At 67.2% G+C, this 57116-nt stretch carries 49 protein-coding genes (1 of these 49 running past the window's edge); 20 read left to right on the forward strand and 29 right to left on the reverse strand.

Annotated features, from left to right (window positions below; all coding sequences use genetic code 11):
- From RIB45_RS01465 to RIB45_RS01480, 4 genes are all read right to left on the reverse strand, one after another.
- Window positions 1-516 (reverse strand): hypothetical protein (locus tag RIB45_RS01465; RefSeq protein ID WP_350048021.1); only part of this gene is annotated, 516 nt, incomplete at its 3' end.
- A 480-nt stretch (window positions 517-996) separates the two neighbouring features.
- Window positions 997-1779, reverse strand: a complete 783-nt coding sequence (locus tag RIB45_RS01470) for a GGDEF domain-containing protein (RefSeq protein WP_350048023.1) — start codon at window positions 1777-1779, stop codon at window positions 997-999.
- Between the two features lie 186 nt (window positions 1780-1965).
- A complete protein-coding gene (locus tag RIB45_RS01475; protein ID WP_350048025.1) occupies window positions 1966-2403 on the reverse strand; it encodes a hypothetical protein in 438 nt (145 codons plus the stop codon).
- Complete coding sequence (locus RIB45_RS01480) at window positions 2400-4010, reverse strand: hypothetical protein (RefSeq protein ID WP_350048027.1); 1611 nt, start codon at window positions 4008-4010, stop codon at window positions 2400-2402. Before RIB45_RS01480 ends, RIB45_RS01475 begins: the two co-directional genes overlap by 4 nt.
- Window positions 4011-4304: 294 nt before the next feature.
- On the opposite strand from RIB45_RS01480, the gene RIB45_RS01485 reads away from it, so the two are divergent.
- The 3 genes from RIB45_RS01485 to RIB45_RS01495 are packed head-to-tail and all read left to right on the forward strand — an operon-like array spanning window position 4305 to window position 7345.
- Window positions 4305-5072: a hypothetical protein gene (locus RIB45_RS01485; protein ID WP_350048029.1), complete on the forward strand. Its 768-nt coding sequence runs from the start codon at window positions 4305-4307 to the stop codon at window positions 5070-5072.
- A complete protein-coding gene (locus tag RIB45_RS01490; protein ID WP_350048031.1) occupies window positions 5050-5853 on the forward strand; it encodes a hypothetical protein in 804 nt (267 codons plus the stop codon). Before RIB45_RS01485 ends, RIB45_RS01490 begins: the two co-directional genes overlap by 23 nt.
- Window positions 5831-7345 carry a hypothetical protein gene (locus RIB45_RS01495; RefSeq protein WP_350048033.1) on the forward strand — a complete coding sequence of 505 codons (1515 nt, stop codon included), beginning with the start codon at window positions 5831-5833 and terminating at the stop codon, window positions 7343-7345. Before RIB45_RS01490 ends, RIB45_RS01495 begins: the two co-directional genes overlap by 23 nt.
- A gap of 63 nt (window positions 7346-7408) precedes the next feature.
- On the opposite strand, the gene RIB45_RS01500 is transcribed toward RIB45_RS01495, so the two are convergent.
- The 13 genes from RIB45_RS01500 to RIB45_RS01560 all read right to left on the reverse strand — a co-directional run bounded on the left by RIB45_RS01500 (window position 7409) and on the right by RIB45_RS01560 (window position 23900).
- Window positions 7409-8188 (reverse strand): MinD/ParA family protein, encoded by a 780-nt coding sequence (locus RIB45_RS01500; RefSeq protein WP_350048035.1) that lies wholly within the window; start codon window positions 8186-8188, stop codon window positions 7409-7411.
- A complete protein-coding gene (locus tag RIB45_RS01505) occupies window positions 8185-9375 on the reverse strand; it encodes a flagellar biosynthesis protein FlhF (RefSeq protein ID WP_350048037.1) in 1191 nt (396 codons plus the stop codon). Before RIB45_RS01505 ends, RIB45_RS01500 begins: the two co-directional genes overlap by 4 nt.
- A 66-nt stretch (window positions 9376-9441) precedes the next feature.
- Window positions 9442-11589, reverse strand: a complete 2148-nt coding sequence (flhA, locus tag RIB45_RS01510; RefSeq protein ID WP_350048039.1) for a flagellar biosynthesis protein FlhA — start codon at window positions 11587-11589, stop codon at window positions 9442-9444.
- A 98-nt stretch (window positions 11590-11687) separates the two neighbouring features.
- Window positions 11688-13085: a sigma-54-dependent transcriptional regulator FlbD gene (gene flbD / locus RIB45_RS01515; RefSeq protein WP_350048041.1), complete on the reverse strand. Its 1398-nt coding sequence runs from the start codon at window positions 13083-13085 to the stop codon at window positions 11688-11690.
- A 19-nt stretch (window positions 13086-13104) separates the two neighbouring features.
- The gene (locus RIB45_RS01520; protein WP_350048043.1) at window positions 13105-13938 is read right to left on the reverse strand and encodes a motility protein A; all 834 of its coding nucleotides are present in this window, start codon (window positions 13936-13938) and stop codon (window positions 13105-13107) included.
- Between the two features lie 64 nt (window positions 13939-14002).
- Window positions 14003-14347, reverse strand: coding sequence for a flagellar motor switch protein FliN (fliN, locus tag RIB45_RS01525; RefSeq protein ID WP_350048357.1), 345 nt, complete (start codon window positions 14345-14347; stop codon window positions 14003-14005).
- A gap of 96 nt (window positions 14348-14443) precedes the next feature.
- Window positions 14444-15508, reverse strand: a complete 1065-nt coding sequence (locus tag RIB45_RS01530) for a FliH/SctL family protein (RefSeq protein WP_350048045.1) — start codon at window positions 15506-15508, stop codon at window positions 14444-14446.
- Window positions 15509-15560: 52 nt separating this feature from the next.
- Window positions 15561-16577: a flagellar motor switch protein FliG gene (gene fliG / locus RIB45_RS01535; protein ID WP_350048047.1), complete on the reverse strand. Its 1017-nt coding sequence runs from the start codon at window positions 16575-16577 to the stop codon at window positions 15561-15563.
- Window positions 16578-16762: 185 nt separating this feature from the next.
- On the reverse strand, window positions 16763-18415 hold the full coding sequence (fliF, locus tag RIB45_RS01540; protein ID WP_350048049.1) for a flagellar basal-body MS-ring/collar protein FliF: 1653 nt from the start codon (window positions 18413-18415) through the stop codon (window positions 16763-16765).
- A 779-nt stretch (window positions 18416-19194) separates the two neighbouring features.
- Window positions 19195-20691 carry a flagellar hook protein FlgE gene (locus RIB45_RS01545; RefSeq protein ID WP_350048051.1) on the reverse strand — a complete coding sequence of 499 codons (1497 nt, stop codon included), beginning with the start codon at window positions 20689-20691 and terminating at the stop codon, window positions 19195-19197.
- A gap of 63 nt (window positions 20692-20754) precedes the next feature.
- The gene (locus RIB45_RS01550) at window positions 20755-21432 is read right to left on the reverse strand and encodes a flagellar hook assembly protein FlgD (protein WP_350048053.1); all 678 of its coding nucleotides are present in this window, start codon (window positions 21430-21432) and stop codon (window positions 20755-20757) included.
- A 12-nt stretch (window positions 21433-21444) separates the two neighbouring features.
- Entirely contained in the window at window positions 21445-23040 is a 1596-nt protein-coding gene (locus tag RIB45_RS01555; protein WP_350048055.1) for a flagellar hook-length control protein FliK, read from the reverse strand.
- Window positions 23041-23474: 434 nt separating this feature from the next.
- Window positions 23475-23900, reverse strand: a complete 426-nt coding sequence (locus tag RIB45_RS01560; protein ID WP_350048057.1) for a hypothetical protein — start codon at window positions 23898-23900, stop codon at window positions 23475-23477.
- A gap of 276 nt (window positions 23901-24176) precedes the next feature.
- Between RIB45_RS01560 and RIB45_RS01565 the strand changes: the two genes are divergently transcribed.
- On the forward strand, window positions 24177-24611 hold the full coding sequence (locus RIB45_RS01565) for a flagellar biosynthesis repressor FlbT (protein WP_350048059.1): 435 nt from the start codon (window positions 24177-24179) through the stop codon (window positions 24609-24611).
- On the opposite strand, the gene RIB45_RS01570 is transcribed toward RIB45_RS01565, so the two are convergent.
- The 4 genes from RIB45_RS01570 to RIB45_RS01585 all read right to left on the reverse strand — a co-directional run bounded on the left by RIB45_RS01570 (window position 24533) and on the right by RIB45_RS01585 (window position 27766).
- On the reverse strand, window positions 24533-25234 hold the full coding sequence (locus RIB45_RS01570) for a formyltransferase family protein (protein WP_350048060.1): 702 nt from the start codon (window positions 25232-25234) through the stop codon (window positions 24533-24535). The genes RIB45_RS01565 and RIB45_RS01570 overlap by 79 nt on opposite strands.
- Entirely contained in the window at window positions 25231-25746 is a 516-nt protein-coding gene (locus RIB45_RS01575) for a flagellar biosynthesis regulator FlaF (protein WP_350048061.1), read from the reverse strand. The genes RIB45_RS01570 and RIB45_RS01575 overlap by 4 nt, the downstream gene beginning before the upstream one ends.
- A 165-nt stretch (window positions 25747-25911) precedes the next feature.
- Window positions 25912-26685 (reverse strand): class I SAM-dependent methyltransferase, encoded by a 774-nt coding sequence (locus RIB45_RS01580; RefSeq protein WP_350048063.1) that lies wholly within the window; start codon window positions 26683-26685, stop codon window positions 25912-25914.
- 46 nt (window positions 26686-26731) lie between these two features.
- Entirely contained in the window at window positions 26732-27766 is a 1035-nt protein-coding gene (locus RIB45_RS01585; protein ID WP_350048065.1) for a flagellin, read from the reverse strand.
- A 221-nt stretch (window positions 27767-27987) separates the two neighbouring features.
- Here RIB45_RS01585 and RIB45_RS01590 point away from each other — a divergent pair, with 221 nt between their 5' ends.
- The 9 genes from RIB45_RS01590 to RIB45_RS01630 all read left to right on the forward strand — a co-directional run bounded on the left by RIB45_RS01590 (window position 27988) and on the right by RIB45_RS01630 (window position 39367).
- Window positions 27988-28902, forward strand: a complete 915-nt coding sequence (locus RIB45_RS01590) for a flagellin N-terminal helical domain-containing protein (protein WP_350048067.1) — start codon at window positions 27988-27990, stop codon at window positions 28900-28902.
- A 192-nt stretch (window positions 28903-29094) separates the two neighbouring features.
- A complete protein-coding gene (locus tag RIB45_RS01595; protein ID WP_350048069.1) occupies window positions 29095-31011 on the forward strand; it encodes an O-linked N-acetylglucosamine transferase family protein in 1917 nt (638 codons plus the stop codon).
- Window positions 31008-32996, forward strand: a complete 1989-nt coding sequence (locus RIB45_RS01600) for a motility associated factor glycosyltransferase family protein (RefSeq protein WP_350048071.1) — start codon at window positions 31008-31010, stop codon at window positions 32994-32996. Before RIB45_RS01595 ends, RIB45_RS01600 begins: the two co-directional genes overlap by 4 nt.
- A 17-nt stretch (window positions 32997-33013) precedes the next feature.
- A complete protein-coding gene (locus RIB45_RS01605; RefSeq protein WP_350048073.1) occupies window positions 33014-34030 on the forward strand; it encodes an N-acetylneuraminate synthase family protein in 1017 nt (338 codons plus the stop codon).
- Between the two features lie 33 nt (window positions 34031-34063).
- Window positions 34064-35902, forward strand: coding sequence for an asparagine synthase (glutamine-hydrolyzing) (gene asnB / locus RIB45_RS01610; protein ID WP_350048075.1), 1839 nt, complete (start codon window positions 34064-34066; stop codon window positions 35900-35902).
- Between the two features lie 14 nt (window positions 35903-35916).
- Window positions 35917-37032, forward strand: coding sequence for an N-acetyl sugar amidotransferase (locus tag RIB45_RS01615; RefSeq protein ID WP_350048077.1), 1116 nt, complete (start codon window positions 35917-35919; stop codon window positions 37030-37032).
- On the forward strand, window positions 37026-37769 hold the full coding sequence (locus RIB45_RS01620; protein ID WP_350048079.1) for a formyltransferase family protein: 744 nt from the start codon (window positions 37026-37028) through the stop codon (window positions 37767-37769). Before RIB45_RS01615 ends, RIB45_RS01620 begins: the two co-directional genes overlap by 7 nt.
- Before the next feature lie 18 nt (window positions 37770-37787).
- Window positions 37788-38669 (forward strand): class I SAM-dependent methyltransferase, encoded by an 882-nt coding sequence (locus RIB45_RS01625; protein ID WP_350048081.1) that lies wholly within the window; start codon window positions 37788-37790, stop codon window positions 38667-38669.
- Window positions 38669-39367 carry a GNAT family N-acetyltransferase gene (locus RIB45_RS01630; RefSeq protein ID WP_350048083.1) on the forward strand — a complete coding sequence of 233 codons (699 nt, stop codon included), beginning with the start codon at window positions 38669-38671 and terminating at the stop codon, window positions 39365-39367. Before RIB45_RS01625 ends, RIB45_RS01630 begins: the two co-directional genes overlap by 1 nt.
- A gap of 19 nt (window positions 39368-39386) precedes the next feature.
- Here the strand turns inward: RIB45_RS01630 and RIB45_RS01635 are convergent, their stop codons facing one another.
- Window positions 39387-39836 (reverse strand): BLUF domain-containing protein, encoded by a 450-nt coding sequence (locus RIB45_RS01635; RefSeq protein WP_350048085.1) that lies wholly within the window; start codon window positions 39834-39836, stop codon window positions 39387-39389.
- A 293-nt stretch (window positions 39837-40129) separates the two neighbouring features.
- Here RIB45_RS01635 and RIB45_RS01640 point away from each other — a divergent pair, with 293 nt between their 5' ends.
- Window positions 40130-41851 (forward strand): AIPR family protein, encoded by a 1722-nt coding sequence (locus RIB45_RS01640; protein ID WP_350048087.1) that lies wholly within the window; start codon window positions 40130-40132, stop codon window positions 41849-41851.
- Between the two features lie 9 nt (window positions 41852-41860).
- Here RIB45_RS01640 and pyc read toward each other — a convergent pair whose 3' ends face one another.
- Window positions 41861-45319, reverse strand: coding sequence for a pyruvate carboxylase (gene pyc / locus RIB45_RS01645; RefSeq protein ID WP_350048089.1), 3459 nt, complete (start codon window positions 45317-45319; stop codon window positions 41861-41863).
- Window positions 45320-45611: 292 nt separating this feature from the next.
- Here pyc and RIB45_RS01650 point away from each other — a divergent pair, with 292 nt between their 5' ends.
- Window positions 45612-47228 (forward strand): GMC family oxidoreductase, encoded by a 1617-nt coding sequence (locus RIB45_RS01650; RefSeq protein ID WP_502882545.1) that lies wholly within the window; start codon window positions 45612-45614, stop codon window positions 47226-47228.
- A 146-nt stretch (window positions 47229-47374) separates the two neighbouring features.
- Here RIB45_RS01650 and paaX read toward each other — a convergent pair whose 3' ends face one another.
- Genes paaX through paaG form a run of 5 tightly spaced genes read right to left on the reverse strand, consistent with a single transcriptional unit; the run spans window position 47375 to window position 52108 of the window.
- The gene (gene paaX / locus RIB45_RS01655; RefSeq protein WP_350048093.1) at window positions 47375-48283 is read right to left on the reverse strand and encodes a phenylacetic acid degradation operon negative regulatory protein PaaX; all 909 of its coding nucleotides are present in this window, start codon (window positions 48281-48283) and stop codon (window positions 47375-47377) included.
- Window positions 48284-48287: 4 nt separating this feature from the next.
- Window positions 48288-49595, reverse strand: coding sequence for a phenylacetate--CoA ligase PaaK (gene paaK, locus RIB45_RS01660; RefSeq protein WP_350048095.1), 1308 nt, complete (start codon window positions 49593-49595; stop codon window positions 48288-48290).
- Window positions 49596-49616: 21 nt separating this feature from the next.
- Complete coding sequence (gene pcaF, locus RIB45_RS01665; protein ID WP_350048097.1) at window positions 49617-50825, reverse strand: 3-oxoadipyl-CoA thiolase; 1209 nt, start codon at window positions 50823-50825, stop codon at window positions 49617-49619.
- 23 nt (window positions 50826-50848) lie between these two features.
- Window positions 50849-51304 (reverse strand): hydroxyphenylacetyl-CoA thioesterase PaaI, encoded by a 456-nt coding sequence (gene paaI / locus RIB45_RS01670; protein ID WP_350048099.1) that lies wholly within the window; start codon window positions 51302-51304, stop codon window positions 50849-50851.
- A 3-nt stretch (window positions 51305-51307) separates the two neighbouring features.
- The gene (gene paaG / locus RIB45_RS01675; protein WP_350048101.1) at window positions 51308-52108 is read right to left on the reverse strand and encodes a 2-(1,2-epoxy-1,2-dihydrophenyl)acetyl-CoA isomerase PaaG; all 801 of its coding nucleotides are present in this window, start codon (window positions 52106-52108) and stop codon (window positions 51308-51310) included.
- Window positions 52109-52259: 151 nt separating this feature from the next.
- On the opposite strand from paaG, the gene paaN reads away from it, so the two are divergent.
- Together paaN and RIB45_RS01685 are read left to right on the forward strand one after the other, a co-directional pair.
- Entirely contained in the window at window positions 52260-53942 is a 1683-nt protein-coding gene (paaN, locus tag RIB45_RS01680; RefSeq protein ID WP_350048103.1) for a phenylacetic acid degradation protein PaaN, read from the forward strand.
- Window positions 53943-53944: 2 nt separating this feature from the next.
- Window positions 53945-54565 carry a phenylacetic acid degradation protein PaaY gene (locus RIB45_RS01685; protein WP_350048105.1) on the forward strand — a complete coding sequence of 207 codons (621 nt, stop codon included), beginning with the start codon at window positions 53945-53947 and terminating at the stop codon, window positions 54563-54565.
- A 229-nt stretch (window positions 54566-54794) separates the two neighbouring features.
- Here RIB45_RS01685 and purC read toward each other — a convergent pair whose 3' ends face one another.
- Window positions 54795-55574, reverse strand: coding sequence for a phosphoribosylaminoimidazolesuccinocarboxamide synthase (purC, locus tag RIB45_RS01690; protein WP_350048107.1), 780 nt, complete (start codon window positions 55572-55574; stop codon window positions 54795-54797).
- Between the two features lie 111 nt (window positions 55575-55685).
- On the opposite strand from purC, the gene RIB45_RS01695 reads away from it, so the two are divergent.
- From RIB45_RS01695 to RIB45_RS01705, 3 genes are all read left to right on the forward strand, one after another.
- Window positions 55686-56225 carry a PAS domain-containing protein gene (locus tag RIB45_RS01695; protein ID WP_350048109.1) on the forward strand — a complete coding sequence of 180 codons (540 nt, stop codon included), beginning with the start codon at window positions 55686-55688 and terminating at the stop codon, window positions 56223-56225.
- A 116-nt stretch (window positions 56226-56341) separates the two neighbouring features.
- The gene (locus RIB45_RS01700) at window positions 56342-56662 is read left to right on the forward strand and encodes a DUF1476 domain-containing protein (RefSeq protein WP_350048111.1); all 321 of its coding nucleotides are present in this window, start codon (window positions 56342-56344) and stop codon (window positions 56660-56662) included.
- Between the two features lie 32 nt (window positions 56663-56694).
- Window positions 56695-57116: the 5' portion of a methyltransferase family protein gene (locus RIB45_RS01705; protein ID WP_350048113.1), read on the forward strand. The gene runs 52 nt beyond the window's last position; only the first 422 of its 474 coding nucleotides appear in the window; its start codon is at window positions 56695-56697; the stop codon falls past the right edge of the window.

The raw sequence follows: 57116 nt of genomic DNA on the forward strand, positions 1-57116 counted from the left end.
CTCCGGCCGGCGGCCTTGCGCGGCCAAGCGCCAGACGCGCCGGCGGCGGTTGTCGAGCGCGGCGTCGGTCGGCCCGCCGGGCCGCGCGAGCCCGTCGACTTTCAGGCCGGCGGCGGCCTGGAAGCGGCGCAGCGCGCGGGCCGCGCTCTGGGCAAGCACGGGCGCGGCGCCAAGCGCGCCGTCGTCCGGTCCGCCGACCGTCCGGCCGAACGCCAGATCGGCGCCGGGCGCCGTCGACTCCTGCAGCGCGCGGCGCACGCGGACGAGGTCTTCGCGGTCGTTCTCCGGCGGCCGGACGCCGGTCTTGCGCGCCGGCGCCGCCCGGCGCGGCGCGCGCCGCCCCTCCCCCTCTGCGGACGGGGCGCCGTCCTCTCTCTCCTCATCGTCGGTGGCGTCGTCGTCGTCGGCGGCGGCGGCGGCGCCGACCGCGCCGCTCAACCCCAGCGGGGAGCGGCGCCGCCGCTCGATCACCGCCAGCGGATCGCCGCCGAAGACGGTGTATTCGGCGAATGACATCGAAACTCCTTCTCAAGGCTCAGTCAGGACGCCCGGCCGCGCGAGCGACGGAAACTAAAGTGCGACTTATGCGGGAGAGTCGAGATGTTTTATATAAAGATAATAAAATAGGTGAAAAATCCGATATCAGCGCTTTCCGCCCGGCCTTTGACTGCAACTTGTGCGACCGCTGACGCGAGCGGGGTCGTCGGCCGGCGTTCCATTCGCGGTCGTGGGAGCCGCCTGATAGCCCCGGTCAGAACCTATGGCTGTTGGGTTAAGGGGAGAAGCGCCCCTCGGCCGCGGCCTCGTCCTTCGAGACGGCCGCCTCCGGCGGCCTCCTCAGGATGAAGCCTTGAGCGCATAATTAGGCGCCTCGCGCCCCCGGCGGGCGCTCGGCGTCGCGGCCTCAGGCAGGGAGCCCCGCCTGCGCAGGGGGGCTGGGTTTCGGGGGGCGAAGAGCGGGCGGCGCCGACCGCCGGCGACGGAGGGGCGGCGCGCTCAGCCGCGGGCGGGCGCGTCCAGCAGGATGGCGTCGCGCCGGGCGGCCGCGGCCGGCTCGGCGTTGGCGGCCTCGCGGCTGGCGGCGGCGGTGAGGCGCTTCTTCTGGTACATATCGAGGTCGGCGCGGTGCACCACCTCGTCGGCCAGATCCTCGCCGCCATAGCTGACCGCCCCGACCGAGGCGCTGAGCGCGATCGTCGCGCCGCGCCACGTCAGCGTGAGAGCGTTCAGCAGAGCCTCCAGCCGGGCGGCCTTGAGGCGGCCGGCCGTCTCGTCCGTCCCGCCGAGTACGACCGCGAATTCGTCGCCGCCGAGCCGCGCGACGGCGTCCGTGGCGCGCGTATGGCGCGAGAGCAGCGAGGCGACGGCCGCCAGCGCCAGATCGCCGGCGGCGTGGCCGTGGGCGTCGTTGATCTGCTTGAAGTTGTCGAGGTCGACGACGAGCAGCAGACCCGTCTCGCCGGTGCGCTGCAGGCGGGCGAGCGCACGCTCCAGCGCCTGTTCGAAGCCGCGGCGGTTCAGGACGCCGGTCTGCGCGTCCGTCACAGTGAGCCGGCGCAGCCGCTCGGCCTCGCGCCGTTCCTGCAGCAGTTCGCCGCGCGCCTCGGCCGCCGCGCTCAACGCCTCGCGCAGCAGCCGGCGGTAGCTCTCGCCCGGCGGCTCGCTCGCGCCGCGTTCGGCCCCTAGGCGGGCCAGCAGCTCGTCGGCCAGCGTCTCGGCCGCATCTGGGCCCCGGCCCTCGGGACCCTGGTCGGCGCGGTGGGGAATCGGTCGGCTCATCGTCTGCGCACTCCCTGCACGGATCGGGGCGGCCTTGGGCGGCGCCCGCGCTCATTGTCATGGGAGATGAATCAAACGCCGTGCCAGTACGGCGAATCGGCCCGATTCGGGCGTTTCGGCCGCGCCGGTCGCACGGGGGAGGGAAGAGCTTGCCGGTCGCCGCCGGCCGCGGGAGGCAAATCCGGCCTAGAAGCCGCCGGCGCGCACCAGCAGCGATTTGTTGTCCCACTTCGGCTGGCGATCCTCCACCAGCACCTGATGGCCGGCCGAGATCGTCACGATGATCTGCACCCAGCGCGGCACCAACTCGTCGTTCAGATCCGCCAGGATGCGAAGCGCCAGACGCTCCGGCAGGCTTTGCGTCTCGGCGCCAAAATCGGATAGCCGCCCGAGATAGGCGGAAAAACCGTCGGCCTGTACGATCCGCTTGTCGGGCACGAACATCAGCGTGACCAGAGCCGCCCCGCCGGCGGCTTCGCCCTCAAGGCGCACCAGATAGTCGATCCGGGGTTGCGGGTTCTCGAGCGTTTCGATCGGACGGCGCGCGGCTTCGGCCTTGGCGGCTTCGGCCGCCGCCGCGGAGAGATCGGGGGCGGAGAGATCGGCGGGGGCCTTGTCGCTCATACCGTCACCCCGCCGGAGTCGCCGGCGGCGTCCTCCGCCAGATGCAGGTCGAAGGCCTTCACCTGCTGGAAGGCGATGGACCCGCCGTAGCCGAGCGCGCTGATCTGATCGGCGAAAAGCCCGCGCATCGCCTCGCGGTCGGCGGCCTCCAGCGGCTTCTGCGTGCGGACCATCAGATCCAAGGTCTTCTCGCGCACCAGACCGTCGAACTGGAACGGGCCGAGGCGGGAGAAATGCGCCTCCACCACGAACCGCGTCGCCTTGGCTTGGGGGGCGTCGCCAGCCTCCTCGCCCTCGGCCTCCTTGCGGTCGCGCAGGTAGAGACGGATGCGCTCCAACTCCCCGTCGTTCAGCAGCGGCAGCGAATAGGCCCGCCACTCGCCCCCGCCGGAATCGCGCGCGCGGCTCGCCGCCGCGCCGCGCAGGTCGCCCTCCAGCCGCTCGCCCAGGCCGCGTTGCAGGCGCTCGATCGACTGGGCGCGGGTCTCGCCCACCAGGCGCTCAAAGCCGCCGCCGCGCAGCGCGGAGAGGAAGAACAGCATCGCCGTTCCCATCTGCACGCCGCTTTGCGCGCCGGGCTGAGGGATCATCGCCTGCAGGCTTTGCAGGGCCTGTTGGCCGGCCGCAGCCTGCGGGGAGGCGCCCTCCCCGCCGCCCGCGCTCAACCGGCCCAACAGCGCCAGCGCTTCGTCCAACCCCGCGAAACGCCCGGGGGCGTTGGCCCCGAGGAAGGGCGCGCTCACGCCGGGACCGGGCGGGCGCGGCGGCCCGGCGAGCTCGAGGCTGAGCTGCGTGCCCGCCGGCGGCGCGCCCGCGCCGGTGTTCAGGGCGATCGTCCCGGCGCTGGTCGCGACCAGGGTTTGGCCGGCTGTGCTCTGGCCGGTGACGACGCCGCTCAACAGCGGGCTGGTCGCCGACAGGCTGGCGGGCGGCGGCGGGGTCTGGCCCTGCGGGGTGAGCGCGATCAGCTTCAGCGACAGGCCCGCGCCCTGCGGCAACGGCTGCCCGCCGGCGAGCGCGGCCTGCAGCGCAGCCGGCGTCGGCGCCGGCGCGCCGGGCTGCAGCGCCTGCGCGCCGGCCGCCGTCACCGCGCCTTGCAGCGTCGCGCCGACGCTGAGCGTCGTCAGCACCGAGGCGCCGGACGCGCCGGGCGCCGGCGCGGATGCGCCGGTTTGCGCTTGCGCCGCCGGCGCCGCGTGTCGTCCGGCTGGTTGAGCCGCCTGCTGGCCGGCTGGCGGCGGGCCGGGCGGGGCGGCGAGGGTCGCGCTCAAGGTCTGGCCGCCGAGCGGGGCTTGCGCCGCCGGCTGACCCGAAGGCGCCTGCGGCGTGATCGCAAGCTGCGCGGGCGGGCCGAGGCTCGTCATTTGAAGCGTGACCGGCGTGCCGGGCGGCAGGGCGGAGCCGGTCTGGAGGGTCAGCATGCCGTGCGGCGTCGCGATCTGCAGGCGGCCTTCGCCGCCGGTCGCGGTGACGCGGCCCTGCATCGCGCCGCCGGCCGCGAATTGCCGGATCAGATGCGGGGTCAGGCTGAGCGCCCGCCCGCCGGTCTGCTTCGCCGCCGCGGCGTCGCCGCCGCCGGCCCCGCCTGGAGGGATCTGTGCAGTCATCGGCTCGCCTCCCGGCCGGTTCTCCGGCCGTCCATCGCCGTCGGGTAAAGGCGCCGATGCGCTTCTGCGCCGCGCCCGCCGACGCGCCTTCGATGCAATCAGTGTACCGCAGACACTGTACCGCAGACGCGCGCGTGAGGGGAGGGTGCGTTTTGTTCTATTATTGAATAGAATAAAAGGACTTTTCGCTTTACAGTCGGGACTATCTTAGCGGTAGAGTTACGAAAGCGTGTTTTAAATGGTTAGTGTAATTTTAACGAGTTGAAACGCGATGAATGACCGAGGAGCGAAAGGATGACGCGGCGGCGCCGGTTGGCGATGCTCGGATTGGGGGCGGGCGGCCTGCTTGCGCTGCTCGCCTGGGTCTTTTCGCCGCTGTTGAAGGAGGAGGGCTATTGGGGCCCGTTCGTCCTGCAGCCGCCGCGGCTCTTTACCGGGGACATGACCCCGGTGGCGCACACCATCCGCGGGCGCACCTTCCAGATCCCGAAGGCCTATCTGCCCTTCACGGACGAGCATCGGCCCTCGTCGGCGGACCGTCACGCGCGGGTGCAGATCTGGGCGGAACTGCCGGGCCTGACGCCCTACGACGCCGACCCGTACGAGGGAAACGGCCGCGTCCTGACGGTCGACGAAGCGCGCCGCTATGTGGCGATCACGCTCTCCTCCATCGTCTACAATCGGCCGGTGTCCGTCTATTACGAACGCGCGCTGGAGCATGGCGACGCCTGCGTCCCCGATGAGACGACCGGCATGCAAAAATGTCCGAACAGCTCGTTCGGGTTCCCGATTTGGATCGAAGACCTGAACGGCTGGAAGATCGGCGTCTATTGCGGCGACACGAACTTCAGCACGCGTTCTCTGTGCAAAGTGCGTGCGCCCCTGATCCAGAACGTTTCTCTAAATGTAACGTTCAACCACACCCGTCTGCCTGAGGCTTTGCGGCTTTTCCTCCACGTCGCCGACCTGATTTGCGACTGGTATGCGCCCGATCCCGAGGCCCGCCCCCTAACCTTCAACCACTGCACGGAGAGGGGCCATGCCCTCGACCCGTTGGGATAGGGGCGCGGGCCGTCGGGCGCTTCGGGCGCTCGTCGCGATCGCCCTCGCTCTGCCGTCGTGCGCGGCGGGCGGGGTGCTGCTGTTCTGGGCGGCGCTGTCGGCGACGCCGGCCGGCTGGCGGGGCGAGCCCGGCGGCTTCCTGCCCCACTACCCTCAGGCCTTCACCGGGGAGACGACCCCGGTCGAGCACACGATCCGGGGGCGCACCTTCGCGATCCCCAAGGCCTATCTGCCCTATGTGCGCGACCATCGACCGACCTCCAAAGAGGTCGACGCCCTGACCGTGATCTACGCCAAATGGCCGGATCTAGCCCCCTACCGGGAAGATCCGCTGGACGAGGAGGGGCTGTTGAGCGACGCGGCCTACGACCAAAAGGTCAAGATCGCTCTGACCTCCATAACCTTTGACCGGCCTGTGAGTTCTCATTTTGAATTTGAGCCTACCGGCCCCTGCACCGTCGATGCACCGACCGGATTTACTGTCTGTCCATGGTTAGAGTCCCGGCTTTGGAAAGTAACCGACGGCAGCGCGCGCATCGGTATGCTTTGCACACTCCCGAGTAAGCTCTCCGGCCGGAGCTACTGCAGTGCGAGCGTTCCTCTTGTTCAGAACGTCTCGCTAAATGTTCACTTCTCAGCCGTTCATCGAGACGAAATGCGAAGCCTGCTTTCCCGAACGGTGGACTTGGTCTGCCGCTGGTTCAGACCCGATCCCGACAACCAGCCTCTAACCTTCAACTACTGCAAGGAGCCAATCTATGCCGCCGACACCCCGGAATGACCCCGCCCGGCCCGATTACGCCGATGTTCTGGCGCGCGGTCGCCAACTGATCGATCGCGGCGATGTCGCCGGCTACTGGGCCTTGATAGCCGAGCATGATCCCTACGCGAAGTTGGCGCACGGCGTGGCGACCAACAGCACGCCCGAAGGGCGTGCGGCCAATGAGCGTTTGGCGAACTACTATCGTCGGCAGCACGGCCGAAACATCACGGACGCCGAGATAGAGGACATACGCCGCAAGATAGCAAACGCGGACGCCGAGGCGCGAAGGAAAAGCATGGAAGCCGAGAACAACATCGGCCTCAAGCCCGATACGATCGCTGGGTATCACAAGACGGTTTTTGAGCAGAGCGAGCTTCCGTCCGACACCTTCACCCTCGAGAATCTCGGCCGCGCGTTCGGCGATGATGCGGCCGGGTGGCATCTGGGCACGGAGGAGCCGTCGAGCGCGGATCGCGGCGACGGCTCCATCGACGCGATCGGCGATGCGATCGGCGACGTGATCGGCGCCGGGTTGGACGCCGTCTTTTCGGACGGCGAGCCCGATCCGATCCGCGGCGGGCCGGGCGGTTCGCCCGACTATCGGGGGCCGTCGGCGCCGTCGCGCGGCAAACCGTCCGACGCCGAAGGGACGCCCGGACGCGCGCCCGACGACGGCTCGCGCGCGGGCGCCGCGCCACGCGGGGCTGACGCCGCGGGAAGCCCCCGGCATGACGCCGCTGTTGCCGCGACCGGGGCGGACGCCGGCCCGTCGGCCGTCCCGCGCGCCGCGGAGGCCGACGCCGAGCCCTGGCGCGACGCCTGGGCGCGGGCGTTGGACTTGCCGGCGGAGGGTCCGCCGCGGGCGGAGACGATCCTGCTCAAGCAGCCCGCTGACTGGACCGAGGGCGAGATGCGCGCCGTGCTGCGCAGCGACGCCTACTGGACCGGCGAAGAGGGCGAGCGGACCCGGCGGCGCGACGCGGTCGCGCGCTGGCACGGGCTCCACTACGGCGATGCGCCCGTCCGCCGCGACGGGACCGGCCGGATGGTCGAGCCCGCCTTCAAGATCGACCCGCCCGCCGCCGTCACGCCGCCCCGCACGGTCGAGGGCGAGCCGCTGGCCGACGCGCTCAGCGGGACGCTGGCGGCGGTCGGGCGGCAGGCGAAATCGGCCGGGCCGATGGAGGCGGTGCGCCGGCTGCAGGCCGGGCTGAACCGGATGACGGGGCGCGCCGCGGCTCAGCCGAAGCCGGATCGACGGCGCCTGCGCGATCCGTGCGAGGATGAGCCGACGCCGCGCGTTGAGCGGCTGAGGGTCGACGGCGACCTCGGCCCCAAAACGGCCGAGGCCGCCCGGCGCGCCGTCGCCCGCTTCGGGCGCAAGCCGGTCGAGGCCGAGCTGCGCCGGCCGGCGGAGGAGCAAGAGCCGAATCCGTTGTTCGCCCTGAATGAAGACGCGCAGGCGGGCGGCCGGAGGCCGATTTCCGGCGGGTTTCGGGCGCGAGGATGAGCTGGGCGCGGCCGGTTGCGTCGGCCCCTGTCTTGGAGGACGAGGTCGGTGCGTGAAACGACGTTATAACTGCGCTGCGATCCGCTCCACGTCCGAGCCGGCGTCGGAGCCGGGGGAGCGGGAGAGGAGCGGCATCTGGGCGCGGATCGCCTCGCGCACGCGGTTGTCGCGGCGCACGACGCCGGCCAGCTGCGGCTCGCGCTTCAGGAAGTTGGCGCAGGCCTTGGAGAGGGTCTCGTAGGTCTTGCGGCCTTTCTCCGGCGTCTCGGCGGCGTTGACGACGATGCGGATGTCGACCTCCGGATGTTGGCTCCACAGCAGCTTCATGAAGGCGTAGGCGTCGGTCAGCGACGTCGGCTCCTCGTTCACCACCAGCAGCACGCGCCCGGTGCGCGTCGCCATCTGGCGCACGATCCGGTCGACGCCGGCGCCCAGATCGACCACCACCCGGTCGTAATCGGCCGCCAGCGCGATCAGGTCGCGCTGCAGCCGCTCCACCCGCGGGGCCGGCAGGCTCGCGAGCGATCCCGACCCCGAGCGCCCGGCGATGATGTCGAAGCCGGCCTCCGCGTGCCGAGTGATGCAGGATCTCAAAACGCCTTTGCCGTCGAGCGCGGTGGAGAGATCGCGCTTCGGCATCAGGCCCAGCTGAATGTCGACATTGGCGAGCCCGAGATCGCCGTCGAACAGCAGCGTTTTCTTGCCGGCGCGAGCCAGCGCGTGGCTCAGCGTCACCGCGAACCAGGTCTTCCCCACGCCGCCCTTGCCCGAGGCGACGGCGACGATCCGCTGGCTCGGATCGTTGGCTGAGCGGCCGGGTTTCTTGGAGGCGTCGTCAGTCATCGCTCGTCATCCTCATCGTCGGCAGGGCCGAAGCGCGGTCCGCGCCGGGATTCGTCGCGCGCGGCGCGCAGCGCGGCCTGCAGCCCGTCGGGCAAATCCTCGGGAAAATCGTCCGGCGGGCGGGGCGACCTCTCCAGGCCGTGCGTGCGGTCGGAGAGGCGCTCGTCCTCGTTCTCGGGGGCGCGTTGGCCCGCGTCCTCGTCGGTCGTCGCCGCCGACTCCGCGGCGGGGGCGTCCGGCAGCAGCAGGCGGGCGAGCGTCAGCGGGTTCAACGGCTTGAGCCCGTCCGCGATGCGCGGGCTCCGGCTCACGTCGGCGAAGGCGAGACGACCCGCGTCCGCCGCCGCCAGCAGCGCCCCCAGCCGATGGGCGATGTCGAGGCCCGTCGCGATCAGCCGCGTCGGCTCGACCGGCCGGAAGGCTTTGGCGAGGTCGGCCGCTTCTTCCGCGTCGCGCCCGGCGCCGAGCAGCAGGACGGGCGCCAGATCCGCGGCGGCGGCGAGCTCGATCAGATAGGCGAGCTCTTCCAGATCGAACGGGTTGGCGCCGGGCGTGTCGATCACGATCAACTCGCCCCGCCCGCAGGCCTGAAGAATCCGCTTCAGGCCGTCCGCATCCTCCGCCGCTTCGAAGCGCGCGCCCAGGCGCTCGGCGTAGGCCTTCAGCTGATCCACCGCGCCGACGCGCATCGGGTCGGCGCCGATCAGCACGACCGGCGCGGCCTCGCCCCGCTCCTCATAGGCGAGCGCGAGGCGGGCGGCGATCTTGGCGCAGGTGACCGTCTTGCCGACCCCCGGCGGGCCGATCAGCATCAACGGCCGGCCGCCGGGCGCGTCCGGGACCGGGCGGAAGGCGAACAGACGGTCAAGTCCGGCGGCGAGCGCCAGCGTCACGTCCAGCTCCTCGCTGTCGGCGGCCGCCTGGACGATCTCGTCGGTCAGCGCGCGCGGCGTCCCGTGACGCTCGAGCACGGTCGTGATGCGCTCCAGCGCGTCGTCCTGGTCGCCGCCGTCCCAGCCGCCGGCCTCGTCTTCGCGCTCCTCGATCGCGGCGGTGACGCGGGCGCCGCGCTCCATCTCGTCGTCGGCCTCTTCGGTGGCGACGATAATGGCGTCGTCGCCCAGCGTCTCGCGCACCAGTTTGAGCGCGGCGCTCAGGCTGTCGGCGTGGAAGCTTTTCAGGCGCATCGGCTCAACCCGTCCCGGCCGCGGCCGAGCGGCGCGGCGTGCAGAAGCGCAAACGCAGATCGCTCATCAGATGCTCGCCACCGTCTTGATGCGGGCCTTCGGGTGGATCTCGTTCTGCGACAGAACCACCGTGATCGGCCGGAAGCGCTCGATCACGCTGCGAACATAAGGGCGGATCTGGGGACTGACCAGCAACGCGGGCGTCTCGCCGGCCATGGCCTGCTGCTCGAAGGTTTGGCGCACCTTGTTGATGAAGTCCTGCAGCTTGGAGGGGGCCATCGCCAACTGCTTGTCGTCGCCCTGGCCGACGATGCTCTCGACGAAGGCCTGCTCCCACTGCGGCGAGAGCGTGACCAGCGGCACGACCCCGGAATCGTTGGTGTTGGCGTCCGAGATCTGCCGGGCGAGGCGCGCGCGCACATGCTCGGTGATCTGGGTCATGTTGCGGGTGTAGCCGACGGCCTCGGCGATTCCCTCCAGGATGGTCGGCAGGTCGCGGATTGAGACCCGTTCGGACAGCAGATTCTGCAGCACCCGCTGAACGGAGCCGAGCGAGAAGGCGCTGGGGATCAGGTCGGCGACCAACTTCTGCTGCGACTGCGGCATCTCTTCCAGGAGCTTTTGGGTCTCGGCGTAGGAGAGGAGCTCCGCCATGTTGTCCTTCACGATCTCCGTCAGGTGGGTCGTGATGACGGTGGAGCTGTCGACCACGGTGTAGCCGCGGAACATCGCCTCTTCGCGCTGGTTTTCCTGCACCCAGACGGCGGGCAGGCCGAAGGTCGGCTCCGTCGTCGCCTCGCCGGGCAGACTGATCTTCTGGCCGCGCGGGTCCATGCACATCAGCATGTTGGGCCGCAGGTCGCCGCGCCCGGATTCGATTTCCTTCAAGCGGATGACATAGGTGTTGGCGGGTAGTTGCAGGTTGTCCTGGATGCGCACCGCCGGCATCACGAAGCCCATGTCGCCGGCGATCTGGCGGCGCAGCGCCTTGATCTGGTCGGTCAGGCGGTGCTCCGTGTTTGCGTTGATCAAGGGCAGGAGACCGTAGCCGAGTTCGAGCCGGATCAGGTCCATCTGCAAGGCGGAGGAGATCGGCTCTTCCGCCGGCGCGGCCGCCTGCTCCTGATCGGCCTCAATGGCGCGGGCCTCGGCCTCCGCCTTGTCCTCCGCCGCCTGGCGGCTGACATAGAAAGCGAGCGCGGCCGCCGTCGCCGCCATGATCAGGAACGGCCAGGCCGGCAGGCCCGGGATCGCGGCCATGATCAGCAGCAGGAAGGCCGCGATGCCCATCGCGGACGGATAGCCCGACAGCTGACCGAAGACCGCCTTGTCCGTATGGCCGGTCACGCCCGCCTTGGTCACCAGCATGCCCGCGCCGACGGAGACGATCAGCGCCGGGATTTGGCTGACCAGCCCGTCCCCGATGGTCAGCAGCGTGTAATTTTCGGCCGCGTCGCCGAAGCTCATGTCGCGTTGGGCGACGCCGATGATCATGCCGCCGATCACATTGATGAAGGTGATCAACAGGCCGGCGATCGCATCGCCGCGCACGAATTTCGAGGCGCCGTCCATCGCGCCGAAGAAGGAGCTCTCGGTCTCCAGCTCCTTGCGCCGGGTGCGGGCCTGATCTTCGTCGATCAGGCCGGAGGAGAGATCGGCGTCGATCGCCATCTGCTTGCCCGGCATCGCGTCCAGCGTGAAGCGCGCCGCGACTTCCGCGATGCGGCCGGCGCCCTTGGTGATGACGATGAAGTTGATGATCACCAGGATGCCGAACACGATGACGCCGATAACGTAGTTGCCGCCGGCGACGAAGGCGCCGAAGGCCTCGATCACCCGTCCGGCGGCGTCGGTGCCGGTATGGCCCTCGGACAGGATCAGGCGGGTGGAGGCCACGTTGAGCGCCAACCGCAACATGGTCGCGATCAACAAGATCGTCGGGAAGCTGGTCAGCTCCAACGGGCTTGCGATGAAGATGACCGTGAGCAGGATGACGACCGAGAAGGTGATCGAGACCGCGAGCGACATGTCCAGGAGCCATGTCGGCATCGGAATCAGCAGCAGGGCCAGGATCGCGACGATCCCCATCGGCAGCCAGATTTCGGAACTGGTCAGCGCCGAGCGGAAACGGCCGTACGCCGCGCCCGCTCCGCCGCCGCCGCCGACCTGGCGGACGGCCCCGCCCTGTCCCTCGTCAGACTCGCTGTTCGCCATGGCGCGTCACAATCCGATGTCGATCGGGTCGTAAAAAGGCGGCCGGCGCCGACCCCGTCCGCCGTCGAAAGACCGCTTGAAACCCAAGGGGTCTCGCCTCACGCGCTACGATGCTCCGATTCGCCGGGCATCGGCACGCTGAAGCCTTCTTCGGAATACTGTTTTAGCTTGTTGCGCAGCGTGCGAATGGAGATGCCGAGGATGTTCGCCGCATGGGTCCGGTTGCCGAGGCAATGGTCGAGCGTGTCGATGATCAGCGCGCGCTCGACCTCGGCCACCGTCTTGCCGACCAGCGCGCCGTCGGCCGGCGCGGCCGCTTCAGGGCGCCCGGCGGCGGCCGGCTGGTCCGGCGGCGTCGACGCCGGCAAGACCGCCGGCTGATCGTTCAACGCCTCGCCTTCCGTCAGAAGGATCGCCTCCGATCCGATCTCGTCCGGCCCCGCCAGCAGCACGGCGCGATGCAGCGTGTTCTCTAGCTCACGCACGTTGCCCGGCCAGTCGTAGGCCTTGAGGCGCGCCATCGCCTCCGGCGCGATCGGGCGCTGGGGGGCGCCGTTGCTCTCGGCGTATTTTTTGGCGAAATGCTCCGCCAGGGCGGGGATGTCCTCGCGTCGCTCGCGCAGCGAGGGCAGGCGCAGGTTGACCACGTTGAGACGGAAATAGAGATCTTCCCGAAAGTCCCCGTCCTTCACCGATTGCTGCAGGTTTCGGTTGGAGGTGGCCAGGATGCGGACGTCGACCTTCACCGGCTTAGAGCCGCCGACGCGGTCGATCTCCCGCTCCTGCAGCGCGCGCAGGAGCTTGGCCTGCAGCCGGGGGTCCATTTCCGAGACCTCGTCCAGCAGCAGGGTGCCGCCGTGCGCTTCCTCGAACTTTCCGATGCGCCGGGCGACCGCGCCTGAGAAGGCGCCTTTCTCGTGCCCGAACAGCTCGGACTCCAGAAGATTCTCCGGGATCGCCGCGCAATTGAGGGCGACGAAGGCGTTGGCCGCGCGCTTGCTCTTGGCGTGAAGATAGCGCGCCATGACCTCCTTGCCGGTGCCGCTTTCGCCCGTGATCAGCACGGAGGCGTCGGACGGCGCGATCTGGTCGGCGAGCTTCAGGACCTGCTTGGTCGCGGGGTCGCGGCTGATGACGGTGCTGCTCTCCTCCGCCACCGCCTCCAGCACCGCGGCGATCATGTCGGGATCGGGGGGAAGCGGCAGGTACTCCTTCGCGCCAGCTTCGATCGCGTGGACCGCGACCTCGGCCTCGGTCCCCTCGATGCCGCAGGCGACGACAGGAACGCTGATGCGCTCCGACTTCAGCGCCTTGACCAGACGCTCGATGTTGAGGCGCACGTCGATCAGGCATAGATCCGCGCCCTTGCCGGCGCGCAACAGTTCAAGCCCGTCGTCGATCGCGTCGACCGTCTGCACCTTGGCGCCGCGCTTCAGCGCGATCTGGCTCGCCTCGGTCAGGTGCCCTTCGAGGGTTCCGATAATCAGCAGTCGCATCGTTCTGTTCCGACCCCGTTTATCCGAAATAATCCACGCGCTCAGACGGCGGCAGAATTGTGTTCAGCAGCATCTCCAACCGGCGCGGGTTCTCCTGCCGGGCGATCGAGGCGGTGGCCATCACATGCATGTGGTTGATCAGCATGTCCTCGGCCGCGTTGCGCTCCATCTTCGAGGCCAGAGGCGTGAAGACCACGTTCGCCAGCAAAGCCCCGTAGAAGGTGGTGAGAAGCGCCACCGCCATAGACGGGCCGATGGTGCTGGGATCGTCCAGATTGCCGAGCATCTGGATCAGGCCGACCAGCGTGCCGATCAGGCCCATCGCCGGCGATATTTCAGCCGCCTTTCGCAGGATGGACACGCTGCGCGACGTGCGCTGGGCGATCGCTTGCACCTCGCGGCGCATGATGCGTTCGACGTCTTCAGCGGGGGTGCCGTCGATCACCATCAGCAGCCCCTGGTGCAGCATCGGGCTGTCCTCCAGCGCGGCCAGATAGTTCTGCAGCGCGAGCGCCCCCTTGTGCCGGGCGATCTGCGCCAGTTGCAGCATCTGAACGGCCGCTTCGCCGGGGTGGTCGTGCGGGCGCATGATGGTGCGCGCCACCGATTTCGCGGCTCCGGCCATATCCTTCAGCGAGAAACAGGCCGTCGTCACCCCGAACGTGCCGCCGATGACGATCAGCACCGACGGCGCGTCCATAAAGGCGGTGGGCGAGCCGCCGAGCACGATCGCGGTCATGATGAGGCCCGAGGCGGCGATGATGCCGCCGATCGTGGCCACATCGAGCGCGGTGCGCGTCGAGGGTTGGGTCAGGGGCCGCTGGGGGCCGCCTTCTTCGGCTTCGCTCGCCATCTGCCGGTCGCCGCTCTCTTTGTTCGCGGGGCCGCGTCGTTCGCGGCCTCGCCGGTGGTCTGGGTCAGGTCGGCGACTTATCCGACTTGATGATTTCGGTCATGGTCACGCCCAGCTTGTCGTCGACGACGACGACCTCCCCGCGCGCCACCAGCCGGTTGTTGACGTAGATGTCGATCGCTTCGCCGACCTTGCGGTCGAGTTCCACGACCGCGCCGCGGCCCAGTTTCAACAGGTTGCTCACCTGCATGCTCGACTTGCCCAGCACGGCCGACACCTGCACCGGGATCTCGTACACCGCTTCGAGATCGCGTGCGCCGCTCGGCCCCTGATTGGGGTCCGCGCCGCCCCAGCCGCCGTCATCCTCCGCCGGGGCCGGCGCCTGCGAGTCGAACTCTTTCAGGTTCAAGTTGTCCTTGTCGGCCCCGCCTTGCTGGTCGCCGCCGTCCTGGCCGGTCTCGTCCGCGCCGTTCTCGTCGTCATCCGCCATGTCGCGCCCTCCTGGTCAGCGCTGATCGTCGGGCGGGCGGCCCGACGCATCGTCTTGTGTGGTCGTGTCGGTCTGCGCCGCGTCGTCGCCTGCGCTTTCGCCTGCGCTCTCGGCCTCCGAGGAACGTGTCGGGTCCAGGGTCGAGCCGTCGAGACGCTCCGCCGGCCCTTCTGCCGAAGCATCGTCCCGAACGTCCGCCTGATTCGCGGGGCGGGCGTCCTCCTGATCGTCGGGCGACCCTTCTGGCGGCGCGCCGGTCCCTGCGTCCGTTTCGCCGTCCGCAGACGCGCCCGGCGAGACATCCTGCGGCGCTTGGGTAGGGGTCTCTTCGTCGGCGGCGTCCGCAGGCGACTCCTCGGCCTGCAGATCGCCGATCGCTCGCTCCACGGCTTCGTCGATTTCGGCCCAGATGTCGCGGTAGCGTCGCTCGGCGCCGCCGGCGCCCCAATCGAGGGCCGCGTCGCCGCTCTGCATCGACGGATCGGCGATCACCGACAGCTTGCCCTCGAACCCGGCGAGGCGGACGGTCTGCTCAAGCCGCTCCGCCAGCGGCTCCGCCGCCTCGGGCGCAACGCGAACGCTCAACCGCCCGACGTCCTGCAGGTTCGCAAGCGAGTCCGCGACCAGGCCCACGACCTCCTCGTCCCCGTAGCGTTTGGCGTAGGCCGGCATGAGCTTTTCGAAGATGTCTCGGGCGATCTTCGCCATCAAGGCGCCGGCTCGCTCGTGCGCCTGCTTCTGGCGCTCGGCCAGGGGCGTCATGCGCTCCGAGACGACCTCGAGCAAATCGGCGATCTGCGCGTCGATCTCCTGCTGGATCTCCTGCCGTCCGGCCTCGAGCCCCTCGCGCCGCCCTTCGTCGTAGGCGGCCGATTTGGCGGCTTCAAGCTCTTCCTCCGAGAAAGTCGGGGGAGGCGGCGCCTCCGGTTCCTCGGCCTCGACTTCCTCGCTCTCCCGCGCGGCCGCGTCGCCCTCCCACGCGGCCGCGTCGCTGTTCGCCGGACGCGCGCGCGCGCCCGGGGCCTCGTCGAAATCGTCGAAGCGCCGCTCGAACAGGAAGGGTTTGTATTTGGTCGCCACCGGGTCTCGCTTTCGTTCCGCCGGTCGCGTCGCACGCATCCGGCCGGTCGGGTCAGTAGATCAGTTCGTCCTCGGCCCCGCCTTCGGAGATGATGATCTCTCCCTTGGCGGCCAGGTCCTTGGCCAGATTGACCATCTCCATCTGCGCCTCGTCGACGTCGCGCAGGCGCACCGCGCCCATAGCGGCCATGTCCTCCTTGAGGATCTTGGCCGCGCGCTCGGACATGTTGGAGAAGAACAGCTCTTTGATCTGCTCCGACGCGCCTTTGAGCGCGATGCCCAGCTTGTCCTTGTCGACGTTCCGCAGCAGCGTCTGCACGCCGCCGGGATCGAGCTTCTGCAAGTCCTCGAAGGTGAACATCAGCGCCTTGATCTTCTCGGCCGAGTCCCGATTGCGCTCTTCCAGCAGCGTCATGAAGCGGTTCTCGGTGTTGCGGTCGAGGCTGTTGAAAATGTCCGCCATCATCTCGTGGCTGTCGCGCCGTGCGGTGCGCGCCAGATTGGTCATGAACTCGTTCCTGAGCGTGCGTTCGACGTCGTCGAGCACCTCCTTTTGCACCGCCTCCATGCGCAGCATGCGCATGATGACCTCCATCGCGAAACTCTCCGGCAGGGCGCCCAGCACGCGGCTCGCGTGGTCCGGCTTGATCTTCGAGAGCACCACCGCGACCGTCTGCGGGTATTCGTTCTTGAGGTAGTTCGCCAGCACCACCTCGTTCACGTTGGCGAGCTTGTCCCACATCGTGCGGCCGGCGGGGCCCCGGATCTCCTCCATGATGGAGGCGACCTTGTCGGGATCGAGCGCCTTGGCGAGCAGACGCTCGGTCGAATCGTAGGAGCCGACCAACGAGCCGGTGGAGGAGATCTGCTCGGCGAACTCGACGAACAGACGCTCCACCAGGTTGGAGCTGACGTTACCCAGATTGGCCATCGTCTGGGAGATTTCCTTGATCTCCTCGTCGTCCATGTGGCTGAACAGCTTGACCGCGTTGTCCTCGCCGATGGCGAGGATCATGATGGCCGCCTTCTCCGGACCGGTCAGACTGCGAAAATCGTCGCGCACCCGCATGAGCTATCCGTCCCGTGAGAGCGCGCGCCGCCCCCGCGCCGCCGGTGAGACGGGGAGGGGGGCGACGTCGCCGCGAAATCCGATCGTCCATACCGCCACGATTCCGCCGCGCGCCTCAATCCGCTGCGTCATGGTTGAAATGGTTTCGACCCTCACGGCTCTGCGCCTCTCCGACTGTCGCGCGGTCAGTTCGCGTCCTGGTACATCCACGTGCGCAGGATCGCGACGGCCTCCTCGGGATGCTTGTCGATGATCTCGCCGATCTTGTTCATCGAAGAGGCCTTCACCCGCCCTTCGATATGGGCGATGTCGATCATCGAGTCGAACTCTTCTTCGCCGGCCTGCTGCGCGGCCGGCACGCCGCGGCCGCCGCTGGGGGCCGCCCCGCCGGACTGATCGGTCAGCATCTGCGTCTCGGCCTCTTCACCGGCCCCGGCGATCGCCGCCGGCGCGGCCTCGAAGACCTTGGTCAGCAGCGGACGGACCACCAGCAGGACGATCAGGATGCCGAGCACGCCAAGGACCAGCAGTTCGACGATGCGTCGAATGTCGGCCGTGGTGAAGCCGAAGAAGGTGTCGGCCCCGTCCTCCACCGAAACCGGCAGATCGGCGAACTGCATGTTCACCAGTTCGAGCGCGTCGCCCCGGCCCGGATCGAAGCCGACGGCGGAGCGCACCAGAGACTCAAGCTGCTCCATCTGTTCGACCGGACGCGGCTCGTACTGCATCTCGCCGCCTTCGCCTTCCTGATAGAGCCCGTCGACTAACACCGCAACGGACAGTCGCTGCACTTCGCCCGGCGCGGTGACTCGGTTGGTGAGCGTCTTCGAGATCTCGAAGTTGCTGCGCTCTTCCGTGCGGGTCTGGCTTTCGCTTGCGCCGGCCGCGCCGTCCAGCGCGCCCGCGTCGGGAAGGTTGTTGCCGACGGTGACGGTGTCCTGGCCGGCCTCCTGGCTCTGCGCGTTCTCCTCTATCGCCTCGGAGGAGCGCAGCACCTGACCTTCTGGATCGAACGTCTCGGAGTTCACGACGACCTGGCTGAAGTCCATGTCCGCGCGAACCTCCACGCGAACCTTGCCGAAGCCGACCGTGCGTTCCAGCAGTTCCGTCACGCGGCTGGCCAGGCGCGTCTCATAGTGCGAGCGCATTTCGGCTGCGGTGTCCGCCCCCAGGCCCGGGCCGGCCTCCTCGTCGCCGCCGCCGTGCAGCAGCGTGCCGCGATCGTCGATGATCGAGATGTTAGTGGGGCTCAGGCGCGGCACGGCGGTCGAGACCAGATGCTGAACCGCGGCGATCTGGTCGCGGTCGAGGCGTTGGGCGCCGCGCATCTTCAGAACGACGGAGGCGGTCGGCTCCTGCGGGTCGCGGCTGAACAGCTCGCGGCGCGGCAAAACCAGATGGACCCGCGCGCCGCGCACTTGCGCGAGCGAGGTGATGGTGCGCGCCAACTCTCCTTCGAGCGCGCGCAGCCGGTTCACCTCCTGCACGAAACTGGACTGGCCGAGCGATTGATCGCGATCGAAGATCTCATAGCCGACCAGCGCGCCGCCGAGCCCTTGTCCGGCCATGGACAGGCGCAACTCGCCCACCTGCTCGCGCGGGACCCAGACTTGCGCGCCGTTGCGGCGCAGCTCGAACGAGACGTCCTGCTGGGTCAGTTGGGCGACGATGCGGTTCGCATCGCTCTCATCCAACTCGCCGTAGAGCAGCGCCATGTCGGGCGTCGTGACCCGTGTCGTGAGGAAGATGAAGAAGCCGAGCACCAGAACCGAGGTGCCGGCGATGACGCTCAACCGAGCCGGCCCCAGGTTTCTCACCATCTCCATGAAATTGTTCACGCTGACCGCCTCTCGCTTGCAACCGCCCCGTCGGGTCCGCGCCGCTCACCCGGCGTCGAAATCCCGACCCTTCAATCGGACCGCTCCCGGGTCGACGCCGCGTGCGGCGCGCCCTCCCATCGGCCCCGATTCCTCACCGGTCGGCGTTCTGCCGGTCGTCTTTGACGGCGCTGGAGCCTTCTGCCCCGTCCGCCGGCGTCCCGATCGGCCCTCTTCCGCCGTGGGACGCCTAATCGTTCGAGCCGCGGTCCGCCCGGCGATCCCGGCCCTTGACTCCGCCAAGAATCGCCAGTTTTCCGCGGTTATGACGGCGACTGTATCTGAACCGTTAATAAAGGTGAAGAAAAAACTCGGCAAAAATTGCCCACTTGCCGGTAATGCCTCTAAGAGTCTTTACTGGCCCGGCGGGCGGTTGACGGCATTTTCAATAAAGCCAAGACTTCGGCGTCGCCCTTGCAAAGATTCCGTTTCGTTCCGCCGCGCGAGTCCGTGAGTCTTTTCAGACTCTTATCCGGTCTCCCTCCGATTCAATTATCAGGCCGCCGCGTGCAGGGGTCGGCCTTTGTCCCGCACGCTCAGGCTTAGGGAGTAAAGCTTAAAAAAGAGTGAAAATAAATAAAATTTTATGAAAAATCTTACAATCCGACTCGGCCCCGCGATAAGCGGTTGATCCGAATAGGAAACGGGACCCGACCGAAAGGACGGGTCCCGTTTGACGTCGCCGGGAGAGAGAAAGGGGAGAGGGCGGCGACGATGCTCCGAGACGGCCTGGTCAGCCCTTACCGTTTGATCCGGACCAGTTCGTCCAGCATCTCGTCCGCGGTGGTGATGATCCGCGTGTTGGCCGAGAAGGCGCGCTGGGTGACGATCAACTTAGTGAATTCGTCGGCGAGATCGACGGTCGACTGCTCGAGCGAGGAGCCGGAGATCGCGCCGGCGCCGCCGGTGCCGGCCACCTTCACCACCGGCTGCCCGCTGTCGTCGGTCTGAGAGAAGACGTTGCCGGTCTGCGGGCGCAAGGCGTTCGGCGCGTTGAACGTCACCACCGGCACCTGGAAGAGCTGACGCTGCTCGCCGTTGTCGAACAGCGCGGTCACGACGCCCTCCTCATTGACCGAGACGCTGGCCAGCGATCCGAACTGCTTGCCGTTCTGGGTGAGGTTGTTGATGACGCTGGTGCCTTCGAACTGGGTCAGCCCGTCGGCTCCGTTGATCTGGCCGAGATTGATGTCGATGGCGACGGCGTCGGCGGCCGTGGTGTTCTGGCCGTCATAGTCGACCAGCACCTGCATGGTGTTGTTGCCGGTCAGCGCCACGCCGGAGTTCGCCGTGCCGCCATGATCGTCGGTGACGCTGGCCAGCGTGCCGTCGGCGTTGAAGGTGACGCGGCCCAAGTTCGCCGTGCCGCCCGCGCCGATCGCAGTGTCCGCCGTGGCCGCGTAACTGCCGCCGGCGATGAAGGCGGCGATTTCGTCGCTTCCCAGGATGCTGTCGTCGGCCGTGTCCGCGCCCGTTCCGTCGTCGACGCCGCTGGCGGTGGTCCCGTCGTCGTTCGACACGTCGGTGTTGATGAACTGACCGCTTGAGAGGGTCGCGCTGACGTCCCAGGTGTTGGCGGCCGTGCCGGGATCCACTTTGGTGAAGGTCAGCGTCATCGTGCGCTGAGCGCCCTGGCGGTCGAACACCTGAACCGCAATGTCGAAGGTGCCGGCGGTCGCGGTGGAGGCCTGCAGGTTCGCCGACGTGCTGACCTGCGAGGTCGCCTGCGGCGTCGCCGAGCGTGAGGCCACGTTGACGCCGTCGAGCGCGGTGAGGACGTTGGTCGTGTTGAAGGCGGTGTCCGCGGAGTTGCGCGCGAAGCCCAGCAGCGTGAAGCCGGCCGCGTTCACGAGGTTGCCGTCCTTGTCGGGGCGGAACTCGCCGGCGCGGGTGTAGAAGATGTCGCCGGTCGGATCGAAATCGCCGGTGGTCGTGTTCTGGGTGACCTGATCGGTCACGGCGAAGAAGCCGTCGCCGGAGATCGCGATGTCGGTCGCCACCGTCGAGGCCTGCAGCAGGCCCTGCTGATCAATGTCGCGCGCGACCTTTGACTGCACGCCGCCGGCGGAGAACAGGGTCTCCGAGCCGCTGGTCGTCACCAGCGTCGAGAACTGCGGGCGATTGATCTTGTAGCCGACCGTATTCACGTTGGCGATGTTGTCCGAAATCATCGCCATCGACTGGCTCTGGACGAACAGACCGGACACGCCGGAGCGCAGTCCACCGAAGATACTCATGCTCTCATCCTCCGTTCAGCGGCGCCCGGCCGGCTCTGCGGTCGCGGGGCGTCGGCTCCGGCGTCAACCGCCGGCGGTCTCCTCGACGCTGAGCACGCGGCTCAACGGGATTGCGATCTCGCCCATCTTGAGGGTCGCGCCCTCGGGCGAATAGTCGACGCCGGTCACGGCGCCCCGGGTCTTGTAAGAGGCCTGTATGGACTTCTCGTCGGCGTTCACGGCCCCGATCTGGAAGCTGTAGGGGCCGGCGGGCAGCGACTGGCCGGCGATCGATCGGCCGTCCCAGGTAACGGTATGCTCGCCGAATTCCTTCGGCGCCGACTGAACGGCGACCAGATTGCCGGCGGCGTTGTAAATCTGAAGCGCAGCGCTCGCCGCGGTCTCGGGCAGGGTGAAGGTCAGCTCCGCCGGGGTTTCGCCGTCGAAGTTGAACTCGTTGTGGTCGGCGGTGATGGTCTGTCCGATATAGGAGACCGCGCCCATCGCCTCGTTGGCCCGATTCAGGCCGATCAGGTCGTCAAGCTGACCGGATTGGCGCACGGACTGCTCGACGTCGGCGAAGGCGACCAACTGGTTCGTGAATTCGTGCGTGTCCATCGGCGACAGCGGGTCCTGGTTCTGCAATTGCGTCGTCAGGATCGTCAGGAAGTTGTCGAAATTCTCGGCGAGGCCGGTGATCGCGCCTTCCTGCTTGGCGGTGGTTCCGCCGGCGCCGAAGGGATTGATCGCAGAAGCGTCCATGATCGTCGTCCTTTAAACCCGAAGGTTGAGGCGTCCGTCGGCGGTGAATCCGCCGGTCTCGCCCACATCGTCGAAGGGATCTCGGCCGAGATCGGCCTTCGCGTCGGCGTCGCGGTCGCGCCCGCCGCCGCCGTTCTTGGCGCCGTCGCCGCCGCCCTCGGCCTGTTGGCCGCGCAGATTGAAGCTCAGGCTCTGCTGATCGGCCTTGAGACCGGCGTCGTTCAGCGTCTGCAGCAGCTGGCGGGCGTCCTGGCGCAGCATGTCGAGCGTTTCCGCCTTGTCGGCGGTGACCACGGCCGTCAGCCGGCCGTCGTGCGCCACCTCCATCTTCACCTCGACCCGGCCCAGTTCAGCCGGACGCAGCTGGACCGTAATCTTGTCGGCGCCCGCCTGGGCGGCTTTTTGGATTTGCACCGCCACCTGATCGGCGACCGGCGTCGGAGTCGGCGCGTGCCGCGCCATATGGGCGGCCTGCGGGGGCGCGCTGCGCTGGCTCACCGAATTGTTCTGGCCGGTGAGCGCCGCGCCGCCCGTGAGCGGGTCGGCCGCGACGGTCGGTTTGCCCGCGCCGGTCAGCGCGGCGACGCGGCCGCCGGCGTCCAATGCGGTCTGCAGGCCTTGCGCGCCCGGCTGCGTCGCGGATCGGCCGTTCGGAAGGGTCGCCGCCTGCGGCTGGGCGGCGCCCGCCTCCGCCTGGGGTTGGGCGCCTTGCGACTGAGCCTGCTGCGCGGCGGCCTTTGCGGCGGCCTGCGCCTTGGCGGCCTGAGCCGCCGGATTAGCGGCGCTGGGTTTGTTGGCCGCCTGGGCGGCGTCGGCGTCGGCGGCGCCCGGTTGGCCGCTGCGCAACGTTTGCAGCATCTCTTCCGGCGTGGCCGGACCGTCGGCCTTCGCCTGCGCGCCGCGGGCCGTTTCGGCCGCCACGGCCGAGGCGGCGCCGAGCGTCGACTGCGGCTGCGAGGAGAGTTGCGCCGGTTGCTGAGTCACCTGCACCTTGGCCGGCAGGTCCCCGGCGGCGCGGGTTTGCGCGGTTTGCTGTTTTCCATCCGCCGCGGGGGATTGGCGCTCGGCGGCGGCGACCTTGGCGGCGGCGTCGGGGACCGGCGCGCGGGCGGCGACCTTGTCGGCGGGGGCCTCGCCGGTGCGGGCGGCGGCGTCGCGCGCGGCGTTGGCCGCGGTTTCCTTCGCGGGCGCCTCAGGCGCGTCGGCGGCGCGCTCCGCGCTTTCGGCGCGCGGACGCGGGGCGGCGCTCTCGCCGTCGCGGGACGGGCGGGCGGTCTCGCGGGGCGGCTCGTTCCGCGCGGCGGGGGTCGGTTCGTCGCGCTTGGTTCCGTCGAAGCCCGGATCGCGGGCGCGGCCGTCGCGCATTGCGGCGGCCTGGTCGTTCGTGGCTGCGCGCTCCGGCACGGTCAACTGCGCGTCGGCGCGGGTCAGCGCCATATTGCGGCCCAGGCGGCCCTGCAGGAGCGCGGCGAAGTCGGGCGCGGCGGAGCCGGCCGCGGCGCTGGCGTCCTCGCCCGCGTCGGTCTTGCCGTCGGCCTTCGAGGCCTTGGCCGCCGCGGTGGCCGCGGTCTGCATCTCCTGCCGATTGTCTAGTCCGGTGACGGACATGGCCTGGGTCTCCCACGAGTGGTCTCGGCGAGAGCGGAGCAAATGCCGGGCCAAACGGGTAGCGGCTTGAAAAAACTGGATTTATCGGGCGCGCCGGGGTGGGTGCGGCGTCCGCGTCACGGGCGCTTGGGCGGCGCCCGGACTCTTTTACCCCGCCCTATGCAGTTTTTTCCCGAGGGGGCGGGAACCGGCGCCGGCGCTGCGGCGTGCGGAGCGGGGCGCGCGAGCAGGGCGGGGCGCGCGAACGCGGGGGGCGCAGCCAAGGTTGGCAGATCAGCGGCGAGCGTGCGTGAGCAAGGCTCCGCTGACTGAGGGTCGGTCGGATCGAGAAGAAGCGTCGTGCGATGACGCGTAGTGCGTGGACGCGTAGTGCATGGCGCAGGGGCGCTCTGCGCGGCGGCGTCGGCGCGCGGTCGCCTAGATCGAGCGGTCGCCTAGATCGAGCGGTCGAAGGGCTGGGCCGCCGCGCGATTCTGCGCGGAGATCTGCTCGAACTGCTCCGATAGGAACTCGACCAGGCTCTCGGACGGGATGCGCTGGATCACGTCCTCGGTCCGGGGGGTCAGGATCTCGAGATAGACGAGATCGTTGTCCGTATCGAAGCCGACCCGCGTCTTCAGACCTTGGATCTGCAGATCGTCGAGCGAGGCGACGCCGGTCTCCCGGGCCCCGCGCTCCTGGCGGCGCAGCGCGTCGTCGTCCCGGACGTTGGCGTCTTCCGCGTTGGTGGCGGCGGTGACGACCTGATCCGGCACGTTCTGCACGGTCTGGGTGGCGCCGGACGCGTTGGTCGCGTTCGGCCCTTGGTTGTTCTGCTGGCTCTGCGGCAGCGGAACCTGGGTGGTGAGATTGACTTCCATTTATCCTCTCCGGTCTGAGCTTCTGCCTAACCGTTAGAGCAGGGCGGGGCGCGGGCTCAGTCACCGAACCGCCGCCGCGACGCCCTTCTTTCCAAGGGCGATGCCGGCCTGCTCACAGACCGCCACAGGATGAATATGCCCTGCGAACGGGAAAAATTCAAGCGACATCGCGTTACGGCGCCGTTTGCCCGAGGGGACGGCGATGCGCTATAGCGGGAAGGACGGGTGCGGGCGCATCGACGCGCCGACGCTGTGCGCCCGAACAGGAGAGCCGCCATGCCGCTTCGGATCAAGTTGCCCGCCAATGAGCGCATCATCGTAAACGGGGCGGTGATCGAGAACGCCGGCGACGCCACCACCATCGTGCTGCACAACCGCGCGGACGTGCTGCGCCGCAAGGAGGTGATGAGCGAGGCGGACGCCAGCACCCCGGCGCGCCGCGTCTATTACGCGCTGCAATGCGCCTACATGTTCGACGACGAGCGCCCGCGCTACGCCGAGCACGCCCGGCAGTTCTTGCATCAATACCGCGACGCGGCGCCGAGCGCGGCGGAGATCGCCGGGAAGATCGAGGCGATGATCGATCAGGACAAACTCTACAATGCGCTGCGCGCGACGCAGGAGCTGATTGATCACGAGGCCGAGCGGTTGGGATCCATCGGGGCCGCCCCCGCTTCATCCGCCGCCGCGCCGGAGGGAAGCGGACAATAAATTCCGTCGCAGGCGGCGAAGCGTCGCGCCACCTCCGACTGCGACAGGCCCGGGGTGATCACCCGAAGCGCCTCGTAATCCGCCATCCGACGTTTGACGCCGCGCCAAACCGAACCGTCCGGCGGCAGCGGCCGGTCCACCTGCGCCAACGCAGGCGCGGCCGTCAGCGCGAGCCTTGCCATCCGTCCGTAGGCTTCGATCGCGACGTCGCGCGCGCTGGCGGCGTCGGCGATCGGGAACCGGTCCACGGCGACGATCTCGCCGCTGTCGACCCGCGCGGCCATCCGGTGCAACGTGACGCCGAAATTGCGGGCCCCTTCGTAGATCGCGAAGGCCGAGGGCTTGCTGCCGGGGTAGTCCGGCGGCCCCGGGTGAAAGTTGTAGGCGTTGTAGGAAAGCCGTTCCAGAATCGCGCGGGGCGCTACGACCTGCGTGCTGAAGGCGATCAGGCGGGCGCGCGGACGCGAAGAGGCGGCCTTATCGGTCGCGCTCTTCGCACACGCCGTCAGACTGTCGACGTCGGGGCAGTGGCTGATCGCGAGCGTCGGGTTTGCGCGGCGCAGAAGGTCGCGGAAGAAATCCGCCTCCGGCCCCTTCATCAGAAGCAGGACGCGGCCGCTCACGCTTCCGTATCGGTGGTCGCGTCGCCCGGCGTTGTCGGCGCGCTCGGCGCGGGCGCGCCGGCGGCTTCGGCCTCGTCTGGGACGGCCTTCTGACGCTCCGCCGCCTCCGCCTTCAGGCGCGCGGCTTCCGCGGGGTCGTCTGACGGATTGCCCATCAGGCCGGCGCCGATCTGACGGTTGATGTTCACCAGGACGTCGAGCTTGGCCGCGTCCATCTCCGCGAGCAGATCGACCGAGCGCTTGTCGATGAAGTTCGACAAATTGAGTAAATTCTGCCGGATCTCAAGCGGAACGGTGCACTCGGGATCGACCAGCGCGGCCTGCAGCAACGTCCACATCCGCCAGTTCCGGCGCACAAGGTCCGTCAGCTGGGCGTCGCGCTCCGAGCCGGGCTCGGCGCGCTTGGCCTCGTCGATGCGACGCGCCATTTCGATCAGCGCCCAGCCTTCCGCCGCTTGGGGCGGGGCGTTGTTCAACGCCTGTCGTTGCTGGCTGGCGTAGGGTGTATTCACGTTGCGATCCCGTATCCACTCGGGGCCGGCGCTTTGGGCGGCGGCCGATTTCGTCTTCGCCTGCGCCCGCGGCCTCTTCCGCGGGATACTGGCAGCGTATACGTCCTTCGTAAAGCGCGGGTTAACGCCGGGCGCCGGCCCGCTGGGCGCGCTCCCGACGCGGGCTCACGAAGCGTTCCGGCGCACCATGAAGGGACTGTTGTCGATCGCGTGGAGGCTGAAGCCCAAGCGCAGCAAATGGGCCGGCAGCCGTCTGTTCTTGACCGTGGGGCCGGTTTTGTTCGGCTGCGTGTTGAGCAACAGAGCCAAGCGGCCCGCGGGCGTCAACCGACGTACGGCGGTTTCGACGAAATGCGTCCAAGCCTCTTCCTCCCAAACCGACTCGCCGACGATGTTGAAATTCACCCGCAAGCCGAGGATCAAATCGTAACGCTCCGGCTTCTCGTCGAAATAGGTCGGCGTCACCGTTGCGATCCTGCGCCGCACGCCGAGCGCCTCGCAGATCGTATCGAAGGTCTCGTTCCTGAGGTCGACGCCCAAGACGTCATGGCCCAAGACCTCGCACAGAAGCGAGAAATGGCCGCCCCCGCTGCCCAGATCAAGAATGCGCAGCCCCTCGCTCTTGTGAAGGTTCAACAGGCGCACCGGATAGAGCATCTGGACGACCCAGGGCTCGATGAAGACGAACTTCTCCTCCCCGACGGAATTGGCGAGCGTCGCGCGAGCGGTCTGGTTCGATTCGAGATCCTGCGGCCCGAAGGCGGAGCGGGTCAGACCGTTCTTCGCCAGCCATCGGCCGTAGAGCGGATCGACCGCCGAACGGTAGCGCGCCCAATCGCGCGACGCCTGCAGCGCCGGAAACGCGCGCTCGGCGATCGGCGTCAATTCCGCGCCGGCGACGGCCCGCCAGACGGGCTTGTGCAGACTTTCGCCGAACACCGAACTCCCTTTCGCCTAAACCCGTCCTCGCCGCGCCGCAGTCCCGTCAGTTCAGGAACGACACCAGGCTCAGCTGCGCCCGCCGGGCGATGGTGGTGAAGGACGCCTGGATCTGGGTCTGCAGCGCGCTGATCTCCACCGCCGCTTGGGCGGTGTCGGCCCCCTCGATCTCGTCGAGCGCGGATTGGCTGATGCTGATGAAATTCTCGTGCTGGGTCACCATCCGATCGAACTGGTTGATCACAGCGCCGTTGGTGCTCTGAAGCTGGCGCAGTTCGACACGCGCCTGTTCGGCGGCCGAGCGCGCGTTGCCGAGCAACGTCTCGCGCTGATCGACGGTCAGATTGGCGTTTCGGTCGGTCGCCGACTTCAGGCGCATGGCCGCTTCGACCAGATTCTGAAACGCGGAATCAGTGGCCGTGATGCCGTATTCCAGCCGCTGTTGATCGCTGATCGTGAGCGTCGTCTTGCGCCAGGCCTCGGCGTCTATCGTGTCGGCGCCGGCGAAGCTCGTGTGGTAGCTCTGCGTGATCGGCCCGTTGGTCCGCTGAACCGTGAACTCCGGTATTTCGTTCGCCGTTTCGATCGTGTTGGCCACGATCGGGAAATCGTCCTCGTTATAGAGGGCGAGATCGCGGATGTCTTGCACCGGCGCGGTGTCGAAGCGCGTGCCGGCGAAAATGAACCGGTCGCCGATGCGAACGTTCAGGTTCGCCTCGATCTCCAGCATCAGATTGTTGGCGACCACGGTCGTGTCGGTCAGGAAGCTGGGGTCGTCAGGGGAGATCGGCTCCGAGGCGTCGATGATCTCGCCCGCGACGTCCGCCAATCGGTCGAGCACTGCGTCGTACGAGCGCGTGATGCCCTCCGCCAACGTGATCGAGCGGATGTAGGCTTGGCGCGACGAGATCTCGGCCTTCAGATCGACAATCCGCGGGGCGTCGTTGCCGTAGAGCTTGAGCTCGGCGAATTTTCGGCCGGTCGCGACCCGGAACTGCAGTTGATCGAGATTGACGGTGTTCCGCTGCAACAACGTCAAACTGTTGAGCAGCGCGCCGGAGGTGCTGATGCGGTCAACCATTCTGGTCTCTCCTGATGCCGCCCGCCTTCGCGGGCCCGTACCGGATAAGCAAAGCATGTGCCACTGCGGAGCGCGGGGGCGATCGGTCGCGCCTTGAAAAAAACCGCTTGACTTCGGACGCGCTTTCAGGACTTCTTGGCGGTGCTCGAATGTCAGATGTGCAGAAGGCGCATCGTTCGAGCGGACATAAACGACGACGCAATCCAGAAAGGATTTGACCCATGTCGAACGATATCGCTCTGACTTCCGCCCAGCGGCAGTCCCTGCTCTCCCTGCAGCGCACCCAGTCGCTTTCCGAGCGCACCCAGACCCGTCTGTCGACCGGTAAAGAGGTCAACAGCGTGGTCGACGACGCCGTTAACTTCTTCCGCGCCAAGGCGCTGACGGACCGCGCGGCGGACTTCAACCTGCGCAAAGACGGCATCGACCAGGGCATCAGCTCGCTGAACTCCGCCCTGAACGCGGCCGAGTCCATCGACTCGCTGCTCAAGCAGCTCAAAGGTGTGGTCGAGGCCTCGAAGTCGCAGTCGACCGAAGAGCGGCAGGCCGCCAACCGCCAGTTCGAAGAGATCTCGCTGCAGATCTACCAGCTGGTGGAAGACGCGTCCTATCAGGGCTTGAACCTGCTCAACAACACGAACTCGAAGCTGGAGATCTCCTTCGGCGTCCGCACGGCGTCCGAGATCGAGGTTTCGGGTAAGAACCTGATCGCCACCGCGGCCAGCCAGGGGCTTTCGCTCGGCGCGCTGTTCACCGTCGCCTTCTTCTCGGCGAGCGGCACGGCCGTCCAGGCGTCCGCGCTCGGCCTCTCGGGCGGTCTGTTCACCACCATGGGCGAGAACAACTCGGCCGTGTCCTTCGCGTCGACCATGATCAACCGGATCGACACGGCGATTAGCCGGCTTCGCGCGACGACCGCCGAGCTCGGCTCCAACGTCGCCATCCTGCAGACCCGCCTCGACTTCACGGAGAACTACGTGAACGAGCTCGAGATCGGCTCGGACAAGCTGACGCTCGCGGATCTGAACGAGGAAGGCGCCAACCTGGTGGCCCTGCAGACCCGTCAGCAGCTCGGCATTCAGTCGCTGGCGATTTCCGGTCAGCAGCAGCAGGCCATTCTGGCGCTTCTGCAGTAATCGACCGATCGGTCGTAACCTTTGGGTTGGGACGGGGCTCCGGCGTCATGCGCCGGGGCCCCTTTCCGTTTCGGAGGCGAGCGCGCCCGGCTGGCGGACGGCGACGAATCCGGCTAGGGCTCGGAAGCGAAAGTCGAAACGGCGCGGGACGGCGTTGTCAAAAGGCGGGACCATAAGGCGGGGCGGCGCAAGATGACGGATGCGACAGCCTATAAGGCGTTGGTGGAAGAGGCGCTGGCCGCGATCGGCGAGGGGGCGACGGATCGCGGGATCGCGCTCGCCGAAGAGATCCTGTCGCGCTACGGCAACGCCCCGGAGGCGGTCTATCTGCTGGGGCTGATCGCGGCGCGCATGGACGAGCCCTCGCGCACCCTGGAACTGCTGAAACTGGCCCATGAGCTCGGCCCGAACGTGCGGGAGTTCGCCGACGCGTTGGCTGTGGCCTACGCCAAGCTTGGTCGACTGGGCGACAGTCTTTTCTACGGCAAGCTCGCCGCCTCCATTCCTCCGCATCCGGTGATCGAGGGGTTGATTCCGGCTTGGTTCGGCGGCTTCGAACAGGCCTTTCTGAATATTTCCGAGCCCAATTACGACGCCCGCGGCGCCGAATTGTTGGGGCTTGGCGCGGTGGACGAGGGGGTGGAGATGTATCGCCGCCAGGCCGAAGCGCGCGAGACCGCGCCCGAGGCCTGGCGCGACTACGCCGAACGGTTGATGGAGATCGGACGCGCCGGTCCGGCGCTGATCGCATTGCGCCGTATCAACGAGTTGGGCGCGGCGAGCCCGCGCGACGAGGCGCTGACCGCCGGCTGCCTGTGCGCGCTGGGCCGGTTCGAGGCGGCGCGCGCCATCCACGACGCGATGTTGGCCGAAGGGCGCATAGATCCGACCGCGTTGGCGTTGATGGTCGGCGACATGGCCCGCGATCCTGATACGCCGCGCGCCTTCGTGGCGCAGGCGCAACGAACGCTGGGCGATACGTTCCCGCCGCGCGCCGATTCGCAGCTGCCCTCGCGGGCGGTCGAGCGCGGGACGCTGAAGATCGGGCTCGTGACCTCGCGGTTCAGCTTGCGCGGCGGTCTGGACTTCTTTTGGCCCGTTCTGAACGCCGCACGCATCGCGAATGCGGCTGTCTATGTCTACGCCAACGATCTGGTGGAGGATTCGGTCGCCCGCCGACTGCAAGGGGCGGTCGCTTCCTGGGTCGACGCGCGGGAGATCGACGATCTGACGTTGGACGCCATCATCCGCAACGACGGCGTTCATATCCTCGTCGATCTTGACGCGACGGGGGCTGGGGCGCGGCCCTCGCTGTTCATGCGCCGTCCTGCGCCCTGCGCCTTGCAGTTGGCCGGTCTGCCGGAATCGGCCGATGCGTTGGGCTTCGACGCGGTGTTGGGGGACGCGGTCCTGCACCCGGCCGACGAAGACCCGCCGGAGGGCGGGGCGGACGTGCTGCGCGTCGAGGGCGGGTTGTTCCGGCTTCCGCTGGTCGCCGCTCCGGAGGGGCCGGACGCCCCGGCGCCCACGCTGGCGGTCTGCGCGACGCCCGCCGACCTGACGGAGCCGGTGATCGAGGCCTTGACGGCCGCCGCGAAGGCGTCGCCGGATCTGAGACTGCTGTTCAGCGCCGACCGGCTGGGCGGCGCCGAAGCGGCCGCGGACGTCGAGGCGGCCTTGTCGGAAGGGCCGCTGAAAGGGCGGGTCGAGATCGCCCCTCTCGGTTTCCGGCGCGGGGCCGAACGATTGGCCGCGGCCGGCGCTTTGGTGCATGCGGGACCGCCCTGGCCGCAGGCGCTCGCCGAGGCGTTCGAGGCGGGGACGCCGATTTTCGCCGCCCGCGGCCGTCTTCCGGGCGATCGGATGGTCGAAAGCTTCCTGCACGCGATGGGATTGGCGGACGTCGTTTTTCCGGACGCCGCCGCAACGATTGCCGCGGCGGCCGAGGCCCTTCGCGATCCGGCGCGGTGGGAGAGGGCGCGCGAGCGGGCGGACGCCGCGCGCGAGGCCGCCCTCGGGCATGAGTTCCTGAATGGCTGGGGCGAGGCGCTGGGCGCAGTCTTCGCGGACGCCTACCGCCGCTACGTGGCGCGAGGAGAGGCGGCATGAGCAGCGATTTCCCCTTGGATTTGGGCGAGGCGGGGACCGGCGGCCTAGACGATCGGCCGAGCGCCCGCTTCGCCGCCAATCTGGCGGTGCTCGAGGAGACCGCGCCCGCGATCGCCGAGCAGATCGCGGCCATGAAGAGTCCGATCAGCCGGATTGTCGGCTCGGTCGAGGAAGGCGACCTGAACATCGATCTCGGCCACGCCGCCTTCTACGACGAAGACGCCGAGAGCTATAGCGCAAAGCAGGTGGAGAGCTTCCTGGAGAAGCCGCGGCGCATCGAGATGCCAGGTTACAAGACCCAGCTCGATACGATCCTGTGCAACCAGGAAGTCGTTAACGACATGCTGGTCTGGATGGACGAGCGCGACCTCAAGCCGGCGGTCAAGCCTGACCGCGACGGCGGTTATCTGATCATGCTCGGGCTCGGACTCGGGCTCGGCGTGGAGCGGCTGCTGGAAGAATTGCCGGTCCGCAATCTCGTGATCGTCGAGCGGTATCCGGAGTTTTTGCGCCATTCGCTGGAGACCGCGGATTGGGCGGCTTGGCGCGATCTGCTGGAGAGCCGCGGCGGATCCATGAAGGTTATCCTCGCGCGCGATCAGTACATGGCGGCCAACGAGCTGTACATCCACGTGCGCAATCATCATTTCGGACTGATCGACGGCAGCTACATGCTGCTGCATTACCAGTCGAGCTTCACGCGCGGCGTGCTGGACGAGCTGGTTCAGCGGTTGCCGGTGATCGCGGCGAATCCGGGGTTCTTCGAGGACGAGCTCATCATGCTGCGCAATTGCTTCCGCAATTTGCGCCGACACGAGCACAAACTGCTGCAGGACAGGCGGCGGTTGATGGTGAAGACCCCTGTGATCGTCGTCGCCTCCGGGCCGTCGGTCGACACCGCGATCGATTTTGTGCGCGCCAACCGGGAGCGGGCCGTGATCATCAGTTGCGGGACCGGGCTCGGCGCGCTGCTGGGCTACGGCATCAAACCGGACTTCCACGTCGACACGGAGAACACCCCGGGACCCTTGGAAATCCTGAGCGGACTTGCCGAGACCCACGACCTGAGCGGCGTCACCTTGATCGCCTGCAATACGGTCGATCCCGGCGTGCCGGCCCTGTTCGACGAACGCTACCTGTATTTCCGGGATTCGGTCACCGCGACGCATTATTTCGGGCGCGATCAGCGTCCGTTGCTGCTGGCCGCGCCGACAGTCTCGAACGCGGCCGTGCGCTCGGCCCTCACGCTCGGCTTCCGCGAGATCTATCTGGTCGGCGTCGATCTCGGGAGCCGCGACCCGAAGCGTCACCATTCCAAGAAATCGATCTACATGGCGGACGAAACCTTTCTGGAAACTCACCCCGACCATCGCGAGGCCAGTAAGTATCCGATCCGCCGCCCGGGCAGTCTGGGCGGCACCGTCTTCGCGAACGCCAGCTTTCTCTATGCGTCGATGTACATGGCGAACTTGATGCGCGTGTTCGCCGGGACGCGCGTCGTCAATCTCAGCGACGGGGCGCGAATCGACGGCACGATCCCGAAGCTGCCGCACGTCGCCCGCATCGAAAACGAGCCCGCCCAGAAAACCCGCGACCTCCAGATCGTCGCCAACACGCTGGAGGCGGGCGGCGGTTACAAGGGCTTCGACGCGGAGGAGTTGCGTCGTCTGCAACGCCGCATGGCGCTGTTCATCGATGATCTGGTCGCCCTGTTCCGCGAGGTCCGCGATCCAGTCGCCCTGTTCGATGCGATCAAGGACATGTTCAAGGCGCTGGGCGACGGGCCGATCGACGAGACGATATACGCCTATCTTTGGGGCACGAGCCTGATGTTCTATCAGTTCATCTATGTGGTCGTGCGCCGGTTGCCGGAGGAGGCGCGCGAGGCCTTCCTGGACGAAGTGAGCGCGCGCAGCGCTGACCGCATCGCCCAATTGAAGGGCGACTTCGACGCGCTGATCGACGAACTGGTCGCCGAACTCTAGGAAAGGCGGAGGCGCCCATGCATCTGTTCGGCAAAGATCTGAGCCGCGAGACCGCGCTCATCGCCGAGATCGGGGTCAATCATGAGGGCGACCCCGACAAGGCGGCGGAGTTGCTCCGTCTCGCCGCCGCAGCGGGGGCGGACGCGGTCAAGTTCCAGAGCTACACGGCGGAGCGCTTCGTCTCCACGGACGACCCGGACCGTCTCGCGCGGGTCATGCGCTTCGCGCTCGACGAGGCGGCGCATCGCCGCCTGGCGGCGGAGGCGAAGGCGGCCGGCGTCGCCTTCCTGTCCACCCCCGTCACCGAGGATTGGGTGCCGCTGTTGGCCGAGTTGGGGGCCGCGATCAAGATCATGTCCGGCGATCTGACCTTCCCGGAGACGATCAAGGCGGCGGCGTCGACGGGCAAGCCGGTGCTGCTGTCGACCGGCGGCGGGACGCTGGCCGAGGTCGAGCGCGCCGTCGGCTGGGTCCGCGAGGTCGCGGGCGAGGCGGCGCTGGCCGAGCGTCTGGCGATCCTGCATTGCGTGAGCGCCTATCCGACGCCGATGTCGGAGGCGAACCTGACGGCGATCCCGACCCTGGCGGCGCATTTCGCGCCGGTCGCCGTCGGCTATTCCAACCATGTGATCGGGCCCGAAGCGGTTATCGCGGCCGTCGCGCTGGGCGCGCAGGTGGTCGAGGTGCATTTCACCGACCGCAAGGAGGGGCGGGAGTTCCGCGATCACAGCCTGTCCGCCGATCCGGCGGATATGGCGTATCTGGCGCGCGCCATCCCTGAGGCGCGCGCCGCGCGCGGGACGGGCGAGAAGATCCCCCAGGCGAGCGAAATCCCCGCGATCGCGGCGATCCGCAAGGGCGTGATCGCGGCGCGGGACCTCGCGGCCGGCCGGCGCTTGACGCGGGACGATCTGATGTTCGCCCGCCCGGCGAGCGAAGTGCCCGCCTTGGACGTCGAAACCGTCGTCGGTCGCACGCTCACGGCGCCGCTTGCAAAGGGCGGCGTCCTGAAGCGAAGCATGCTGGATGGCTGAGCGTCGCTCGGCCGCATCGAGGAGCCTTTCGTCATGTGCGGCATAGCCGGCCGCTTCGCCGCTGAGCCGTTGACGCCGGACCGTGAGCGCCGCGCGCTGGCGCTGATGGCCAATCGCGGGCCGGACGGATCGGGCGTTTATCGGGCCGACGCGGCGGCCGGGCGGCTGACGCTGCTGCACACGCGGCTTTCCATCGTCGACCTCGCCGCGCGCTCGGGCCAGCCGTTCGTGAAGGACGGGTTGGCGCTCGTCTTCAACGGCGAAATCTACAATTTCCCGGAGCTGCGCGCGACGCTGCAGGCCGACGGCGCCGCCTTCCGCACCGGCGGCGACACGGAAGTGGTGCTGGAGGCTTGGCGGCGTTGGGGGGAGGGGGCGCTGGAGCGCTTTGAAGGAATGTTCGCCTTCGCGCTTTGGGACGAGGCGGCCGAGACCCTGGTCCTCGCCCGCGACCGCTTTGGCGAAAAGCCCCTCTACTGGATGCGCGGCGCCGACGGCGCGCTGGTCTTCGCCTCTGAGATCAAGGTGCTGGCCGCGCTGACCGGCGAACGCCCGCGGATCGACGAGGATCAGCTGCGCCGGTATCTGGTCAACGGCTACAAGGGGCTGTTGACGGTGCGGCGCACCTTCTACGCCGACGTGCGCGATTTCCCTCCGGCCTCGCTCGCCCGGATCGACCGGCCGCACGCCCCGGAGCCGAAGACCTACTGGACCCTCTCCTACAGGCCCGACCAATTGATGACGGCGGAGCAGGCGATCGAAGGCGCTCGCGAGGCGGTGCATCGCGCGATCCGCATGCGCCTGCGCGCCGACGTGCCGGCCGCGATCCGGTTGTCCGGCGGGATCGACAGCAACGTCATCGCCGGCGTCGCGGCCGGCGTCCACCAGCATCCGGTCACCTGCTTTTCGATCGTCGAGGACGATCCGCGCTACGACGAGACGGCGGCGATCAACGCGACCCTCCGGCGCCTGCAGCTGCCGAGCGTGCAGATCCCGATCCCGCGCGAGAACTTCCTCGATCGGCTGGACGATATGATCGCCTATTTCGACGGGCCGCCGCTGACGATCTCCTATTACTTGCATTGGCTGGTGAGCGAGGCGATTCACGACGCCGGCTTCAAGATGGCGTTGGGGGGCACGGGCGCCGACGAACTCTTCACCGGCTATTACGACCATTACCTGTTCTGGCTGGCGGCGATGCGGGACGCGCCGGATTTCGAGCGGCTGGTCGAAGGCTGGCGCGCCACCTACGGTCGCTTCGTACGCAATCCGGAACTGCAGGACCCCTGCGCCTTCATCCGCGAGCCGGACCGACGCGCGCACATATTTCTCGGCAGGGAGCGGTTTTCCGGCTATCTGCGCGCGCCCTTCGACGAGCCGCACGCCGAGACGCGCTATGCCGACAGCCCGATCCGCAATCGGCTCCTCAACGAACTGTTCCACGAGACCGTGCCGGTCATGCTGCATGACGACGATCTGGCCGCCATGCGCTGGTCGGTGGAGAACCGCGCCGCCTATCTGGATCGCGATCTGGCGGAGTTCCTGTTCACCGTGCCCGACCGCCATCTCGTGCAGAAGGGCCTGCCGAAATATCTGCTGCGCGAAGCCGGGCGCGGGCTGGTCGACGACGCGATTCTGGACAATCCGCGCAAGCAGGGCATCAACGCGCCGGTCACAAGCTTCGTCGACTTCAGGGACCCTGCCGTGCGCGCGCGGCTGCTGGACGGCGGACCGTTGTTCGACATCGTCGACAAGGCGGCGTTCGAAGGGCTGCTCGATCACGATGTCGCGCTCAACAGCGAGAGCAAGTTTCTTTTCTCGCTGACCGCGGCGAAACTCTTCCTCGATCAATGGGCCGCCTGGCGGCCGTAAGGACTTGAGGGGCGATGAAATACTGTCAGCGCTGCATACTGCCCGACACGCGCCCCGGCGTCGAAATCGACGCTGACGGCGTTTGCACCGGCTGCCGCGGGCATGAGGAGAAGGAGGGGAAGATCGACTGGGCGGCGCGGGAAAGGGCGTTCCGCACCTTGGTCGCGGACGCCAAGGCGCGCAGCGGCGGCTATGACTGCATCGTGCCCGTCTCCGGCGGCAAGGACAGCTGGTATCAGATCATCAAGGCGAAGGAATACGGGCTGAAGCCGCTGGGCGTCACCTGGCGCACGCCCGCGCGCACCGAGATCGGCCAGCGCAACCTGGACCGCATGATCCAGAAGCTAGGGGTCGATCACATCGACTACACGATCGATCCGGAGGTCGAGCGCAAGTTCATGATCGCCGCCTATGAGGAGAAGGGCGCGACCGGCCTGCCGATGCATATGGCGTTGTTCGCGATCCCGATCTCGCTGGCGGTGCGCTTGCGCATCCCCATGATCGTCTGGGGCGAGAACCCGCAGTTGGAATATGGCGGAAACGAATTGGAGCGTCTGGCCGACACGCTCGACGCCGCCTGGCTCGCCAAGCACGGCTGCCTGCAATCGACCGATGCGGATTTTTGGATCGGCAAGCAAGGGCTGACGCCGGCGGATCTGGTTCCTTATCGTTTTCCCAGCGACCCGGATTACGACGTGCGCTCCATCTTCCTCGGCGCTTTCTTCAAGTGGGACAGCTTCGAGAACACGCGCATCGCCGCCGCCCACGGCTTCGCCCACGACGAAAGCGACCTGAAGACGGGATCCTGGGCGTTCGCGGACATCGACTGCCATTTCATCTCGCTGCACCACTTTCTGAAGTGGTACAAGTTCGGGATAACGCGGGCGTTCGACAATCTGTCGGTCCAGATCCGACGCGGCGACATGACCCGCGATGAAGCGATCGCGACTGTGCGTGCGATGGGGGTGCAGGCGCCGGAGGAGGACGTCCGACGCTTCTGCGCCTTCGCCGGCCGGCCCGAGAGTTGGTTCTGGGACACGGCCGAGCGCTTCCGCAATCGCGATATATGGGTCCAGAAAGACGGGGTTTGGAAGATCCCCGGCTTCCTGATCGAGGGGTGGGAATGGTGAGCGAAGAAAGCGAGGAGCGCGGCCGGCCGCGCATCGCGATCCTGACGACCGAGACGCCGCATCACGCGCGCTTCGTTCAGCAATTGGCCGGGCGCTTCGACGTCGCCAGAGTGTACGAGGAGCGGCGCCCGATTTCAGCCGACTTCGAGACGCATCATCCGTTCGAGGATGAGCGCGACGCCTATGAATGCGCCGAGTGGTTCGACGGGCGGACGCCGGCGCTGGGCGATTTCGCGGAGGTTGAGACCTATCGCGATCTGAACGACCCGGACGCTGTGGCGAGCATGCGGCGAGCGGACGTCGACGCCTTGGTCGTCTTTGGCACCGGCAAGCTGCGCCAAGAGGTGATCGACGTCGCGCCGGAACGCATCGTCAACCTGCACGGCGCCGATCCGGAGAAGTACCGCGGCCTGGACACCCATCTGTGGGCCGTCTATCACGCCGACTTCCGCGGTCTGGTGACGACCCTGCATCGCGTGCGCCCGGAACTGGATCGCGGCGGCGTGGTCATGAAGATGCCGATCGCCATTACCCGCGGCATGGAGCTCTACCAGCTGCGCAAGGCCAACACCGACGTCTGCGTCGAGATCACCGGTCAGGCGCTTGAGATGCTGCGCGACTACGGGCAGTTCATCAGCCAGCCGCAACTCTATATCGGCCGCTACTATTCCTTCATGCCGGCGGTCCTGAAGACGCGCTGCGTGCGCCAGTTTCGGGAGTTCACGGCGAGCCTTTGAGGCCGCCCGAGCGCGCCCATGACCGACGCCTACGCGCCCGCCATCCGCTGCCCCGTCACCGACGCCGCCGACTGGGAGCGTGTGGCGACCTTCGACGCGCCGCCGCCGGTGGAGACAGACTTCGGTCTCGCTCCCTATCATCGGGAGCTGTGGCGCAGCCGGTCCACCGGCCATGTGGTCAACCGCCACCAGATGGATCTGTCCGCTCTCTATCAAGGCGATTACTGGACGCGCACATACGGCGACGACGCGGCCGTGCGGCGGGTCTTCGATCGGATCATGGACCTGCCGCCGGAGCGCTCGGACAATCGCGGGCGCGTCGCCTTCGTGGACGGATTTTGTCGGGAGCGCGCCCGCTGGGCGGCGGAGGAGGAGGGCCGCTCGCTGCTGGACGTCGGCTCCGGCCTCGCGGTCTTCCCGGCCGCCATGCGCGCGGCCGGCTGGCGCGCCGCGGCCCTCGACCCCGACCCGCGCGCGGCGCGCCACGCCGAGACGGTCGCGGGCGTCGAGGGGATCGTCGCCGACTTCATGAGCGAGGATCTGTCGCAGCGCTATTCCCTCGTCGCCTTCAATAAGGTCTTGGAGCATGTGCCGGACCCGGTCGCCATGCTGGCCCGCGCGCACGCAGTGCTGGCGCCGCACGGCCTCGTCTATGTCGAGCTGCCGGACGCCGAGGGCGCGCTTGAGGACCCTGAGGGACCGGCGCGCGAGGAGTTCGCGATCGAGCATTACTGCGCCTTTTCGGCCGCCTCCTACGCCCTGCTGGCGCAACGCTCGGGCTTTAAGGTCGAGCTGCTGGAGCGTCTGGTCGAGCCCAGCGGCAAATACACCCTGCGCGGCTTCCTGAGCCGCCCTGGCGATGCGCCGCGCCCCGGGCGATGCGGCGAGGCGCACAGTTGATGGCTGGCGGCCTGCCGTCCGGCGTCGTCGATCAGCCGTTCGACGCGCAGTTTCTGAAAGGGCCCGTCTGGCGGCTGATCGACCCGCAGGCGGCGGCCGCCGCCGTGACCGCCGCCAAGGTGTTCGGGGTGCAGTTGATCGTCGCGCGCCTCGACCCCGTGCAGGATCTGTCGCCATTCGGCTTCCGGCGGGTGGAGACGCTGGTGACCTATGAAGGGGCGCTCGACCCGCAGACCGCTGAGCTTGAGGGCGTCCGACGGGGCGAGCCGTCCGACGCCGGCGCCTGCGCCGATATCGCGGTGCAGGTCTTCACGCACGATCGCTGGCACGCCGACCCGCAGATACCCAACGCCGCCGCCGACGCCTTTAAGCGCGCCTGGGTCGAAAACGACGTGCGCGGCCGCGCCGATACGGTGCTGATCGCCGAGGGCGCGGGCGGCGGGGTGGACGGCTTCGTCCTGGCGCTTGAGCGCGAGCGGACCGCGATCGTCGACCTGATCGCGGTATCGCCTCGCGCGCAGGGTCGCGGCGTCGGCCGCCGGCTGCTCCGGGCGCTGGCGGCGGAGTGCGGCCAGCGCCGCCGCTTCGGGCGCGCCGGCACGCAGGAAACCAACCTGGCCGCCGCGCGCCTATACGAAAGCGCCGGCTGGCGCGTCGCCGACCGGCAGATCGGCTGGCATTGGACGCCGGAGGGCTAGGGGGCGACGCCGGGCGTCCCTAAAGCTCCACCACTGCGTCGAGGCGGCGTTGCACCAACTCGCGGCCGAGGTCGAGGACGAAACGCTCCAATTGGTCGTCGTCGAGATCATCTATGACAGCGTTCGGGTTGGCACTGTATTTACGCATCAGCTGCTCGGTGAAGAGCTCTTCCCCGAGCCACATCATGGACCAATCTGGAAAGGCGCGATCCACGATCTCGTGGCAGGAGGTGATGACCGGCGCCGTATGGCGAGGGTCCGCGAAGATCTTCTGGACCAGGCCCGTCACCGCGGCCCGGTCGCCCTCCAACGTCTGGATGAAGCGCCGGCGGTTGAAGCCGAGACCGCCGGTGATCTCCAGCCGTCGGTTCTTCTGCTGCGAGGCCGCCAGTATTTCCCGCAGGTCGCGTTTGGTCAGGTCGTCCGGAACGGCGCTGTAATAGGTGAGCCGAACCAAATGCCGCGCCATCCGTGTGTCCTCGCTGCTGCATCGCCTCCGTAAGTCGTAAGACCAAAGCGTTAAGAAAGCGTTAGCGCGCGGTCGTTCAGCCTACCTCTGCCAACAGATCCTTCGCCTCCACCTGGGCCCCGGCCTTAACGGGCAGGCGTTTGACCGGGCCGTCGCGGGGTGCGTGGATGGCGGTCTCCGAAAGCCTTAACAGCGACGTCGATACTGGACTGCGAATACAGTGCCTGGGGAGGTGAAACAACATTCAAAGGATAGTCCAAAAGAGAGTGATTTTCTAAGAAAACCAGAATATCGTGTGCGCCCTGGTGGATGTCACAGAAGGGTGTGGTGAGATGGCCGTCGCGTTAAACAAAATACAGTGGGAACTAATCGATTCGCGGGTGGGGAAAGCGCAAGATCGACATAAGCTTAAAACTAAGTCGACATCTTTTCTTTTTTTAGTTTTCAACCATATGTTTCCGGGAAAAATCGACGAATTTCATGAAGGACTGACAGACGGGGGCAACGATTTTGGAATTGATTATATTCATATTATTGAAAAAGAAAACGATGTCGAAATGTTTATAATTCAGTCAAAATATCGAAATAATTTTGAAAATACTAATAAGACCATTAATGACTCAGAAGTACTTAAGGTAATAAACTTTTTTTATATGATTTTTGATAAAAATGAAGATCTTATAAATTCTGGAAATATAAAACTATCCGAAAACGTCAAAAGAATTTGGAGTATGCATGAGGCTGGATTAATATGCAGATATTCAGTAGTTTTCTGTTCAAATGATAGTGGGCTCTCTGAATCATCAAAAAAGATTGCCGATGCATTTTCGCGAGAAAACACATCTGTTTCTTTTGAGCATTTCGGTCCCATTGATCTGGTCAACGCGTTCCATGCCGAAGGTCGCGTGCAAAATACGGGAAATCTACAAGTTATCGCGAAGCAGATTCTGGAAAGATCTGATGGAGACATAAGGGGGGCAGTTGCTACAGTGGATGCAATTTCCTTTATTAATCTAGTCACTACTGAAAACAATAGCAAAATTAAGCGTAGTATATTTGATGATAATCTAAGAGTATTTCTCGGAGAGAAAGGTGGATACAACGCAAACATAATTGAGACTGCTACATCAGAATCTTCATACATATTCTGGTATTTGAACAATGGCGTTACCATAACTTGCAAAAATTTTTCGTATAACAAAAGTCACGTTAATCCGGTCCTAAATTTTGAAGATTTTCAAATTGTTAATGGTGCGCAGACCTCGCATTCGCTGTACGCAGCTTTTCGGGAAAATCCCGAAGCTCTGGAAGACGTATCATTGTTGGTTAGGATTTATGCAACGTCTAGGACAGACGTGGCGGAAAGAGTTGCTGTCGCCACCAATAGCCAAGCTAGGATTCAAGCTCGAGATCTGCATGCTAACGATCAGATACTGAAAGACTGGGAGATACTCTTACTTGAAAGGGGTTACTATTTTGAAAGAAAAAGAAATATGCATGTTGATAAAAGCGAGGATAAGAGAATTGATGCTTTGAAGATAGGGCAAGTCATTTTGTCATTTGATTTAAGAGAGCCCGAGAAAGCGAAGACAGAATCTGATTCAATATTTTCTTCAAAATTTCGTTATGTATTTAACAACAGAAGAGAAATAGAGTCAGTTATCAGATTGTTTGAATTGTACCGAATAATCGAGAGAAAAAGAGAAGAATATGACATGGAGTTTGGGGCCGCGGTAGAGTCTGGCCATCAATATCAGTATTTGATCTACGGTCATTGGTTTGTGCTGTACGCGTGCCGCCTTTTGCTTGCAAAGAAGGGGCTTGGAGAGGTCCCCCAGGGCGAGGAGGCTGAGCAACTAGTCGAAGAGGCCGTGCAACTCGTCGCTAGCGCTTGCAGCCAACAGAAGGCGGTGGCGCATTATCAGATGTTCAGGAGTGCAAAAACGAAAGATCGAATCCTGGCAGAGCTAAACCCGAAGCAACAGGACTTCTTCGAGCTATTGGCTGAGTTTTAGTAATAGCGTCTACCCAACCTCAGCGAGCAGATCCTTCGCCTCCACTTGCGCGCCCGCCTTGACCGGCAGCCGCTTGACCGACCCGTCGCGGGGCGCGTGGATGGCGGTCTCCATCTTCATGGCTTCCAGCGTCATCAGCACGTCGCCGGCCTTGACCTTCTGCCCTTCCGAGACGGCGAGCGTCGCGACCATCCCCGGCATCGGCGCGGGAACGTGGCCGGCGTCGTTTTCGTCCGCCTTCTCGTTCGCCGCCGCCTTCGGCGCCAGCGCGCGGTCGACCACGCGAACCATACGCGGCTGGCCGTTCAGTTCGAAGAAGACCTCGCGCTGTCCGGCCTCGTCGGCTTCCGCGACCGTGAGCAGACGGACGATCAGGATCTTACCCTTCTCGATCTCGACCGTGATCTCGTCGCCCGGCTCCATGCCGTAGAAGAAGACAGGCGTCGGCAGCACGTCGACGCGGCCGTGTTCGCGCTTCCTTTTGGCGTAGTCCGTGAAGACCTTCGGATACATCAGATAGGAGGCGAGCTCCGCATCGTCGACGCTACGGTCTATCGCCTTCTCGACGGCCGCCTTCTCCGCCTTCAGATCGGCGGCTTTCAGATGCTTGCCCGGCCGATCGGTGATCGGCGTCTCGTCGCCGAGCGCCTTCTCCTGAAGCGCCTTCGGCCAGCCGCCCGGCGGCTGGCCCAGATCGCCGCGCAGCATGGCGATGACGGAGTCCGGGAAGCTCGTATCGTGGTCGGGGTCCAGGATCTGCTTCGCCGTCAGGCCGCTGGACACCATCGAGAGCGCCATGTCGCCCACCACCTTGGAGCTGGGCGTCACCTTAACGATGTCACCGAAGAGCTGGTTGACGTCCGCATAGGCGTGCGCGACCTCGTGCCAGCGCTCGGCCAGACCCATGGCCCGCGCCTGCTCCTTCAGGTTCGTGAACTGGCCGCCCGGCATCTCGTGCAGATAGACTTCCGACGCCCCGGCGCGCAGGTCGCTTTCGAACGGCGTGTACTGGACGCGCACCGCCTCCCAGTAATCGGAGAAGGCGCGGATCACCGCCGGGTCGAGGCCGGGATCGCGCGCCGTGTCGGCGAGCGCCAGCGCGATCGACCCCAGGTTGGGCTGCGAGGTCAGGCCGGAGAAGCTGTCCATCGCCGCGTCCACCGCGTCCGCCCCCGCGGCGCAGGCGGCCAGCACGCTGGCGGCCGAAACGCCGCTGGTGTCGTGGGTGTGAAAGTGGACCGGCAGGCCGGTCTCCTCCTTCAAGGCGCGCACCAGCGTCTCCGCGGCGAGCGGCCGACAGAGGCCCGCCATGTCCTTGATCCCGATGATGTGCGCGCCCTGCGCCTTCATCTCGCGGCCGAGCGCCAGGTAATAGTCGAGATCGTATTTCGAGCGCTTGGGGTCGAACAAATCGCCAGTGTAGCAGATCGCCGCCTCGCAGAGCTTGTCGGTATCGAGCACCGCCTCGATCGCGACCTTCATGTTCTCCGCCCAGTTGAGGCTGTCGAAGACGCGGAAGACGTCGACGCCTTCCTCGGCCGCGCGGCGGGTGAAATGCTTCACCACATTGTCCGGATAGTTGGTGTAGCCGACGGCGTTGGAGGCGCGCAGCAGCATCTGCAGCAAGATGTTGGGAACGCGCGCGCGGATGTCGCGCAGCCGATCCCACGGACACTCATGCAGGAAGCGCATGGCGACGTCGAACGTCGCCCCGCCCCAGCATTCCAGCGAGAAGAGCTGCGGCAAGCCGCGGGCGTAGGCGTCGGCCGCCTTCACCATGTCGTAGCTGCGCATGCGCGTGGCCAGCAGCGACTGATGGGCGTCGCGCATCGTGGTGTCGGTGATCAGGACCCGCGTCTCGTTCAGCATCCAGTCGCGGAAGCCCTCCGGCCCCAACTCGTCCAACAGCGTCTTCGTGCCCTTGGGCGGTTCGCCCAGCATGTCGAAATTCTCCGGCACGACGGGCTCCGGCGCGTGCGCGGGCGGGGCGGGGCGCTCGGCCACCTCGGGATTGCCGTTGACGGTCACGTCGCCGATGAAGCGCAGCAGACGCGTCGCGCGATCACGGCGCTTGGGGAAGTTGAAGAGCTCCGGCGTCTCGTCGATGAAGCGGGTGGTGTAGTCGCCCTTCAGGAACTTCGGATGATTGATCAGATTCTCGACGAAGACGAGGTTGGTCGCCACGCCGCGGATGCGGAACTCTTTGAGCGCGCGGTCCATCCGGCGCACCGCGGCCTCCGGGCTCCAGGCCCAGGCCGTCACCTTCTCCAAAAGCGAGTCGTAATAGCGCGTGATGACGGCGCCGGAATAGGCCGTCCCGCCGTCGAGCCGGATGCCGAAGCCGGTCGCGCCGCGATAGGCGGTGATGCGGCCGTAGTCGGGGACGAAGTTCTGCTCCGGATCCTCGGTCGTCACCCGGCACTGCAGGGCGTGGCCGTCGAGCTGAATTTCCTCCTGCGTCGGCACGCCGGACCGCTCGCGGTCCCCGATCCGCGCGCCCTGGGCGATCATCAGCTGCGCCTTCACGATGTCGACGCCGGTGACCTCCTCGGTCACCGTGTGCTCCACCTGAATGCGCGGATTGACCTCGATGAAGTGGAACTCGCCCGTCTTCACGTCCATCAGGAATTCGGCCGTCCCAGCGCCCACATAGCCGGCCTCGCGGGCGAGCTTGACCGCGCCTTCGCAGAGCTCCTCGCGCTGGGCCTGGGTGAGGTAGGGGGCGGGCGCGCGTTCCACGACTTTCTGGTTGCGGCGCTGGACGGTGCAGTCGCGCTCCCATAGATGCACGACGGTCCCGTGCGCATCGCCCAGCAACTGCACCTCCACATGGCGCGCCTTCTCGACCAGCTTCTCCAGATAAACCTCGCCGTTGCCGAAGGCGGCCTCGGCTTCGCGCCGGCCGGCGTCCACCTGTTCTTTCAGCGTATCGCCGCTTTCGATCACGCGCATGCCTCGGCCGCCGCCGCCCCAGCTCGCCTTCAGCATCAGCGGGTAGCCGATTTCGTCGGCCATCGCCTTCGCGTCGTCCAGATCGTCGGGCAGCGCGGCCGTCGCCGGCATCACCGGCGTGCCGGCGCGCTCGGCCGCGTGGCGGGCGGAGACCTTGTTGCCGAGCGCGCGCATCACGTCCGGCGGCGGCCCGACCCAGATCAGACCCGCATCGATCACCGCGTCCGCGAAGTCCGGATTCTCGGAGAGAAAACCGTAGCCGGGATGCACGGCGTCGCAGCCCGAATCCCGGGCGACGCGCAGCATCTCCTCGATCGCCAGATAGGCCTTCACCGGCCCCAACCCGCGGCCGATCAGATAGCTTTCGTCCGCCTTGAAGCGGTGGAGGGCGTATTTGTCCTCCTCGGTGAAGACCGCAACGGTGGCGATCTGCAATTCGGTCGCCGCCCGCATGATGCGGATCGCGATCTCGCTGCGGTTGGCGATGAGCAGCTTGCGAATTCGTTTGGCGGCCATGGCGGCGATCCCTGTTCGAACGGGCTAAAAAAGGCGTTTCGGTCACCTTATCGGATATTTTCGCAAGTGCGAAATATCCCGGCGCCGGTCGGGCGATTTATTGGGCGTCTCGCGCGCGGAAAACACCGCGCCGGCGACGCCGACCCGCACGAGCGCGACGGCGCGGCCGTCCGCGCGGCGGGGGGGCGGGCCGCCCCAGGCGCTTGTTCGCCCGACACCGCACCGGCTATTGTCCGGGCCATAACAACAGCTTGGGTTACAACGGGGGAGCGGCCCAGTGAACGCCGACAGCATCGGATCCTTCGACTACGTCATCGTCGGCGCCGGCACCGCCGGCTGCCTCTTGGCCAATCGGTTGAGCGAGGATCCGGCCGTGCGGGTCCTGTTGTTGGAGGCGGGCGGCAAAGACGACTACTTCTGGATCCACGTGCCTGTCGGCTACCTCTACACCATGGGCAATCCGCGGACGGACTGGTTGTTCCGGACGGAGAGCGAGCCGGGCCTCAACGGCCGCGCGTTGGATTACCCGCGCGGCAAGGTGCTGGGCGGCTGCTCCTCGATCAACGGCATGATCTACATGCGCGGTCAGGCGGCGGACTACGACCACTGGGCGCAGACCGGGGCCAAGGGCTGGTCCTGGGCCGACGTGCTGCCCTATTTCCGCCGCTCGGAAGATCACTACAAGGGCGAGACCGACCTGCACGGCGCGGGCGGCGAATGGCGGGTGGAGCGTCAGCGCCTCAGCTGGGAGATTCTGGACGCTTGGCGCGAGGCGGCGATTCAGGCCGGCATTCCCGCGACCGACGACTTCAACGGCGGCGACAACGAGGGCGTCGGCTATTTCGAGGTCAATCAGCGCGGCGGCGTGCGCTGGTCGACGGCCAAGGCCTATTTACGGCCCGCCATGAGCCGGCCGAACTTGACGATCATGACCAAGGCGCAGGCGACGCGGATCGTCTTGGAGGGCGGGCGCGCGGTCGGGCTAGAGTTCCGGCGCGCCGGACGGCCCATGCGCGTCGACGCGGCGGCGGAGTTGATCCTGGCCGCCGGGGCTGTCGCGTCGCCTGTGATCCTTCAGCAATCCGGCGTCGGTCCCGGGGCCGTGCTGGCCGAACGCGGCCTCGACGTGCGGCGCGATCTGCGCGGCGTCGGTGAAAATCTGCAAGACCATCTGCAGGTTCGGGCGGTCTATAAGGTCGACGGCGTCAAGACGCTGAACCGCATCGCCAACAGCCTGATCGGCAAGGCCGGGATGGGGCTGGAATACGCCCTCAAACGCTCCGGCCCGCTCTCCATGGCGCCGAGCCAGCTCGGCTGCTTCACCAAATCCGACCCCTCGCGCGAGACGCCGAACCTGCAATATCACGTGCAGCCGCTCTCCACCGACAAGCTGGGGGAGGATCTGCACCCCTTCGACGCCTTCACCGCCAGCGTCTGCAATCTGCGCCCGCAAAGCCGCGGCCATGTGCGCCTGCGCAGCGCCGATCCGCTGGACAAACCGGTGATCCGGCCGAATTACCTCTCCGATCCGGCCGATCAGAAGATCGCGGCCGAGGCGCTGAAGCTGACCCGCCGCATCTCGGATCAGCCGGCCCTGCAGAAGTACAAGGCCCGCGAATACAAGCCGGGCCTTGAAATCTCGAGCGACGAGGAGCTGTGGCGCGCCGCCGGCGACATCGCCACGACGATCTTCCACCCTGTGGGGACCTGCAAGATGGGGCCGGCCTCGGACGGCTGGGCCGTGGTGGACGAACGCCTGCGCGTCCACGGGATCGCGGGTCTGCGCGTGATCGACGCCTCGATCATGCCGACCATCACCAGCGGCAACACCAACGCGCCCACCCTGATGATCGCGGAGAAGGGCGCCGCGATGATTCGCGAGGATGCGAAGGCGCGCGCTGCGGCGTGAGGTCCGTTTCCCCTCTCCCCTTCACAGGGGAGAGGGTCGGGGTGAGGGGTGGTTGTTGTAAGCGCGAACGGCGGCGCTCTATCGCCGCCATCCCCTCATCCTCCCACGGCCGCTCTCGCTCTCCCCTTATGGAAGGGGAGAGGGGATTACATCTCGAACCGCTGATGAAAGAACGGCTGCGCCGGGGGCAGGGGGCCGTCCAGGGTCTCGACGCTCTCGGCGAGCCAGGCCTCCGCGGGCGCGACCAGGCGGCGGTAGAGGGCGGCCGTCATGTCGGTGGCCGCTTCGCCCGACCAGCCGCGCGGCAGCAGTTCGGGCGGCAGGGCCGGGTCGCGCAGCAGGATGCGGCGATAATCGTGGATCAACAGGACGCGGAGCAGAAAGGCGGCTTCGGGATCGTCCGGCGCCGGTCCCGCGGCGACCGGTTTGAAGGCCTTGAGGAAGGCGCGGTATTGCGCGTCGAGCGCGTCGAGCGACCAGGCTTGTTCGACGATCCGGCGCAAGGGTCGCATGGCGTCGCGATCGTCGCTCGCCGCCTCAAGGATCAAGGCGTGATCGGCCAGCCGATGGGCGCAGATGGCGCGCTTGGCCGCCTCGCGCTCCGCCTTCGGGTGGGCGAGCAGCGCCGGGGCCAGCGTGGAGAAGCCCTGGAAGGCGAGCTCTTTCTTCAAGGCCTCGCGGGCCTGCGCGGGCGCGTCGTCGGTCAGCAACACGAACAGCCAACGGCCGTCCCAATCGCGCTCTGGCAGGGAATAGATGCGGCGTTGGGCCGATTGGAATTGCCGGCGGCCGTCGTCGGTCAGCGCATAGTAGCTCTTGCGGCCGAGCTGGGTCGCGCTCAACAGCCCTTCCTGCGAGAGGCGATAGACGCCGGTGCGCACCATCCGTTCGCTGACGCCCAACGGGTCGACGAGCCGGATCAGCGAGCCCAGCCAGCAGGCGCCGCCATGCGGCATCAGGGCGTCGCCGTAGATCGTCACGATCAGCGACTTGGCGCGCAGGGTCAGGCGGGGGAGCAGGGCCTCGACCGCAGCGTTCTGCGCCGCCTGCGCCATGCGCTCAGCCTTTCCGCCGGTCGACGACGCGTTTCGCCTTGCCGACGGAACGCTCGACCTCTCCCTCGGCGCGCACGCGCACCTCGGCGCTGACGCCGATCGTCGACTTGATGTGGTGGGCGAGGTCCTTGGCCGCGGCCTCGCGGGCGCTTTCCTCGCCTTGGGCGCGGGCTTCCACATTGACCGCCAGACGATCGAGCGCGCCGTCGCGCCAGACTTCCAGCTGATAATGCGGGGCGAGGCGGGGGTCCTTCAGAATCAGTTCCTCCACCTGGCTCGGGAAGAGGTTCACCCCGCGGATGATGAGCATGTCGTCGGTGCGGCCCGTCACCTTCTCCATCCGCCGCATGGAGCGCGCGGTCCCCGGCAGCAGCCGCGTCAGATCGCGGGTGCGATAGCGCAGGATCGGCAACGCTTCCTTCGTGAGCGAGGTGAAGACGAGTTCGCCGAACTCCCCGTCCGGCAGGACTTCGCCTGTCTCGGGATCCACGATCTCGGGATAGAAGTGATCCTCCCAGATGTAGAGGCCGTCCTTCGCCTCGCGCACCTCGTTGGCGACGCCGGGGCCGATCACTTCGGAGAGGCCGTAGATGTCGACCGCGCTCATGCCCGTGCGCTCCTCGATCGTGCGGCGCATCTCGTCGGTCCAGGGCTCGGCCCCGAAGATTCCGATATCGATCGAGCATTCCTCCTTCGAGAGCCCCTGGCGGTCCATCTCGTCGGCCAGCGCCAGCATGTAGCTGGGCGTCACCATGATGACTTCGGGCCGGAAGTCCCGGATCAGCTGCACCTGACGCTCCGTCATCCCGCCGGAGACGGGCACCGCCATGCAGCCCAGCTTCTCCACGCCGAAATGCGCGCCCAGACCGCCGGTGAAGAGGCCGTAGCCGTAGGCGATATGGACCGTCATGCCCGGCCGCGCGCCGGCCGCGAAGATCGAACGCGCGACCATGTCCGCCCACATGTCGATGTCGCGGTCCGTGTAGCCGACGACCGTCGGCCGCCCGGTCGTGCCGGAGGAGGCGTGGACGCGCCGCAGCCGCTCCTTCGGCACGGCGAACATGCCGAAGGGATAGGTCTCGCGCAGATCCTCCTTGGTGGTGAAGGGCAGTTTCGCGAGATCCGTCAAGTCGCGCACGTCGTTTGGATGCACGCCGGCGGCGTCCAATTTTGCGCGGTAATGGGGAACGTTGTCGTAGGCGTGCTTCACCGACCATTTGAGACGCGAGAGCTGCAGCGCCTCGATCTCGTCGCGGCTCGCCGTCTCGATCGGATGCAGGCCGGGCAGCAGGCCGGTCTTTGAGCCGGTCATGGGTGCGCTCCTACGTTCTCTCTAGATCCGCTCGATCACCGTGGCGATCCCCTGGCCCACGCCGATGCACATGGTGCAGAGCGCGTAGCGGGCCTGGCGGCGCTCCAGCTCGTAGAGCGCGGTCGTCAGCAGCCGCGCCCCCGACATGCCCAAGGGATGGCCGAGGGCGATCGCGCCGCCGTTCGGGTTCACATGCTCGGCGTCGTCGGGCAGGCCTAGCCGGCGCAGCACCGCCAGCGCCTGCGAGGCGAAGGCCTCGTTCAGCTCGATCACATCCATGTCCGTAATCTTCAGGCCGAGATTGGCCAACAGCTTCTCCGACGCCGGCGCCGGGCCGATCCCCATGATCCGGGGGGGCACGCCCGCCGTCGCCATGCCCAGGATGCGCGCGCGCGGCGTCAGGCCGTTCGCCTTCGCCGCCCCTTCGGAGGCGACCAGCAACGCCGCCGCGCCGTCGTTGACGCCGGACGCGTTGCCGGCCGTCACCGTCCCGCCCTCCTTGCGGAAGGGGGTGGGAAGCTTGGCGAGCGCCTCGGCCGTGGTCTCCGGCCTGGGGTGCTCGTCGACCTCCACGATGACCGGATCGCCCTTGCGCTGCGGAATCTCGACCGGCGTGATCTCGGGCGCGAGACGCCCGTCCGCCATGGCGGCGGCGGCGCGTTGCTGACTGCGCAGCGCGAAGGCGTCCTGATCCTCGCGGCTGACGGCGAAATCCTCGGCCACGTTCTCGCCGGTCTCCGGCATCGAATCGATCCCGTACCGCTCCTTCATCAGCTTGTTGACGAAGCGCCAGCCGATCGTGGTGTCGTAGATCTCCGCCTTGCGGGAAAAGGCCGTCTCCGCCTTCGGCATGACGAAGGGCGCGCGGCTCATGCTCTCCACTCCGCCGGCCAGGAAAAGCTGACCGTCCCCCGCCCGGATCGCGCGCGCCGCCGTGCCGACGGCGTCCATGCCCGAGCCGCATAGCCGGTTGATCGTCGCCCCCGGAACCTCGACCGGCAGGCCGGCCAGCAGCGCGGCCATGCGGGCCACGTTCCGGTTGTCCTCGCCGGCCTGGTTGGCGCAGCCGAAGACAGCGTCGTCGACGGCGCGCCAATCCAGCTGCGGGTTGCGGGCGGCTAGCGCCTTGATCGGTATCGCGCAGAGATCGTCGGCCCGCACCGGGCTCAAAGCGCCGCCGAAGCGCCCGATCGGGGTTCTCAGCGCATCGCAAATATAGGCGTCCGCCATGTCCTTAACCGTCCTCGCTTTTTTCAGTTTTTCGCCGTCAGGCCGGGAACGATCTGTCCCTTGATCTGGCGCGACTTGCCGCGAAAGTAGGCGACCGGCGCGCCGTCCTGGTTGCTCACGTCGATGTCGTAGACGCCGTTGCGCCCGCGCAGGATCTTCTCCCGGCACACCGCCGTCAGCCGGTCGCCCAGCTTGGCCGGCGCAACGAAGGCGATCTCGCAGCCGCTCGCCACCGTGACATGATTGTAGGCGTTGCAGCCGAAGGCGAAGGCGCTGTCGGCCAGCGTGAAGATCAGCCCGCCGTGGCAGATCGCGTGGCCGTTCACCATGTCTTCGCGCACCGTCATGGCGAGCGTCGCGGTCCCCGGACCGACTTCGACGATTTCGATGCCCAGCGCCCGGCTGGCGTTGTCCTTCTCGTACATCGCTTTGGCCGCGGCCTCCGCGATCTTCTGGGGGTCGGTCTCAGTCTCGGGCATCGTTCAGCGTCCCTTGAAGGCGGGCGCGCGCTTGTTCATGAAGGCGCCGACCCCCTCGCGATAATCCTCGGTCCGTCCGGCCTCGCGCTGCAGATCGCGCTCGAGGTCGAGCTGCGCGTCAAGATCATGATCGAAGCTCTGCGCCATCGCCTGCTTGATCAGCGCGAAGCCGCGCGTGGGACCCGTCGCCAGTTGCTGCGCGAGCTTGTCGGCCTCCGCGATTAATTCATCGTCCTCGACCGCGCGCCAGATCAATCCCCACTCCGCGGCCGTCTCCGCCGGCAGCTTGTCGCCGAGCAGCGCGAGACCCTTCGCCCGCGCCAGCCCGACGAGCCGCGGCAGCGTCCAGGTGCCGCCCGAATCCGGCACCAGCCCCAGTTTGCAGAACGGCTGGATGAAACTCGCCGACTTCGCCGCCAGCACGATGTCGCAGGCGAGCGCGACGTTGGCGCCCGCGCCGGCCGCCACGCCGTTCACGGCGCAGATCACGGGCTTCTCGAGCTTGGCGATGGCGCGGACCAGGGGATTGTAGCGCTCTTCCAGCGATTCCCCCAGGTCCGGCGCCTCGGCGTTCGGGTCGTTGGGGTCGACGGCGCGGTCGCTTAGATCCTGGCCGGCGCAGAAGCCGCGACCGGCGCCGGTCAGCAGCACCGCGCGGACGTCGGCGTCGCCGGCGATGCGCGAGAGCGCGTCGCGCAGCTCCTCGTGCATCTGGACGGTGAAGCTGTTCAGTTTGTCCGGGCGGTTCAGCGTCACCCGCGCGACGCCGTCCGCCGCGGCGTACTCGATCGTCTCATAGGCCATGCGGCCGTCTCCTCCCGCGTTCTCTTGGAGTCCGAACGTGATACAATTATTAGACAGATCGCCCTGTTTTTGGTATCAGAAAATCCAATTCGCCCGCAAGCCGCCCGACAGACGGCGGCCTTTTCCGATCGTTATGGAAGGACGCCCGACCATGGCCGCCGCCGACTATTTCGCCAAGCACAAAGAGACCCTGTCTACCGCATTGGAGACGATCGCGAGCCGCGGGTTCTGGTCGCCCTATCCGGAGCGCGCCTCGGGCTCGATCTACGGCGAGAGCGCGGCCGACGAGGGGGAGGTCGCCTTCAAGGCGCGGCTCGGCAAGCCGTTTGAATTGAGCGGTCATCCGGGCGACGGGTATCTCGAGACCGGCGAGACCTCGCCCTACGGCCTGGAGTTGGGCGTAACCTACCCGAAGCTCTCGGCCGCCGAGGCGATCGCGGCCGCCAAGAGCGGCATGAAGGCCTGGCGCGACGCCGGCGTCGAGGCGCGCGCCGGCGTCTGTCTCGAGGCGCTGGCCCGGATCAACGCGCGCAGCTTCGAGATGGCGCACGCCGTCATGCACACCACCGGCCAGGCCTTCCTGATGGCCTTCCAGGCCGGCGGCACGCACGCCCAGGATCGCGGGCTTGAGGCCGTCACCTACGCCTACCGCGAGATGACGTCTGTCCCGGCCGTCGCGCGCTGGGAGAAGCCGCAAGGCAAAAACCCGCCGCTGGTCATGGACAAGCATTTCAATGTCGCGCCCCGCGGCGTCGCCGCGATGATCGGGGTCTCCACCTTTCCGACCTGGAACGGCTATCCCGGCCTGTTCGCGAGCCTCGTGACCGGCAATCCCGTCGTGGTGAAGCCGCACCCGATGACGGTGCTGCCGCTGGCGATTTCGGTCGAGATCGTGCGCGACGTGCTGGCCGAATGCGGCTTCGATCCGAACCTGGTTACGCTCCTGACCGACAGGCGCGACGCGCCGGTCGCAAAGGAGCTCTGCACCGATCCGGCGGTCGGGATCGTGGACTTCACCGGGTCCAACGCCTTCGGGGAATGGCTGGAGCGCAACTGTCCGCAGGCCCAGGTCTATACCGAGAAGGCCGGCGTCAACGCGCTCGTGATCGACGATTTCGCCGACGTGAAGGGGATGGCCCGCAACCTCTCCTTCACGCTGTCGCTCTATTCCGGACAGATGTGCACGACGCCGCAGAACATCTTCGTGCCCAAGGACGGGATCCAGGCCGGCGATCAGCGCCTGAGCTTCGACGAGGTCGCCGAGACGCTGGCCGGCGCGCTGGAAAAGTTCCTGTCCGACGACGAGCGCGCCTGGGGCGTCCTCGGCGCGATCCAGGCGCCGGAGACCGCCCAGCGCATCGAACAGGCCGCCCAGATGGGCGAGGTGGTCCTCGACAGCCGCGCCATCACCCATCAGGCTTGGCCCGACGCGCGCATCCGCACGCCGATCATGCTGAAGATCGACGGGTCGGAGCGCGACAAGTATGAAAGCGAGCTGTTCGGCCCGATCTCCTTCGTCGTCGCCTGCGAGGATATCGACGACGCGCTGGAGAAATGGCGCGAGACGGTCGCTCGCAAGGGCGCGATCACCGCCGGCGTCTATTCCGATCGGGCGGAGACGCTCAAGAAGGCCGAGGAGGTGGCGCAGGAGGTCGGCGTGGCGCTCAGCGTCAATCTGACGGGCGGGGTCTTCGTCAACCAGACCGCCGCCTTCTCCGACTTTCACGCGACCGGCGCGAACCCGGCCGCGAATGCGGCGCTGGTCGACAGCGCCTTCGTCGCCAACCGCTTCCGGATGGTGGAGATCCGCTATCCCGTCGCGGCGGAGGGATGAGCATGGCCGAGTCGCCCCGCCCCAAGGTCTACGCCATCGACGGCGTCATCCCGGTCATTCACCCCAGCGCCTTCGTCCACCCGACGGCCGTGCTGATCGGCGACGCCATCGTCGGGCCGGAGTGCTATGTGGGTCCCAACGCCTCGATGCGCGGCGACTTCGGCCGCGTGGTGATGAAGCGCGGCGCCAATTTGCAGGATAACTGCACCATGCACGCCTTCCCCGGTATGGACTGCGTGATCGAAGAAGACGGCCACATCGGCCACGGCGCGATCCTGCACGGCTGCACGGTGGGGAAGGACGCGCTGGTCGGCATGAACTCGGTCGTGATGGACGGCGCGGTGTTGGGGGAAAGCTCGATGGTCGCCGCGATGGCGTTCGTGAAGGCGGGGTTCGAACTGCCGGCCCGCATGCTGTGCGCCGGCACGCCGGCCAAGATCCTGCGCGAGCTCTCCCGGGAGGAGATCGACTGGAAGCGCGAAGGCACCGCCGACTATCAGCGCCTCGCCGTGCGCTCCGCCAAGACGATGGCGCTGGTCGACCCGCTCGAGGAGGAAGAGCCCGACCGCCCCCAGGTCGACGCCGGCGACAGCGTGCCGCTGTTCAAGAAGAAGCAGGGATAGGCCGCGCAAGCGCCCGCGCGGGCCGCAAGGAGGCCCCCGCTTTTGCGGGGGCGCCCGGGAAAGCAAGCCGTCCCGCCTCCCGTCGCCGGCGCGGCGCGTAGGCCCTGGTTGTCTTCTTGCGAGAGACCCGCGTCCCCGCGAAAGCGGGGACCTTTCTCGATCCGCGCAGACGCCCGCGCGGGCCGCACGGAGGCCCCCGCTTTTGCGGGGGCGCCGTTAGGCCGGCGCCTCACCCCTTCTCGCCGTCCTCTTCCTCGCGGGCGATGGTTTCCAGCGTCGCCCCTTCGGGCAGGATGCCGAGGCGCCGGGCCACTTCCTGGTAGGCTTCCTCGACTTGGCCCAGGTCGCGGCGGAAGCGGTCCTTGTCCATCTTCTCGCCGGTGGCGAGGTCCCAGAGGCGGCAGTTGTCGGGGCTGATTTCGTCGGCGAGCACGACCCGCACGTCGCCGTTCTCGTCGTAGATGCGGCCGTACTCCAACTTGAAGTCTATCAGCTTGATCCCGATGCCCATGAAGACGCCGGTCAGGAAATCGTTGATGCGCAGGGTCATCGCCAGGAAATCATCGATGTCCTGCGGGCTCGCCCAGCCGAAGGCGGTGATATGCTCTTCGCAGACCATCGGGTCGCCGAGCTCGTCGTTCTTGTAATAATACTCGACGATCGAGCGCGGCAGCTGCGTGCCTTCCGGCACGCCGAGACGCTGGCTCATCGAGCCGGCGGCGACGTTGCGCACCACCACCTCGACCGGGATCACCTCGACCTCGCGGATCAACTGTTCGCGCATGTTGAGGCGGCGGATGAAATGGGTCGGGATGCCGATGTCGTGCAGCTTCAGCATCAGGAATTCGCTGATGCGGTTGTTCAGCACGCCCTTGCCCGTGATCGTCCCGCGCTTCTGATTGTTGAAGGCGGTGGCGTCGTCCTTGAAATGGGCGACGAGGGTGCCCGGCTCCGGTCCTTCGAACAGGACTTTGGCCTTGCCCTCGTAAATCTGTCGGCGTCGCGCCATGGCGGCTGGCTCCAGCTTGCTGTGGGTGCGCGGAATGCGCGCTCCCGGCTATAGCAATCGCGGGCGCTCGGCACAATTGCGCAGACGGCGGGGACGGGGTATCTGCAGGCCATGATGTCGAATTCAACCGCCGCCGCGACGCCTGAGCCTTTGCGGGACGCAGACCCGCGCCTGTTGCGGTTTCTCGCCGCTTGGCGGGCGGCGCGCGCCGGCGCGCCGATGCCGAGACGGCGCGCCTTCGATCCGATGACGGCGCCGGATTTGTTGCCTTGGATATGGCTGTGCGCCTACGACCCCGCTGCGGACGACTTCGTCTATCGCCTGGCGGGCGAGGAGGTGAACGCCGCCTGGGGGCGCAGCCTGCGCGGGGCGGCGCTGCGCGATCTGCTCGGACCGGAGGATCATCCGACGGTGCGGCGCCGTTGGGCGGAGATCCTGGAGGGGCCGAACCTGCATTACGGCCTGACGCGCGAACGGCTGTCGGCCCTGGAAACGCAATCCGCCGAACGGCTGCTGGCGCCGCTGGCGGACGACGCGGGGCTGCCGGCCTATATCCTGGGCGTCAGCCTCTACCGGGTCGCCGCGTCGGATCCGGGCCGACCGCCGCTGACGGCGGAGGATTATGTCCGCCTGCCGGTCGCGGCGTTGTAACCCGCGGCCTCTATTGTTGAACCGGCGCCCCCCGGGCGCTATGTATCGGGGGCTTTTTCAAGGACCGGCGGCGCGGGCGAGGCTCGCGCGGCCCGCATCAGGGGGTTCGAGAGACCATGAGCACCTTCGACGAGCGCGAAAAGGGCTTCGAGGCGAAGTTCAGCCGCGATCAGGAGCATGATTTCCGCGCCATCGCGCGCCGTAACAAGCTGCTCGGGCTCTGGGCGGCGGAGCAGATGGGGATGAGCGGCGACGAGGCCGCCTCCTACGCTCTGGAGGTGGTGGACGCCGACTTCCAGCGCCCCGGCGACGACGACGTCTTCGAAAAGGTGCACGGCGACCTCAACGCCAAGGGGATCGAGGCCTCCGAGCATTTGGTGCGCAAGCGCATGGAAGAGCTCCTCCAGGAAGCCGCAAAGCAGATCGACAGCGAGTGATCGCGTTGATCGCCGCGGCCTGAGGCGCCCCCTTGTCGATCGACCTCACGCCGAACCGTCTCCCTTGGCCGCCGATGATCTTCGTCGCGCTGGCGTTCGGCGCGGCGGCCTTGGAGCGGGCGGTTCCGCTTTCTTATGAGGGGCCGGTCGCGCTTGTCTGGCTCGGCTGGGCGGTGGGGGCGGCGGCGTTCGCGCTGATCGCCTGGTCGGCGATCACGATGAGCCGGGCCTCGACCAACATCCTGCCGCACCGCGCGGCGGATTCGCTGGTCACCGCGGGGCCCTTCGCGCTCAGCCGCAATCCGATCTATCTGGGCACGACCGCGCTGCTTCTCGCCGCCGCCTTGGTGCGCCAGGAGCCGTGGTTCCTCGCCGCCGCGGCGCTCGACGCCCTACTGGTGACCCAGCTCGCCATAAAACGCGAGGAGGCGCACCTGGCGGCCAGGTTCGGCGC

This window comes from Marivibrio sp., from assembly GCF_040218065.1.
Taxonomy (GTDB): Bacteria; Pseudomonadota; Alphaproteobacteria; order UBA8366; family Aestuariispiraceae; genus Marivibrio.

Excerpts from the sequence above, each read along its gene's own strand:
- RIB45_RS01470 (WP_350048023.1), bottom strand. The coding sequence starts at position 1,779 with ATGAGCCGACCGATTCCCCACCGCGCCGACCAGGGTCCCGAGGGCCGG.
- RIB45_RS01475 (WP_350048025.1), bottom strand. The coding sequence starts at position 2,403 with ATGAGCGACAAGGCCCCCGCCGATCTCTCCGCCCCCGATCTCTCCGCG.
- RIB45_RS01480 (WP_350048027.1), bottom strand. The coding sequence starts at position 4,010 with ATGACTGCACAGATCCCTCCAGGCGGGGCCGGCGGCGGCGACGCCGCG.
- RIB45_RS01485 (WP_350048029.1), top strand. The coding sequence starts at position 4,305 with ATGACGCGGCGGCGCCGGTTGGCGATGCTCGGATTGGGGGCGGGCGGC.
- RIB45_RS01490 (WP_350048031.1), top strand. The coding sequence starts at position 5,050 with ATGCCCTCGACCCGTTGGGATAGGGGCGCGGGCCGTCGGGCGCTTCGG.
- RIB45_RS01495 (WP_350048033.1), top strand. The coding sequence starts at position 5,831 with ATGCCGCCGACACCCCGGAATGACCCCGCCCGGCCCGATTACGCCGAT.
- RIB45_RS01500 (WP_350048035.1), bottom strand. The coding sequence starts at position 8,188 with ATGACTGACGACGCCTCCAAGAAACCCGGCCGCTCAGCCAACGATCCG.
- RIB45_RS01505 (WP_350048037.1), bottom strand. The coding sequence starts at position 9,375 with ATGCGCCTGAAAAGCTTCCACGCCGACAGCCTGAGCGCCGCGCTCAAA.
- flhA (WP_350048039.1), bottom strand. The coding sequence starts at position 11,589 with ATGGCGAACAGCGAGTCTGACGAGGGACAGGGCGGGGCCGTCCGCCAG.
- flbD (WP_350048041.1), bottom strand. The coding sequence starts at position 13,085 with ATGCGACTGCTGATTATCGGAACCCTCGAAGGGCACCTGACCGAGGCG.
- RIB45_RS01520 (WP_350048043.1), bottom strand. The coding sequence starts at position 13,938 with ATGGCGAGCGAAGCCGAAGAAGGCGGCCCCCAGCGGCCCCTGACCCAA.
- fliG (WP_350048047.1), bottom strand. The coding sequence starts at position 16,577 with ATGCGGGTGCGCGACGATTTTCGCAGTCTGACCGGTCCGGAGAAGGCG.
- RIB45_RS01545 (WP_350048051.1), bottom strand. The coding sequence starts at position 20,691 with ATGAGTATCTTCGGTGGACTGCGCTCCGGCGTGTCCGGTCTGTTCGTC.
- RIB45_RS01550 (WP_350048053.1), bottom strand. The coding sequence starts at position 21,432 with ATGGACGCTTCTGCGATCAATCCCTTCGGCGCCGGCGGAACCACCGCC.
- RIB45_RS01555 (WP_350048055.1), bottom strand. The coding sequence starts at position 23,040 with ATGTCCGTCACCGGACTAGACAATCGGCAGGAGATGCAGACCGCGGCC.
- RIB45_RS01560 (WP_350048057.1), bottom strand. The coding sequence starts at position 23,900 with ATGGAAGTCAATCTCACCACCCAGGTTCCGCTGCCGCAGAGCCAGCAG.
- RIB45_RS01565 (WP_350048059.1), top strand. The coding sequence starts at position 24,177 with ATGCCGCTTCGGATCAAGTTGCCCGCCAATGAGCGCATCATCGTAAAC.
- RIB45_RS01585 (WP_350048065.1), bottom strand. The coding sequence starts at position 27,766 with ATGGTTGACCGCATCAGCACCTCCGGCGCGCTGCTCAACAGTTTGACG.
- RIB45_RS01590 (WP_350048067.1), top strand. The coding sequence starts at position 27,988 with ATGTCGAACGATATCGCTCTGACTTCCGCCCAGCGGCAGTCCCTGCTC.
- RIB45_RS01595 (WP_350048069.1), top strand. The coding sequence starts at position 29,095 with ATGACGGATGCGACAGCCTATAAGGCGTTGGTGGAAGAGGCGCTGGCC.
- RIB45_RS01600 (WP_350048071.1), top strand. The coding sequence starts at position 31,008 with ATGAGCAGCGATTTCCCCTTGGATTTGGGCGAGGCGGGGACCGGCGGC.
- RIB45_RS01605 (WP_350048073.1), top strand. The coding sequence starts at position 33,014 with ATGCATCTGTTCGGCAAAGATCTGAGCCGCGAGACCGCGCTCATCGCC.
- asnB (WP_350048075.1), top strand. The coding sequence starts at position 34,064 with ATGTGCGGCATAGCCGGCCGCTTCGCCGCTGAGCCGTTGACGCCGGAC.
- RIB45_RS01615 (WP_350048077.1), top strand. The coding sequence starts at position 35,917 with ATGAAATACTGTCAGCGCTGCATACTGCCCGACACGCGCCCCGGCGTC.
- RIB45_RS01620 (WP_350048079.1), top strand. The coding sequence starts at position 37,026 with ATGGTGAGCGAAGAAAGCGAGGAGCGCGGCCGGCCGCGCATCGCGATC.
- RIB45_RS01625 (WP_350048081.1), top strand. The coding sequence starts at position 37,788 with ATGACCGACGCCTACGCGCCCGCCATCCGCTGCCCCGTCACCGACGCC.
- RIB45_RS01630 (WP_350048083.1), top strand. The coding sequence starts at position 38,669 with ATGGCTGGCGGCCTGCCGTCCGGCGTCGTCGATCAGCCGTTCGACGCG.
- RIB45_RS01635 (WP_350048085.1), bottom strand. The coding sequence starts at position 39,836 with ATGGCGCGGCATTTGGTTCGGCTCACCTATTACAGCGCCGTTCCGGAC.
- pyc (WP_350048089.1), bottom strand. The coding sequence starts at position 45,319 with ATGGCCGCCAAACGAATTCGCAAGCTGCTCATCGCCAACCGCAGCGAG.
- paaX (WP_350048093.1), bottom strand. The coding sequence starts at position 48,283 with ATGGCGCAGGCGGCGCAGAACGCTGCGGTCGAGGCCCTGCTCCCCCGC.
- paaK (WP_350048095.1), bottom strand. The coding sequence starts at position 49,595 with ATGACCGGCTCAAAGACCGGCCTGCTGCCCGGCCTGCATCCGATCGAG.
- pcaF (WP_350048097.1), bottom strand. The coding sequence starts at position 50,825 with ATGGCGGACGCCTATATTTGCGATGCGCTGAGAACCCCGATCGGGCGC.
- paaI (WP_350048099.1), bottom strand. The coding sequence starts at position 51,304 with ATGCCCGAGACTGAGACCGACCCCCAGAAGATCGCGGAGGCCGCGGCC.
- paaG (WP_350048101.1), bottom strand. The coding sequence starts at position 52,108 with ATGGCCTATGAGACGATCGAGTACGCCGCGGCGGACGGCGTCGCGCGG.
- paaN (WP_350048103.1), top strand. The coding sequence starts at position 52,260 with ATGGCCGCCGCCGACTATTTCGCCAAGCACAAAGAGACCCTGTCTACC.
- RIB45_RS01685 (WP_350048105.1), top strand. The coding sequence starts at position 53,945 with ATGGCCGAGTCGCCCCGCCCCAAGGTCTACGCCATCGACGGCGTCATC.
- purC (WP_350048107.1), bottom strand. The coding sequence starts at position 55,574 with ATGGCGCGACGCCGACAGATTTACGAGGGCAAGGCCAAAGTCCTGTTC.
- RIB45_RS01695 (WP_350048109.1), top strand. The coding sequence starts at position 55,686 with ATGATGTCGAATTCAACCGCCGCCGCGACGCCTGAGCCTTTGCGGGAC.
- RIB45_RS01700 (WP_350048111.1), top strand. The coding sequence starts at position 56,342 with ATGAGCACCTTCGACGAGCGCGAAAAGGGCTTCGAGGCGAAGTTCAGC.